The following is a 56,626-nucleotide window of genomic DNA, read 5'->3' on the forward strand; positions in this document are numbered from 1 at the left end:
AGGAGTCTGGTGGGCTGGGAAATGTGAAAAAGAGCCAGAGCCCCTTCCCCCGCACGCGAAGGAAGGGCTCCCGAACAACGCACGCCGCTGTCCGCGTCCGGCAAGCCGATGCGCACGCAGCCGCCCGGCACGACCACTGCCGGCCAGCCCGAACCGCTGAAGGGCGTTCGCCGCAACATGGCGCGGGTGATGGCCGATGCCCATCGCCAGGTGGTGCCGACCACACTCAACGACGACGCCGACATCCATGCCTGGCGCGACGGCAACGACGTCACCGTGCGTCTGGTCCGCGCCATCGTCGCCGCCTGCCGCGCGGTGCCGGCGCTGAACGCGTGGTTCGACGGCGAGGCCCTGGTCCGCACCCTGCACCCGCATGTCGATATCGGCATCGCGGTGGATACCGACGACGGTCTGTTCGTGCCGGCGCTGCGCAACGCCGACCTGCTGGACGGTCGCGGCATCCGCGACGCGGTCGACCGCCTGCGCGCCCAGGTCGGCGACCGCAGCATCGCTGCCTCCGAACTGACCGGGCACACCATCTCGCTGTCCAACTTCGGCATGTTCGCCGGCCGCTATGCCACCCCGATCGTGGTGCCGCCGAGCGTGGCGATCGTCGCCGCCGGCCGTGCCCGGATGCAACCGATGCCGGCCGGCGACGGGCTGGAAGCGCACAAGATCATCCCGCTGTCGCTGAGCTTCGATCACCGCGCCTGCACCGGTGGCGAGGCCGCGCGCTTCCTGCGCGTGATGCTCGACGACCTGGCCCTACCCGACTGAAACGGAGAAAACTCAGGCCGCGGCGCGATCCAGCCAGACTTCCAGCCCCTGCGCATTGAGTTCGATGTCGCTGCCCAGCACCTCGCGCACGCGGGCATCGTCCAGCGTCACCCCGTGCCTGCGTACACGCGACAGGTACAGCTCGGCCAGCGCGGCAGTGATGGCGGCATGCCGGCCCTCCCGGCCGGCGCAGTCGCGTGCGATGGCGACCATCGCGTCGATCTGCTCGCACAGCGCGGCGGCGAACCCGCGTACCTCCTCCGCGCTGGCGCCGATACGGCCGTAGTGGGTCAGGTACATGCCTTCGGGCGAACGTGAGAGCAGCCGGTCGATCGAGTCCTTCAGCGCCTCCGGTTCGAACTGCACCGGCGTGGTCGTCGGCAGTACGAACGGTCCGCGCGCCGTGTCCAGTTCGCGGTACGACAGGCCGAAGGTGTCGCCGGTGAACCAGCAGCGGCTGCGCGCGTCCCAGATGCAATGGTGGTGGCGTGCATGCCCCGGGGTGTCCACGCACAGCAGCTCGCGGCCGGCCAGGTCGATGCGCTCGCCATCGGCGGCCACCCGCACCCGGGCTTCCGGCACCGGTTGCAAGGTGCCGTAGCTGCGCTGCACTTCCGCCTCGCCATAGACCGCGGTCGCACCAGCGATCAGCTTCGAGGGATCGATCATGTGCCGCGCCCCGCGCGGATGCACTACCAGGGTTGCGTTCGGCAGCTGCTGCATCAGCAGGCCGGCGCCGCCGGCGTGGTCCAGATGCACGTGGGTCAGGATCAGCCAGTCCACTTCGGACGGCTGCAGCCCGGCCTTGTCTAGGGCTTGCAGCAGCAAGGGCACCGAATGATTGGTACCGCAATCGATGAAGGCGCCACGGCCATTTTCCACCAGCAGGTAGGCCGCATCGAAACGCGGTCGATGGAAGCCGGTATCGACAACATGGATGCCGTGCCCGGGCATCACGCGTCCTCGGCCAGCTCCAGCAGCGCCTGTGCCACGTCGGCCAGTTCGATGCCGGCATGCAGGTGGCCGACCAGTTCCTCGCCCAGCTGCAACGCGCCTTCGCCGGCGTGGCGCAGCGCCTGCGCGCCCTGCTGGCGCAGACGCGCGATCTGCTGCCCGGCTTCGCGCGGCGATTGGTGACCGACGCTTTGCAGCAGCAGCCGACCATCGACACCGAGCAACTTGAAGTAGAAGCGACCATCGCTCTCGCGATACTGCTTGAACTGCGGCGTCGCGGCCCTGGCCGCCGTCTTCTTCGTGGTCGCAGCCTGCGACGACAGGTTGCGCAAGCCGACCGCCTGACGCAGTTCGGCCAGGAACAGCGTCGCGTACTTCTCGCGCAGCCGGCGTGCGCCGTCGCGCAGGATCGCTTCGATCTCGCCCGGCTTGGCGATCAGCGCCTCGTAGGTGTCGCGCAGCGGCGCGACTTCGGCGTCGATGCGTTCGAACAACTTCTGCTTGGCATCGCCCCAGCCGATGCCGGCAGCGAAATCGGCGGCGAAGGCGGCGGTTTCCTCCGCGTCGGCGAAGGCCTGGTACAGCTGGAACAGTGCCGAGCCCTCGGTGTCCTTCGGTTCGCCCGGCGTGCGCGAATCGGTGACGATGCCGGCGATCAACTTCTTCAGTTCGTTGCGGGGTGCGAACAACGGAATGGTGTTGCCATAGCTCTTGCTCATCTTGCGCCCGTCCAGGCCGGGCAGCGTGGCCACGTTGTCGTCCACCAGCGCCTCGGGCAGGACGAAATAATCCTTGCCGTAGACGTGGTTGAAACGCTGGCCGAAATCGCGCGCCATCTCGATGTGCTGGATCTGGTCGCGGCCGACCGGCACCTGGTCGGCGTTGAACACCAGAATGTCGGCCGCCATCAGCACCGGATACATGAACAAACCGGCGGTGATGCCGGCATCGTCGTCCTCGCCCTCGGCGCGGTTCTTGTCCACCGCCGCCTTGTAGGCGTGGGCGCGGTTCAGGATGCCCTTGCCGGCCACGCAGGTCAGCAGCCAGGTCAGCTCGGTGATCTCGGGGATGTCGCTCTGTCGGTAGAACCACACCGTGTCCGGGTCCAGACCGCAGGCCAGCCAGGTCGCGGCGATCTCCAGCGTCGAGCGCTGGGTCATGGCCGGATCCTGGGCCTTGATCAGGCTGTGCAGATCGGCCAGGAAATAGAAGCTCTCGCTGCCGGCGGCGCGGCTGGCGGCGATGGCCGGGCGCACGGCGCCGACATAGTTGCCCAGGTGCGGGGTGCCGGAAGTGGTGATGCCGGTGAGGACGCGGGTGGTCATGCGAGAAGATCGGTATTGCCGGGCCCGACAGTGTAACTGCCCGCCGCCGCAACCCCGTTCCGCCAGCCCGGACGTTTTCCCATCCGACCCATACGGAGAACGTCCATGCTGCGCCGAATCTTTCCTCTGCTGGCGATGCTGATCGCCATTGCCGCCTGCGCCCCGGCCCGCGCCGAGCCGCTGGTCCGCCTGTCCCTGGTCGATCGCGACAGCGGCCAGGTCCTGAACGAATACCCGCATCGCGGCGACACCTGGGTCGCCGGCCACCCCGGTCACCGTTACAGCGTGCGGCTGACCAACACCACCGGCCAGCGCGTGCTGGTAGTGCTGTCGGTCGACGGGGTCAATGCGGTCAGCGGACAGACCGCATCGCCGTCGCAGGCCGGCTACGTGCTGGGGCCGTGGGAGACCGCCGAGATCGCTGGCTGGCGCAAGTCGCTGGACGAGATCGCCCAGTTCGTCTTCACCGATGTCGGCGACAGCTACGCCGCCCGCACCGGTCGCCCGGACAACATCGGCGTGATCGGCATCGCGGTGTTCCGCGAACGTCCCCGCTACCGGCCGATGACGCCGCCGGTCGCCCGCGCCGAAGCCGGCGCCGCCGCCAAGTCCGCGCCGCAGTCGCGGGAGGCCGAAGCCGCCGCCGACATGGCCGAACAGCGCATCGGCACCGGCCACGGCCAGCGCGAATGGGCGCCGGTCGGGCAGACCGAATTCGTCCGCGCCAGCCGCAGCCCGGCCCAGGTCAGCGAGCTGCGCTACGACCGCCGCGACCGGCTGGTCACACTGGGCGTGCTGCCGCGGCGATCACCGGACTGGCGTGCACCGCGAACGCCGCGGGCCTTCCCGGAAGGCTTCGTCGCCGACCCGCCGGGCTGGCGCTGAGTTCCGCCGCACGGGCACGAAAAGGGCGGCAGGCCCAAGCCCGCCGCCCCGGATTCGCGGAACCGCGCGGCTTACTTGCCGGACACGTCCTCGATCTTCTCGCCGGCCTTCTGGATGTCCTTGCCGACCCCCTTGACGGTGTTGCAGGCGGACAGCAGGCACAGCGAGAGCAGGCACAGCAGCAGGACGGTGGCGGAGCGTTTCATGGCGGTTCCTCGTGGTCGTTCGGCGCGCGGCGCGATGGCACCATCATGCACCGGCCGCCGAGGCAAATGAAGGCCTTGGTGCGAACGGTTCAGTCGCGCATCAGCGTGGACTTGCCGAACAGGCTTTCGACCAGATCCACGGCCAGTTCAGCGGTCTGGTTGCGGCTGTCCAGCACCGGATTCAGCTCGACGATGTCCAGCGAACCCATCCGCCCGCTGTCGGCGATCATCTCCATGACCAGTTGCGCCTCGCGGTAGTTCGGCCCGCCCGGCACCGTGGTGCCGACCCCGGGCGCGATGCCGGGATCGAGGAAATCGACATCGAAGCTGACGTGCAGGTGGGTGTCCGCATCGACGCCCTCCAGCGCCGCCTCCATCGTCCGCCGCATGCCGTTCTCGTCGATGTAGCGCATGTCGTAGACGTCGATGCCGTACTGCTTGATCAGCCGTTTTTCTTCCGGGTCGACCGAACGGATGCCGATCTGGCGGATGTCGCCCGGCGACATCGCCGGCGCCTCGCCGCCCAGCCGGACCAACGGTTCCGGCCCCAGCCCGCACAGGCAGGCCACCGGCATGCCGTGGATGTTGCCCGACGGCGTCACCTGGCTGGTGTTGAAGTCCGAATGCGCGTCCAGCCACAGCACGCGCAGGCGCTTGCCCTGCTCACGGCAGTGCTGCGCGACCGCGGTGATCGAACCGATCGCCAGGCAGTGGTCGCCGCCCAACATGATCGGCATGCGCCCGGCCGTCAGCTCGGTGCGTACCGCCTGCATCGTGCCGCGATTCCAGGCCACCGCCTCACCGAGGTGTCGATAGCCTTCGTGCGGCGGCTGCCACGGATTCGACGGGCCATCCACGTTGCCGACGTCACGCACGGAAATGCCGCGTGCCGTCAGCGCCTCGCCGAGACCGGCGATGCGCAGCGCATCCGGTCCCATGCGCGCGCCACGATGCCCCGCGCCTACGTCGGTGGGCACGCCGATCAGCGAAGCGGGAGGAAAACTGCGGCTCATCGGCACGTCGTCGAATGCAACATGCATCGATTGTATCGCGCGCATTCGCAACGCCCTGTGGCATCGCAACACGCGTGTCGCACGAGGCACCCGAAAACGTCGGGAACGATGGTGCCGCTTGTCCGATTCGAACGGACGACCTACCGCTTACAAGGCGGTTGCTCTACCAACTGAGCTAAAGCGGCACGGAAAGCGCGGCGCATTCTAGCGCAGGGCCGTGCAGGGTCGCGAACGCACCGGGGCGCCGCCGCTGCGCGATTGCAGTTGCGCCGTGTCCAGCGCGGTGGCGGCCACGTCCAGCCACCATTGCGCCGGCACCACCTTGCCGGCCGGCTGCAGGCGGGTTTCGAAACCGGCGTCGGCCATGGTCTTCTGCCTGCGCAATGCGCCCTCGCGGTTCTGGTAGCGGCCCAGCGAGATGGCATTGGCCTGTTCGCCGCTGCTGATGACGAAGTAGTCGGTGAATCCGGCATCGATGATGCGCCTTGCCGTCGCCTGCGCCGTAGCCAGATCGGGAGCCGGCGGGACCAGCACCATCCAGGCACTGGCCGAGGCTTCGGTTCCGCGCACCCACGAACCGGGCGCATCGGCGGCCAGCCGACCTAGCGCCGCACGCGCCGCGGCTTCATTGTCGTAAGGGCCGACGACGTAGCAACGGCGTTCGATCACGGGCGCCGCTTCAGCCGCGACCGGTGTTTCGGCTGCGACTTCGACGACATCCGGCGCCTTGGCCGGCGGAGTCTGCGAATCCGGACCCGTCGCGGCATCCGCGGTCGCGGGAACGTCGTCTGCCGGCAGGGCATCCACCACAACGTCTTCGTCGAGCAACTGCAACGGCGCGACGCCGGCCGGCATCGCGATCGCGGCAGGTACCGGCGTGGCTGCAGCCGGTGGCCGCGAAATCCACCAGGCCGCCACGCCAAGGTTCAGCACAGCCAGCAGGACAATCAGGATGCGAATCCACATGCGCGGATTCTACCGGCTGGCACGGCAGGGTTTCCCCGCACCGCATCTCACATCGGCCATCGGCTCACGACGCCGTAGAGGCGATGCCGACCCAGATCGCCAGCCCGCGCAGCACCAGGTCCGGGACCCGATCGGCCCGCGGCAGTTGCGTCTGCAGTTCGTCGGCACCGCCGCCATGCAGCAGCACGCATGGCGCGGTGCCCAAGCGTTCCTGCGCCAGTCGCAGGCTGCGTTCGAGCAACCCCAGGGCCGCACTCTGACAGCCCGAGGCCAGCGCGCCGGCGGTGTCGGTGGCGAAGTCGACGACCTCGCCACCCGCAGCCGGCAACTGCGCCGCCGCCTCGTGCAGGGACAGGCGCATCAGTCGTGGCGACGGGGCGATCAGGCCGCCGCGATGCAGGCCTTCGGCATCGAGCAGGTCCAGCGTCAGCGCGGTGCCGACGCCGACCACCAGCTGCGGCCCCGCCTGCATCGCATGCGCCGCCAGCAGGGCCAGGAAGCGGTCCACGCCCAGCTTCGACGGATCGGCATAGGCGATACGGACGCCGGACAGCCGCGACTGCGTGCGCGCGATGCTGATGCGGCGAAAACGCGTGCCCAGCCGTTGCAACAGTTGCAGGGTCAACGCCGGCGAAGCCACGCTGGCCACGCAGGCGACCTCGGCCCGCTGCGGCAACGTCGCATCGAGCGCTTCGGCGAAACCGTCTTCGCCGTGGGCCAGGGCCCGCACCGCCTGCAGGCGGCCAGCGTCATCCAGCCGCGCACACTTGAGCCGGGTATTGCCGAGGTCGAACAGCCAGGTGCTCATGCGGCCCTCACGCTGACTTCGCCGGCGTGCACGCGCAGTTCGCCGTTCCCGCACAGCAGGCGCAGGGCGCCGTCTTCGGCAATGCCGCCGGCCACGCCGCGCTGTTCGTCGGTACCGGTCCGCACCACGATCTCGCGCCCGGCCAGCGCGTCCAGCGCCGCGAAACGCGGCAGGAACGGCGTCAGGCCTTCGGCATCGAAGCAGTCCAGCGCCGGCAGCAGTGCTTGCAGCACCTCGGCCGCCAGTGCGTTGCGCGACGGTGCCGGCAACCAGGCCTGCAGGTCGGTCCAGGGCTGGTCGATCGCGGCCGCGACCGCCGGCGGCATGCGCACGTTGACGCCCAGGCCGATCACCGCGCGCACCGGACCGCCATGTTCGCCGCCGCCCTCGACCAGCAGGCCACCCAGCTTGCGACCTTCGACCATCAGGTCGTTCGGCCATTTCAGCCGCACGCCATCCAGCCCCATCGATTGCAGCGCTTCAGCCGCGGCGATCCCGGCCACCAGGCTCAGTCCGCCCAATCGCGCCAACCCGCCGCCGAAGTGTCGCGCCAGCGACAGGTACAGGTGCGCGGCCAGCGGCGATACCCAGTCGCGGCCGCGGCGTCCGCGCCCGCCGGTCTGGCGTTCGGCCAGCAGCACGGCCGCGCCCTGTTCCGGCGTCGGCCGGCGCAGCAGTTCGCTGTTGGTGGAATCCAGCTCCCAGGCGATATCGATTTCGGCCACCCCCGCGCCGATCCGGTCACCCAGCATCGCCAGGATCGTTTCGCGATCCAGCAGATCGGGCACCTGCGCCAGCGCATAGCCCTGCCCCGGCCGCGCCAGTACGTCGATGCCGGCTTCGCGCAGGGCCTGGACGCGCTTCCAGATCGCCGCACGGGTCAGCCCGCCTTCGCGGGCCAGCGCATCGCCGGTGACCGGCCCCTGCGCCAGCCGCTGCAGCAGTTCGCGCTCGTCGATCATGCCGCGGACAACCCGCGGCGATGGTCGAACGCCGGGTCAGGAACCTGAATTCGGATCGAAAGCGCATCCATGCCGCCGATTATGCGGGAATCGCCTGTCGAACCCCTGCCGGCAAGCCGATCCGTCGCGGTTTCGCGGTATAGTTCGGCGAGCATCCGCACGCCCCGACAGGAGTCGTCCGTGTCCCGAGAACTGCGCCAGCTTCACGTCATCGGCCTGACCCTGCTGCTGGCCGGCCTGACCGCGCCGGCCATGGCCCAGAACGGCCGCAATGCGACAGCCGACGGTTCCGGCTGCGCGGCGGCGACCGACATCGAGACCCCGGCCGACCCGCAGGACGAGTCGCGGACGCCTGCCCCTGCCGCGGCGAAGTCTGCCAAGCCCTCGGCCGCGCGCGCCAGCGACGGCGGCGATGTACACCTGCGCCAGCACCCGGCCCGCTGGCACAGCTTCCTGCCCGGGATGTTCCGCTGACCGCAGGCCGTTCCTGGCTCCCGCGCTGGCTGCAGTGGGGCCCCGCCCCGATCGAAGACGCGACTTGGCGCGACGCGGCCGATGCCACGCCGTGGATCATGCGACTGGATGAACCGCGCGCGACACGGCTGCGCGAACTCAGTACCCGCTTCCTGCACGAAAAGACCATCACCCCGCTCGGCGGACTGGCGCTGGACGATGCACAGCGCGTGCAACTGGCGGCATTGTGCTGCCTGCCGCTGCTGGAATTCGGCGCCGGCGGCCTGCGCGGCTGGTCGCAGCTGATCGTCTATCCGGATGCGTTCCGGGTGAACCGCAGCCACGTCGACAGCGCCGGCGTGCTGCATGAATGGGAGGACGAGCTGATCGGCGAAGCCTGGGACCAAGGGCCGCTGATCCTGTCCTGGGCCGATGTCCAGGCCGACCTCGACGAACCCGATGCCGGCTACTGCGTGGCCGTGCACGAGATGGCGCACAAGCTGGATGCGCTGGATGGCGAACTGGACGGCACCCCGCCGCTGCCCACGGCCTGGCTGCGCGACTGGGCCGGCGATTTCCAACGCGAATACGACGCCTTCTGCCAACGGGTCGATCGCGGCCGCGCCGTCGCCATCGACCCGTATGCGGCCGAATCGCCGGAGGAATTCTTCGCCGTCGCCAGCGAATACCACTTCTCCAGCCCGCAGCGGTTGCGACAGGCGCTGCCGTCGGTCGCCACGCACCTGCAGCGCCTGTACGGCGCCTCGCCGCTGGATGGATGAATCCGGCTACAGGTTGGGCGGCAGGGTGACGATGAAGCAGGCGCCGCCCAGTTCCTGCGAACGCACCACCTGCAGCTCACCGCGGTAATCGCGGATCAGGTCCTGGACGATGCCCAGGCCAATGCCGTGGCCCTGCACGCGCTCGTCGCCGCGCACCCCGCGCTGCAGGATGCGGGCCACGTCCTCCTCGGCGATGCCGGGGCCGTCGTCCTCCACCGCCAGCAGCAAACCGGCGCGCCGATGTGCGCTGTCCAGCCGCGGCTGCGCGGTCAGCAGCACCCGCGAGCGCGCCCACTTGAAGGCGTTCTCCAGCAGATTGCCCAACAGTTCCTGCAGATCGCCGATTTCGCCGTGGAACTGCGCCGAAGGATCGATCTCGAATTCGCAGATCACGCCCTTGGCCGCGTACACCTTCTCCAGCCCGCGGACGATTTCCTCGGCGTTGGGTTCGATCGCCACCGGCGCGGCGAACAGCTTGTGGCCGCCGGAAGCCGCCCGCGCCAGCTGGTAGGAGACCAGGTTGTTCATCTTGCGCAGCTGGGTGTCCAGCTCATCGCGCAGGGCGATCGCGTGCACGCCCTCGTCCAGCTGCGCGCGCAGCACCGCCAGCGGCGTCTTCAGGCTGTGGGCCAGGTCGGCCAGCGTGTTGCGCTGGCGCTCCAGATTCTCGCGCTCGCTGTCGATCAACACGTTGATGCTTTCGGTCAGCGGCTCCAGTTCGCGCGGGTGGCGATCGCTCATCCGGCTCAGCTGGCCGTGCTGCACCCGCGCCAGTTCGGCCACCACCCGGTTCAGCGGGCGCAGGCTCCAGCGCAGCACCGCCATCTGCAGCAACAGCAGGATCACCCCGGCGCCGCCGAGATAGCTCCACAGCGCGCCGCGAAACACCCGCAGCTGCCCTGCCAGCGCGCGCGTGTCCTCCATCACGTAGATGGTGTAGGGGAACTCGTCCTTCCACACCAGGCCGCGGCCATAGCGATAGACCTCGCCCGCGCTGCCATCGATCTGGGTGACCGGCAGCGGGCCGTCGAACACCTGCTGCGGCGCGGCCAGCATCCGCCCTTGCGGCAAGGCCGGGCCCTCGCCGGAAATCGTCACCCAGTAGCCGCTGGGCAGGACGATCTGGGTGTACAGGCCACTGCCGGGCTGCAGGAAGCGCGGGTCCGGCGGACTGTTGACCACTTCGTAGTCGATCACCGCTCCGCCGCGGTCGAAATCGATGTCGTTGGCGTAGGCGTTGGCATAGCTTTCCAGCCGTTCGCGCAGGTTGCGCTCGGCGGTTTCGACGAAGGCCCGGTCCAGCGCGTAGCCGGCCAGCGCCAGGAAGGCAACCAGGCCGAGGCTGGCGGCCAGCAACTGGCGCGCCCGCAACGAACGCGGGCGCCATCCGGAAAACGGATCGCGCCCGCCGGTTGCGCCGCGCTTGTCGCCGGCGCCGGGCATCAGCCCTCGCCGGAGCCGGAGGGCATCAGCCTTCCCCGCTGCGCGGAATGGCGAAACGGTAGCCGCGGCCGCGCACGGTCTCGATCGGCTTCAGCTCGCCGTCCGGGTCCAGCTTCTTGCGCAGGCGGCCGATGAAGACCTCCAGCACGTTGGAGTCACGGTCGAAGTCCTGCTGGTAGATGTGCTCGGTCAGGTCGGCCTTCGAGACCAGTTCGCCGGCGTGCATCATCAGGTACTCCAGCACCTTGTACTCGTAGCTGGTCAGGTCGACGTTGGCGCCGCCGACGCTGACCGTCTGCGCGGCCAGGTCCAGCGCCACCGGACCGCATTCCAGGGTCGGCTTGCTCCAGCCGGCGGCGCGGCGGACCAGGGCATTGACCCGCGCCAGCAGTTCCTCGACGTGGAACGGCTTGACCAGGTAGTCGTCGGCGCCCTGTTTCAGGCCCTCGACCTTGTCCTGCCAGCTCGAACGCGCGGTCAGGATCAGGATCGGGAACTTCTTGCCTTCCTCGCGCAGGGCCTTGATCAGCTCCATGCCCGACATCTTCGGCAGGCCAAGGTCGATGATGCCGACGTCGAACGGCACTTCCCGGCCCATGTACAGGCCCTCTTCGCCGTCCTGGGCCGCGTCCACGGCGAAGCCTTCGCGCTTCAGGCGCGCGGCCAGGGTCTCGCGGAGGGGGGCTTCGTCTTCAACCAGCAGGATTCGCATGGTTTCTCCCTGATGCTGTGGGCGGCCGACCCGGCCGCAGGTGAAACGGATTCGAAAGGCGGCTACGCGACGTCGGCCGAACCTGTTGGCCGATTATGGCTCACCGGGATTGCGGTCACGCGCGGGCCGAACGTCATTGTCGCCGCGCCTGTCCGCGCCGCGACGCTGCTGCGGCACATCGTCCATGTAGCGGACGCTGCCCTCGGTATCGACGTACTTGACCCGGTTGATCTCGCGGCCGTCGTACTGCACGCGCTCGGCGCCCAGCACCTTGCCGCCGGTGCTGCGCTGGACGCGACGGACCGAATCGGACATCGGCGTCGGCGCGGGGCGCGATTCGGATCGCGGCTGGGACCGCGACTGCCGGACCGGCGCTTCCTGGGCCTGCCGGGACTCGACCCGCGGCATCGCCGGGCGCGAAGGCGGCTGACGCTCGCCGCGCGCAGGCGCCCGCTGGGCCTGCGCGGCGCTGGCCCAGAACAAGGCGACGGTCAACAGGCCCGCGACGAGCCATGAATGAGAACGTGGATGCATAACGGAATCGTAACGGAGCTTTGCTGAACGAAACTGGGCCCGGGTCGGACCAGGTTCGCCGGTGTCGGCTTCCCCCTGTGGCGTGTCCCCGATTCTGGCCGCGGGCAGTGAATCCGGTCTGAACTTATCCACAGCAGGGCCACCCCGTTCAGTCGGGCGTCGGGCTCACGGTTACGGCGTTCAGAATATCTCGCCGACGCAACAGCGCAGCGAGCCGCCGCCGGCCTCGATGGCGTCCAGCGGCACCGCCCGGAGCCGCAACCCGGCCCGCTCCAGCGCGGCTTGCGACGCCGGTCGCAGCGAATCGGCCGCGCCCTGGCTCATCCATACCTGGTCCGTGCCCAGGGCGATGGCATTGGCGGCGAAGGCGGCGTGTTCGCCGGGCTCCAGTTCGATCGCATGCGGGGCATGGATGTGGGCGATGGCCGCGGCCACCGCCGGATCGGCGAAGCCCCGCGGGCTGATCAGCGCCGCGCGTCCGCCCAGCACCGCCAGCACCACGTTGGCGTGGTACTCGCCGGCCGCTAGATCGAACATCAGGGTGGCGCGCAGGCCGAAGGCCCGGTGCATCAGCGCCGCGCCGGCCTCGTCGCAACGCTCGGACAGGCCGCAGTAACCAAGCCCGCGCGCACGATCGATCACCAGCGAGCCAGTCAGTTCGCAGGGATGCGGCTGCAGCGACAGGTCAATCTCGCGGTAACCCAACACCTCGGCGAAGAAGCCGCGGATGTCCGCCCGCGCCGCTTCGCGCCGGCGCACTTCGTGACGCATTCGGCCGACGATGCAGCGGCCCGGCGCGGTGGCGAACACGTTGTTGGGAAAAACGGCGTCGGGCGTGTCCTCGCGGCCGGCGAAGCAGAGCGTCGGCACCGCCTCCGACAGCGCCCGCTGCAGACCGCGATGCTGGGCCAGCGCCCGCGCCGGATCGAAACCGTCGCCATCGGCCATGTAGCGGTTGTCCTGCGCGGATTGCTCGGCGCGGGCGAATCCCTCCGGCGCGACCAGGAACGCCGCGCGCGCCGTGGCCGCGCCGAAATCGGCAGCGCAATCGGCCGCCATCCGCGCGAAGGCCTGCGCGTCGCGGGTGATCATGCCGCCGCGGCCGTCGCCTGTGTCGTGGCCGCCAGCGCCTGCTCCAGCAGCTCCCAGCCGGCACCGGGACGGTGCGCGCCCTCGCTGAGGATCTGGCGGAAGCGACGGCCGCCGGGTTGGCCGTGGAACAGTCCCAGCAAGTGCCGAGTGATGTGTTTGAGCGCGACCCCGGCCTGCAGCTGCGCTTCGACATACGGGCGGAATGCCCGCAGCTTTTGCGCACGTTCGCCGCACGGCCCGCCGTACAGGGCCGCATCCAGCTCGTGCAGCAGCCACGGGTCGTGGTAGGCCGCGCGACCCAGCATTACCCCATCGACCTGCGCCAGCTGCGCCTGCGCGGCCGACTGCGTGGCGATGCCGCCGTTCACCACCACCTGCAACGACGGCCGTTCGCGCTTGAGCCGGTGCGCCCAGTCGTAGCGCAGCGGCGGTACCTCGCGGTTCTCCTTCGGCGACAAGCCCTTCAGCCAGGCATTGCGCGCATGCACCACGACCATGCCGCAGCCAGCCGCAGCCACCGCATCGACGAAGCCGAGGAAACGTTCGTAGTCGTCATCGTCGTCCACGCCAAGCCGGCACTTGACCGTGACCGGCACCGATACCGCCGCGGCCATCGTCGCCACGCAATCGGCCACCAGCGCCGGTTCGCGCATCAGGCAGGCGCCGAAACTGCCGGACTGCACGCGCTCGGACGGGCAGCCGCAGTTGAGGTTGATCTCGTCGAAGCCGCTATCGGCGCCGATCCGCGCCGCCTGCGCCAGCAGCTCCGGCTCGCTGCCGCCCAGTTGCAGCGCCACCGGATGTTCGGACGGATCCATCGCCAGCAACTTCGCTCGGTCGCCGTGGATCACCGCATTGGCGTGCACCATCTCGGTGTACAGCCGCGCATGCGGCGCCAACAGGCGGTGGAAAGCCCGGCAGTGCGCGTCGGTCCAATCCATCATCGGCGCCACCGACAGCCGCAGCGAGGCGTCGTAGCGCTCTGCGGCGTTCATGTCGCCTCCGCCATCACCGCTTCGATCTCGTCGGCGCTGCGCGCCAGTGCGGCGGTCAGCACCCGATGACCGTCGTCGGTGATCAGCACGTCGTCTTCGATGCGGATGCCGATCCCGCGCCACTTCGCCGCCACGCGGGTGTCGTCCGCGGCCACATACAGGCCCGGTTCGATGGTGTAGACCATGCCCGGCTCCAGCAGCCGCGATTCGCCGTCGATGCGGTATTCGCCGACGTCGTGCACGTCCAGCCCCAGCCAGTGCCCGGTCTTGTGCCGGTAGAAACGCTTGTAGTGGCCTTCGGCGATGTTCTTCTCCAACCGGCCCTTCAGCAGACCCAGCCGCAGCAGGCCTTCGGTCAGGGTTTCCACGGCGGCGTCATGACCGGCTTCGTAGGGCACGCCGGGGCGCGCTTGCGCTAGCGCCGCGGCCTGGGCCGCGCCGACCAGATCGTGCAGGGCGCGCTGTTCCTTCGAAAAGCGGCCGTTGACCGGGAAGGTGCGGGTGATGTCGCTGGCATAGCCGCGGTATTCGGCGCCGGCGTCGATCAGCACCAGCTCGCCGTCGCGCGCGGCCGCCCGGTTGGCCACGTAATGCAGCACGCAGGCATTGGCGCCGGCGCCGACGATGCTGGCATAGGCCGGGCAGGCGTCCTCGGCGCGGAACACGCGCTCGACTTCGGCCTGCAGCACGTATTCGGGCACCCCGGCGCGCGCCGCACGCATCGCCGCCAGGTGCGCGCGCATGCCGATGTCGGCCGCACGCTGCATCAGCCGGACCTCGTCCTTCGACTTGAACAGGCGCATCTCGTGCAGCAGGTGACCCAGTTCCAGAAACTCGTGCGGCGGCTGCGCGCCGTGCCGCACCTGCGCGCGCACCCGGTTGACCCAGCCGATCAGCTTCAGGTCGAACTCGGCGTCGCGGCCGAAGTGGTAGTACACCCGCGTACGTCCTTCCAGCAGGCCAGGCAGGATCTCATCGAGGTCCTCGATCGGGAAGGCGTCGTCCATGCCGTAGTCGTCCACCGCGCCCTCCTGCCCGGCGCGTGCGCCGTCCCAGGATTCGCGCTCGGCGTCGCGCTCGCGGCAGAACAGCAGGCATTCGCCATGCTTGCGTCCCGGCACCAGCACCAGCACCGCCTCCGGCTCGGGGAAGCCGCTCAGGTACCAGAAGTCCGAATCCTGCCGGTACGGGTAATAGGTGTCGTGGCTGCGCACACGCTCCGGCGCGGCCGGCAGGATCAGGATGGCGTCGTCGCCGGCCATGCGCATCAACTGCCGGCGCCGGCGGGCGAACTCGCGCGGCGAGATGCCGGTCAGCGACTTCATCAGTTCAGGCTCTGCCGGTGCCGGCGCGCCAGCACGCAGTCGCCATGCAGCAGCAGGGCCGCCACGCGGACGAATTCCTCGAGCTCGGCCAGCGCGGCTTCGTCCTCTTCGGCGTCGGCGCCGATTTCCGGCGAGGCCTGGGCCAGCCGGGCGAGGTCGCGCAACGCTTCCTCGCCCTCTTCCGACAGCCCGGGCCTGGCGCCAGCAGCCAGTCCAAAGGCGCCGAGGAAGCCGCGGCACCAGTCGAACAGCGCTTCGGCGCGCCCGTCCAGCCCGTCTTCGGCAGGCGGCAGCAGCAGTTCGAAGGCGAAATCCCGGTCCAGCAGCTGGTGGGAACTGGCCTGGCGCAGGCGCTCCAGCGGGTGCTCCGGCGGCAGCGCCGGCAGGGCGTCATCGGTCAGCGCCCTCGGCAGCCAGCCCGGCGCGTCCTCGCCGCCACCGGCCAGCCAGCCGCACAGCGTCCCGTGCAGCTCGCTGGGGGTCGCGGCCAGCCCCAATTGCCGGGCGGCGGCATCGATCTCGGTCAACTCGGGGAGTTCGGTCATGACGGCGATCCGCATCCCGGAGGAAACGGACACAGGGGGACAATGCGCAAAGTGTAGCAATTCGACTGCCGCCATCCGCTTGTTGCAGACGCAAGGGCACGCCTACACTGCGCACTTGTCCAAGACCGGACCGCACGGGACATCCTGCCGACCATGTTCCCTGTTCCCGCCATCGCCGCCGGGCTCATGGCCACCGCCACGACACCGTCGGGACTGGCCTGGCTGATGCTGCTGGCCGGTCTGGTGCTGGCGGCCGTACTGGCCGTCGCGACCCGCCACTACTGGTCGCGCTGGCGCCCGGCACCGCCGCGCGAGAGCCTGCCGACCGAATCGCCGCGCCAGCGCGACGATCACCTGAAGCTGGCGCTGTGGGCTTCGGGCGAGCTGTTCTGGGACTACGACCTGGTCCGTCGCCGCCTGCACCGCATCCGCGCCGACGAGAACGCCGCCGCCAACGCCGAAATCACCGTGCTGGTCCGACAGGGCGAAGTCCCGCCGATCCACGAGCAGGACCTGCCGCTGATGATGCAGCGCCTGCGCAGCCATCTGGAAGGCGAATCGCCGCTGTTCATGTCCGAACATCGCATGGACCTGTCCGGCAACGGCACCTGGGTCTGGGTGCGCGCGCGCGGACGGGTGGTCGAACGCGACAGTGACGGCCGTCCGGTACGCCTAGCCGGCACCGCGCGCGACATCACCGCCAGCCGCAACGCCGAATACGAGCACCGCATCGCCAGCGAGGTCATGCGCAGCATGAGCGAAGCCGTTGCGGTGCTGGACTGGGACTACAAGTTCATCGCCATCAACCAGGCCTTCACCCGCATCACCGGCTACGAGGAAGAGGAAGTCATCGGCCACCCGCTCGGCATGCTGGACAGCGGCCAGCACGGGGCCGAGTTCCTGGCCCAGGTCCGCGAAAACCTGTCCCGCGAGGGCCGCTGGTCCGGCGAGCTCTGGAAAGTACGCAAGGACGGCGAGGAAATCCTGTGCAAGGTGGAGAAGAACGCGGTCCCCGACGCCAGCGGGCAGCGTTCGCTGTACGTGCTGGTGCTCAACGACATCACCGAGCAGAAGCGTGCCGAACAGGAGCTGCGCTACCTGGCCAACTACGACACCCTGACCAGCCTGCCGAACCGTTCGCTGCTGTCCGAACGGCTGTCACGCGCGATCGTCAAAGCGCGTCGCGAGAACGGCCGGGTCGCGGTGCTGTTCATCGACCTGGACCGCTTCAAGGACGTCAACGATTCGCTCGGCCACGCCACCGGCGATCGCATCCTGCGCGCCGCCGCCGCGCGCGTGCAGCAGACCGTCGGCGCCGAACACACGGTGGCCCGGCTCAGCGGCGACGAATTCACCGTGGTGCTGGAAGACGTCGGCTCGGCCGCCGAAGCCGAAGCCATCGCCCAGCAGATCATCTCCGCCTTCACCCGCCCACTGGGCATCGGCGACCGGCTGGAACTGGCGATCTCGCCGTCGATCGGCATCAGCCTGTACCCCGACCATGCGCAGGTGCCGACCGACCTGCTCAAGCATGCCGACACGGCCATGTATCAGGCCAAGGCCGCCGGTCGCCACACCTACCAGGTGTATTCGGAGACGATGGACGAGAAGATGCGCCATCGCGCCATCCTCGCCAGCGCCCTGCGACGCGCACTGGAGCGCAACGAGCTGGCGCTGGTCTACCAGCCGCGGATGTCGATGGGGCCGCAGCGTATCACCGGCATGGAAGCGCTGCTGCGCTGGCACAGCCAGGAATTCGGCGGCATCTCGCCCGACCAGTTCATTCCGCTGGCCGAGGAGTCGGGCCTGATCCTGGACATCGGCATCTGGGCGCTGCGCCAGGCCTGCCAGACGTTGCGCCAGTGGCACGACGCCGGCTTCGACCAGCTGTGCGTGTCGGTCAACGTTTCGGCACTGCAGCTGCAGCGCGGCGATCTGCCGCAGGTGGTGGCCAGAACCCTCGAGGAAACCGGGCTGCCGGCGCGCTTCCTCGAGCTGGAACTGACCGAGAGCGTGATCATGGCCAACCCCGGGCAGAACATCGACACCCTCAACGCCTGCCGCGCGCTCGGCGTGTCGCTGGCCATCGACGACTTCGGCACCGGCTATTCCTCGCTGGCCTACCTCAAGCGGCTGCCGCTGACCGCGCTGAAGATCGACCGCGAATTCATCGGCGACCTGACCCGCGACCGCGACGACGAGGCGATCACCAGCGCGATCATCGCCATGGGCCATTCGCTGTCGCTCAACGTGGTCGCCGAAGGCGTTGAGACCGAAGGGCAACTGCAGTTCCTGCGCGAACACCATTGCGACGAGATCCAGGGCTATCTGATCTCCGAAGCGCTGGACGCCGCCGCCTGCCTGCCCTACCTGCACCGCGCCCAGGCCGCGCCCGGCGCCGCGCAGGCCGCGCCATGATCCGCCGCTTGACCCTTGCCCGGAGGCATGTCTATCGTGACCAGCATGGACAGTCCCGATCCCGTCGAACAGCTACACGCCCTCGTCCAGCGCGTCAGCGAGCTGGCCGAACGCTGCCGGCGCCTGGCCGAGGAGAACCGCAGCCTGCGCAGCCAGCAGGAGCAACTGGTCGGCGAACGTTCGCAACTGCTGGCCAAGAACGAACAGGCGCGCTCGCGGGTCGAGGCGATGATCACCCGGCTGAAATCGCTGGAGCAGCACACGTGAGCGCCAACGAGACGGTCAGCGTGCACATCCTCGACCGCGAATACACGGTCGGCGTGGAGCCGGGCGAGCGCAACGGCCTGATGGCCGCGGCCAAGCTGCTGGACGGCAAGATGCGCGAAGTGCGCGGCGACAACCGCATGGCCGCGGTGGACCGGGTCGCGGTGCTGGCCGCGCTGAATCTGGCGCACGAACTGCAGCAGCTGCGCGATGCCAACAGCTCGCGCGAGCGCGAACTGGCACGCGCGATCGACGGCCTGCAGCACAAGCTGGACTCGGTGCTGGACGGCCTGTAGGCGACCGCCGCCGGTTCCACGCAGGTTCCACTGCACGCACGCATCGGCCACGCCGACGAACGGCTTTTGCATCTTCCAACACGTGGCTATACTGCAAACGCATCCTCTGCCGTGTACGACGGCGTGTGCAAACATTCGCCTTGTCCCTTAATGACGACCACGGGACGGTAACGGAAGCCGGGAGTGCAGGTCCGCCTTGCAGCGGGAAGCCCGATGGCCCCCAAGCCTTCCCACTTGAACCCCGGGTTCAAGGTCGTTTCGCACGCATCGTCATGGCGGAGGATGTATTTTTCCCGCAGAATTCGCGGGTGAATTCCACACCCGCCACACCCGACCCGGAGCGCGCCCGCCTGCGCCGCGAACTCCGGCAACGTCGGCGCGAACTTCCCGCCGCGCAACGCATCGCCGCCGCCGATGGCCTGGCCGCGCAACTGCTGGCCCTGCCATGGCTGACCGAAGGCGGTTACGTCGCCGGCTACTGGGCCAGCGACGGCGAGATCGGCCTGCACGTCTTCCAGCTCAAGCTGCCCGCCGGCTGCATCTACTGCCTGCCGCTGCTGCACGGCGAGGAACTGCGCTTCGCGCCGTGGCGCTCCGGCGACCCGCTGGTCAGCAACCGCTTCGGCATTCCCGAACCCGACCTCGAACCTTCCAGCGCGCTGCCTCCCGAAGCCATGTCGCTGGTGGTGATGCCGCTGGTCGGCTTCGACGCGCACGGGCAGCGTCTGGGCATGGGCGGCGGCTGGTACGACCGCAGCTTCGCCTTCCGCCGCCATGTAGCCGCACCGCCCTGGCTGGTCGGCGTCGGCTTCGACCAGCAGCGGCTGGACGCGCCGTTGCAAGCCGAGGACTGGGACGTAGCGCCCGACGCCATCTGCACGCCTTCCGCCACCCACCTGAAGAACCCCGCATGACCCGTCGCAAGCATTACTGGCTGATGAAGTCCGAACCGGACGCGTTTTCGATCGACGACCTGCGCAAGGTCGGCACCGAACCGTGGAACGGCGTGCGCAACTACCAGGCGCGCAATTTCATGCGCAGCATGCAGGTCGGCGACGGCGTGCTGTTCTACCACTCCAACTGCAAGCAGCCGGGCATCGTCGGCGTGGCCAGCGTGGCCAGCACCGCGTACCCGGACCCGACCCAGTTCGATCCCAAGTCCGACTACCACGACCCGAAAAGCACGCGCGAGGAACCGCGCTGGTCGCTGGTGGACGTGAAGTTCGAGAAGAAGCTGGGGCGCACCCTATCGCTGGACGAGATCAAGCAGCACGCGGACGAACTGGGCGAAGGCTTCGCCCTGACCCAGCGCGGCAACCGCCTGTCGGTGCTGCCGGTGACCGCCGCACAGTGGAAGTTTCTTCTTTCCCTCGAATGACGCTGTAGGAGCGGCGTGAGCCGCGATGGAAGGTTATGGACTGGCTCAACTTCTTCAAACGTAAGCGCGACCCTCAGCCTGTGTCCGCACCACCATCGGAGATCGAGCTAGAGGTGTTCCTCAACAACTTTCTGTCGGAGGACTACCTTGGCAAGGCCGCCGAAGCTGGTCATAGGGCAAGAGCAGCAGTTAAGGAGCACCGTCTAGATGATGCTTGGCGCTTTTATCATGAGCAGAAATCTCTCTATATGCAGCATGCACAGGCCTGCAATTTTACCGGAGAGCAGACACTGGCACTTGACGCAAGCGTCAGCGAGAACTTAGCGAACATACTGCGAATCGAGAAAAAGCATGACGACGCATTGGTTCATATCTTGTACTGCGCATTGGCTTCCCGTACAACAAAATCTCTTCAAAAGAAGCTTATGGCCTACTTCAATCGTTGCCACTTCCAAAATATTCAGTTCACCTCTGTCGAAGCCATGATGCAATCTGAAACTAGATGGACATTCAGAAAAATCAAAGATCAAGTCCAGCAATGGCGATTGAGTACAGTTACTTGATAACTCCTTCAAGCCCATGCCACTTCACATCACAGCCTGATTCAGCCTTACATCGCGGCTCACGCCGCTCCTACAACCACCATTGAATACCCCATGTCCGAAATGAAGCGCCTGGCTGGCGAAAAGGCCATCGAATACGTCGAGGATGGCATGATCGTCGGCGTCGGCACCGGCTCGACCGTGGCCTATTTCATCGACGCGCTGGCGCGGATCAAGGACCGCATCGCCGGCACCGTGTCCAGTTCCGAACAGAGCACCGCGCGACTGCGGCAGCACGGTATCGAAGTGCTGGACCTCAACCACGCCGGCGCCCTGTCGCTGTACGTGGACGGTGCCGACGAATGCGACCCGCACAAGCGCCTGATCAAGGGCGGCGGCGCGGCGCTGACCCGCGAGAAGATCATCGCCGAGGCCAGCCAGAAGTTCGTCTGCATCGTCGACCCGAGCAAGCAGGTGCCGGTGCTGGGCACGTTCCCGTTGCCGGTGGAAGTGATCCCGATGGCGCGCAGCCTGGTCGCGCGCGAGATCGTGGCCATGACCGGCGGCCAGCCGGTCTGGCGCGACGGCGTGACCACCGACAACGGCAACGTGATCCTGGACGTGCACAACCTGTCGATCGTCGATCCGGTGACGATGGAGCGCGAACTCAACCAGATTCCCGGCGTGGTCAGCGTCGGCCTGTTCGCCCGCCGTCCGGCCGATGTGGTCATCGTCGGCGGCCAGCCGCCGCAGGTGCTGTAGGCCGGCGCACGCAAGCGACTGACCCGCGGGGTTTCTTCACCGGTGAGACGGGGCGGCGGGATACTCGCCGCATGACCCTGCGCTGCCTGTTCGTCGACTTCAATTCCTACTTCGCCTCGGTGGAGCAGGAAGACCGCCCGGCGTTGCGCGGCAAGCCGGTCGGGGTGGTGCCGGTGCTGGCCGAGACCACCTGTTGCATCGCCGCCAGCATCGAAGCGAAGGAATACGGCATCGGCACCGGCACCCTGGTGTCGGAAGCGCGCGCGAAGTTCCCGGACATCGAGCTGGTCGAAGCGCGGCCGGCGCGCTACGTCGAAGTCCACCACCGGCTGATGGACGCCATCGGCGACTGCATCCCGCACGGCAAGGCCGAATCGATCGACGAAGTGCCGTGCTGGCTGATCGGACGCGAACGCCGGCGCGACAACGCGGTCGCCATTGCGGAAGCCATCAAGCGCCGCATCGCCGACGAGTTCGAGTGGCTCCGCTGCTCGATCGGCATCGCGCCGAACAAGTTCCTGGCCAAGACCGCCTCGGACATGCGCAAGCCCGACGGGCTGACCGTGCTTGAAGCCACCGACCTGCCGCAATCGCTGCTCACTCTGGAACTGAACGACTTCTGCGGCATCGGCCCGTCGATGCTGCAACGCCTGCATGCCGCCGGCATCCGCACCAGCGCGCAGTTGTGCGCGGCCAGCCGCGAACGCCTGCGACTGGTCTGGGGCAGCGTGGAAGGCGAGCGCTTCTGGATGCAGTTGCACGGCCACGACCTGCCCGAACGCCGGATCGTGCGCGGCTCGATCGGACATTCGCACGTGCTCGGCCCGGAACTGCGCAACTTCGACGGTGCCCGTTCGGTGCTGTTCAAGCTGCTGGCCAAGGCGGCCATGCGAATGCGCAAGGACGGCCTGCTCGCCCGCGGCCTGTCCATCCGCATGCGCTTCGTCGGCCTGGACAAGCGCTTCGAACGCGATCTGCCGTTCGCGCCGATCGACGACACCCCCGCCCTGCTGCACTTGCTGGGACAGCAGCTAGCCTCGTTGCGGCGGGCGATCGACAGCGGCCGCTGGAACCCGCACCGGCATCCGCCGCTATCGGTCGCGGTGACCCTGACCGGACTGGAGGAAGCCGGCTGCCAGAGCGGCGAGCTGATGCCGGGCCGTCGCCGCGACCGCGACGTGAGCCGGGTCATCGATGCGATCAACCGCAAGTACGGCAACAATTCGGTCTATTTCGGCGCCATGCAGCAAGCCGTGGCGCTGGACGCGGCGCCGATGCGCATCCCCTTCCAGCACGTGCCGGAAACCGAACACGAAGAGGACGCGGTGACCCGCAAGCGCCACGCCGGACCGTCGGCGGCCGACGCCGGCAGCAACGAGCTGTGGCTGCTGCGCGAACGGCAGACGCGGAAGATGGCCGAGAACGCGCATCGCCAGGCCCGACAACGCCCCTCGCCGTCCGCCGCGTCGGTCACGCGGCCGCCGAAGGCCGGCGTCGGCGGCTGGACCGACCGCAATCGCCACCCCGATCCACCCACCGCGGGCGAAACCGGCCAGCTGTTCTGACCCACCCGCGATCTGCCGCTACACTGGTTCGGTTTTTCACGTCTCCCGGTCCTGCCATGTCCACACGCCTCGCCCTGCCCTTCCTGCTCCTGCTGCTCGGCGGCTGCGCCAGCGCCGGCAAGCCCTGGGTCGAGCTGGCCGGCCAGCGCTATCAGGTGGAAATCGCCGACGAGGAACCGGAGCGCCAGCGCGGCCTGATGTTCCGCGACCGCATGGACGACGACCACGGCATGCTGTTCATCCACGACTTTGAAGAACCACTGGGCTACTGGATGAAGAACACCCGGATTCCGCTCGACATCCTGTATTTCGACAGTCAACGCAAACTGGTGGCGCAGCAGCGCGACGTGCCCCCCTGTTCGGCCGGCAACGCCTGCCCGACCTACCCCAGCGGCAAGCCGGCACGCTACGTGCTGGAGCTGAACGCCGGCCAGGCTGCGCGCCTGCAGCTGGAAAACGGCGCCGAACTGGGCCTGAGCAAGAACATTCCGATCGCGCCCTAGGGCTTGATTGTGCCGGCCACAAGCCCCACAGTCGGGGCATGGGGGAACGACTGACACTGCCGGACTGGGATTCGCTGGCGGCGCATGGCGACGAAAGCCTGCCCCTGCTCGGCACCGCCCTGCTGATCGCCAGCGACGAATACCCGGACCTGGACCCGGCCCAGTACGATGCGCTGGTGCAGAGCCATGTCGAGCATCTGCGCACCGAGATCGACGCCATCGACACCCGCCCGCTGAAGATGGCAGCGATCAACCGCCACCTGTTCGACGAACTGGGCTACAGCGGCAATCACGACGAGTACTACGACCCGCGCAACAGCTATCTCAACGAAGTGTTCGACCGCCGGCTGGGCAATCCGATCTCGCTGGCGATGGTGCAGATGGAAGTCGCGCGCCGGCTGGGCGTGCCGCTGGACGGGGTGTCCTTCCCCGGCCATTTCCTGGTCCGCTTGCCGGTAGACGACGGCATCCTGGTGATGGACCCGTTCAACGGCGGTCGCCCGCTGGGCGCCGACGAGCTGCGCGAGCGCGCCAAACCGCATCTGGGCGGCGACGTGCCGGACGACAACGCGCTGCTGCAGATCCTCGACCCGGCCTCGCACCGCGCCATCCTGACCCGGGTCCTGCGCAACCTGCACGGCCTGTACGCCGAACGCGACGAATGGGATCGCGCCGCGCGCAGCGCCGACCGCATGCTGAAGCTGACCCCCGACCAGCCCGACGCCCTGCGCGACCGTGGCCTGGCCTACCTGAAGCTGGACTACCTGACCGGCGCCCGCGCCGACCTTGGCCGTTATCTGGAACTGGCGCCGGAAGCGCAGGATTCCGACGCCATGCGCGAGCGCCTGGTCGAACTGAACGTACAGCCTTCGAAGCTGCACTAGGCAGCCGCCTCAGCCGGCCGGCAGGTCTTCGGCGATCATCGCCAGCGTCTTCTGCAACGCGCCGCGACCACGCTCGACCAGGTCACGGCCGGCAGCGGCCATTCGCGCGCGCTCGTCGGTGTCCTCCAGCAACACCCGCAATGCGGCGCCCACTTCCAGCGCATCGGCGCGCACCTTCAGCGCGCCCGCCTCCTGCAGGCGGCGCGAAATTTCGGCGAAGTTGTGCAGATGCGGGCCGGTGACCATCGGCGTGCCCACCGCCGCCGACTCCAGCAGGTTGTGCCCGCCGATGTCCTGCAGGCTACCGCCGACGAAGGCGACGTCGGCGCAAGCGTAGAACGCCATCAACTCGCCCAGCGTATCGACGACGAACACGTCGGCTTCGCCGGGCCAGCGCTCGCGGCTGCGGCTGGCGGTCCGATAGCCTGCGGCGCGCGCCAGTTCCAGCACGCGCGGAAACCGCTCCGGGTGCCGCGGCGCCCACAGCAGCAGCAGGTCCGGCCAACGCTGACGCAACTTGCGATGGATCTCCAGCACCGCGGTCTCTTCGCCTTCGTGGGTGCTGGCGGCGATCCAGGCCGGCCGCGTCTGCGGCGATTGCTGCCGGAATTCGGCCACGAACGCCTCCAGCCCGGCCGGCGCGGCGATATCGAATTTCAGGTTGCCGGTTTCGGTCACCGCCTCGGCGTTCGCCCCCAGGCGGACGAAGCGCTTGCCGTCCATCGCCGACTGCGCGCCGATCCGGCGTACCGTGCGCACGACCCGCGAGATCAGCGGCCCCAGCACCGCATAGCCGCGCAGCGAACGCGCCGACAGCCGTGCGTTGAGGATGTACAGCGGTACGCCTTGGTCGTGGCAACCCAGCAGCAGGTTGGGCCACAGCTCGGTTTCCATCACCAGCGCCAGACGCGGGCGGAAATGCCGCAGGAAGCGCCGAACCGCGCCGGGCAGGTCGTAGGGCACATACACGTGCTGCACGTCGTCGCCCCACAGCGCGCGCACCCGTGCCGAGCCGGTCGGGGTGATGGTGGTCACCAGCCAGCGCCAGTGCGGGTGCTGCCTGCGCAGCGCATCGACCACCGGGGCGGCGGCGTTGACCTCGCCCACCGATACCGCGTGCAACCAGACGTCCACCGGTTCGGCCGGTCCCGGATAGCTGCCATAGCGCTCGTTCCAGCGCTGGAAATAGTCGGCGAAACGGAACCCGCGCCAGATCAGGTGGTACACCGTGACCGGAGTCAGCACGTACAACACCGCCGAATACAGGGTGCGCAGCAGTCGCTCAGTCAGGTCCTTCGGCATGGGCAATTAGGATAACCGGCCGACCGCTACAATGCGTCAATGGCCGATCAGGACAAGCAGGCAACCACAGGCGAACCGCCGCCCCCGCTGGGGCTGCGGCAATGGCCGACCTGGATCGGCATCGGCCTGGCTTGGCTGCTGGCGCGGCTGCCGTGGACCTTCCAGCGCGCGCTCGGCCGCGGCTTGGGCTGGCTGCTGTACCGGCTTATGGGCAGCCGACGCAGGATCGCCGAACGCAACATCGCCCTGTGCTTCCCCGAACTGGACCTCGCCGCCCAGGCCGCCTTGGTGCGGCAGAGTTTCGTGGCCCTGGGCACCGGCGCCTTCGAGTTCGCCCGCGCCTGGTGGGGCAGTGTGGCACCGATGCGCAAACACTTGGTCGTCGAAGGGCTGGAGCATCTGCAAGCCGCGCGCGCCGGTGGCCGTGGCGTGATCGTGGTCTCCGGCCACTTCACCACCCTGGAAATCTCGGCCCGGCTGATGTGCGATTACGCCCCGCTGGCCGGCATGTATCGCCCGCACACCCAGGGCGCGATGGAGTGGGCGGTCCGCCACGGCCGCCTGCGCTATGCCAGCGCCATGTTCACCCGCGAGGAATTGCGGCCTGCGCTGAAGCATCTCAAGCAGGGCGGGTTGTTGTGGTTCGCGCCGGACCAGGACACCCGCCGCGGTGACAGCGTGTTCGTACCGTTCTTCGGCCACCCGGCCTACAGCCTGACCTCGACCCACCAACTGGCGCGCTTGTCCGGCGCGGCGGTGATCGCCTTCTCGCACGTGCGCCGCCCGGACGGCGGCTACACCCTGAAACTATCGCCACCTTTCGTCGACTTCCCCTCGAAAGACGCCACCGTAGACACTGCCCGCGTCATCGCCGCCATCGAAGGCATGGTCCGCGAGGCGCCCGACCAGTACCTATGGATCCACCGACGCTTCAAACGGCAGCCAGGGGATACAGGGTCGCTATATCAGTGATTGCCGGCGGAACCATCAATTCACGATAGTTTCTGCATTCTCGTGACAGCGAGTAGTGCAGTCGGGACTACCTTCTGTCCCCTCAAACCGCCTGGAATGCCAGCTTCATGACTTCTTCCGGGCTCAGTGCCGGGCCGCCGGCCTTGGCGATCACCTCGAATGGAAATTCCGGCAACTTGCCGAACCCGGATGTGCGCAGGGTCTCTCCCGGCTGTATCGGCGGGCCGTCTTCTTCCATGTAGCGGCGAATGTGCTCATACAATCGCCACAGCAATTCGTCTTCCCACCAGCCCTTGTAGCCGATGTTGATGAATATCTCGCATCGATGCGGGTCAGCCTCTTGCGGCCACATCAACACCAGCAAAGTGGACTCCCGTCCCGCCGAACCTGTGAACTCGGTCAGTTTGTAGCTGCGGGCACGAACATCCTCCCAGCGAAAGGTATGCACTCCATCAAATTTCACCAATTGCCAGAACTTCCAGAATCGAAGCGGTATTGGACGCAAGAAGGTGACCTCGCGAGTCTTTTTGTTGAAAATGACGGGAAGATCACTAGGCGCCAAAAAAATCAACTTAGACACATATATTGATATCATTAAAAAAAATATTGAAAAAAACCCGAAAATTAACGACATAATTATGTCTAATGCACCAATAGACCTGACTGTGTAGATATCATCTACAATATAATCATGGTGATTAACATATTCAAGTATAGGACTAAGAGAAAATGATCCTATTACCGGAAATGCTATTAATCCGATAACCAAAAGAATTATTAAAGATATTTTTTCATCAATTGCTCCTGATGCGGTACCCACTGCAATTGCATTAGGATAAATATTCACTAGCGAATCGCAGGTACTGGCCTTGCCATGCACCGGCTGCTTCTTGTCCTCCGGCGCTACTCGCCATGGGCGCCCGCCGCGCAATGCGCGGCGCCTTGTCTTGTTTTCATCGCCACTGAGATCGAACCACGGGTCTTCCGCGTTCCACTCCGGCAGGCGAATGTCGTAGTCGGGGTTGTCCTTGCGTGCCATGTCAGTTTGCCGTCAGCCTTTCGTCCACGATGATCTCGCCATCCACCGGGGCGTCCCATATCGTCACCTGACCACTGATGCCCGACACCGCATCGCGATTGATCTCGGCCCGTCGCGTCACGAAGTCCTCGGTCTCTTCCTGGTCGTCAATGTACCCCGGCCCGTCAACGAACTTGCCGTCACCGCTCAGTTCCCAGCCTTTCTGCTGATCGCTGTTGCCGCTCATCCAGAACGTCAGCTGATACTTGACCTGCTCGCGCAGGGCCTTGGGGATATACAGGGTAATCCGCGCCTCATAGGTGTCGGAAGGTACTCGTCGCATCACCGGTGCCCCGATGCCCACGGCTCCCATTTCCAAATCCATCTTGATGCCCGCTTCGAAATCCACCCGCGCTCCCAGCAGAATCTTGTTCAGCTCGTTCTGCTCGACCTGCAGGCTGGATCACTTGTCGCTGGCGGTACCCCAGATGCTTTTCTTGACCCATTCCTCGGTGGGTGTGTCGTCCAGATAGAGGGCAATGGCTCTTCAAGTCGCTGCCTGGTCGGCCAGCTTCATGACTTCTTCCGGGCTCAGGGCCGGGCCGCCCGCCTTGGCGATCACCTCGGGCGGGAACGCCGGCAATTTGCCGAACCCGGATGTGCGCAGGGTCTCCCCCGGCTGTATCGGCGGGCCGTCTTCTTCCATGTAGCGGCGAATGTGCTCGTACAGTCGCCACAGCAATTCATCCTCCCACCAGCCCTTGTAGCCGATGGTGATGATTTCCTTGCACTGCCGGGGATCGGACTCTTCACCCCACAGCAGGGCCAGCAGGTACGACTCGCGACCCGCTGAGCCAGTGAACTCGGTCAGCTTGTAGCTGCGGGCGCGAACATCCTCCCAGCGATAGGTGCGGACAGGACCCACACCGGGCTTCTGCCAGAACTTCCAGAAGCGCGCGGTCACGATGGGAAAGAAGGTCACCTCACGGGTGACGCGATTGAAGAGTACCGGGATATCGCGGGGGGTGAAGAATGCTATACGAAAAAAAAAGCCGCTAACATTTGCAAAGGCGCCTGCAAGTACACTTGATATCAAGAGCCATGCAACATCATTTGCGCTCTTAATGCTTCCCCATTTTATAAACTCCACTACTCCTGAATATACAAGGGAAATGCATCCAATTGCGGAAATTACGGAAAATATGACCATCATCGGCACCATCTCAGCCGAGCCTGCCGGAGCCCCCACTTCAATCGCATCCGGATAAACATTCAACAGCGAGTCACAGGTACTGGCCTTGCCATGTACGGGCTGCTTCTTGTCCTCCGGCGCCACCCGCCAAGGGAATTTGCCGCCCAGCAAGGTTTTGCGCTTCTCCTCGCTGAACGTGAACCACGGGTCTTCGGCCTTCCATTCGGGCAGGCGAATGTCGTAGTCGGGGTTGTCCTTGCGTGTCATGTCAGTTTGCCGTCAGCTTTTCGTCCACAATGATCTCGCCATCCATCGGGGCGTCCCATATCGTCACCTGACCACTGATGCCCGACACCGCCTTGCGATCGATCTGGGCCCGGCGAGTCACGGAGTCCTCGGCCTCTTCCTGGTCGCCGATGTACCCCGGCCCAGTGATGAACTTGCCGTCACTGCTCAGTTCCCAGCCTTTCTGCTGATCGCTGTTGCCGCTCATCCAGAACGTCAGCTGATACCTGACCTGCACGCGCAGAGCCTTGGGGATATACAGGGTAATCCGTGCATCGTAGATGTCGGTGGGCTCTTGTCCCACTGAGGCACCCATGGCAGAGGGGTACACCTTGGTCATCATCCGCACGCCGGCCTCGAAATCCACCCGCACCCCCAGCAGAATCTTGTTCAGCTCGTTCTGCTCGACCTGCAGGCTGGACCACTTGTCGCTGGCGGTACCCCAGATGCTTTTCTTGACCCATTCCTCGGTGGGTGTGTCGTCCAGATAGAGGGCAATGGCTCCGGCAATCAGGCCCAGTCCCACAAGCAGCAACCCCCAACCCGTCCAGGAGAGGCCCAAGCCTGCGGCCGTAATCCAGCCCACCGTCTCGGCGACCGCCAAGCCTCCAGCAATAGACGCACCTAGGAAGAATGTTGCTTGAGCTCTCCGAGCCCATGCTGTGTCATCGTCTGCCTCTCTAGCATCCTCACTTGCGGCTATATAGAGACAAACAGCATCAATCAGCAGCGACACCGCAGACGCCGAACCCGCCACCACCTTCAGCCCCGTTGCCGCCACCGTCTTGCCCCACTGCTTGGCAAACGCCTCGCTGATTTCCATCATGGCGGCGCTCAGGCCCAAACCTGCGGTCAACAACGATACCCGCGCATGCTGCCGTGCCTCCTGATCACCGGTATCGAGCTGATGCCAGGCCTTGCTGATGGCCAGCACCTGCAACACCCCGCCGGCCATGGACAACGACGCACCGCCCTGTTTGAACACCTGCACACTGTCGCGCAACAGCGTGTTGGTGTCCTTGCCCAGCTGGCGTGCCAATTGCGCCACCTGGTCGCCCCCCGTGGCCACCGCACCGGCCATGCCTGCCAGCGCCTTGTTGCCTGCCGCCTCTGTCTGCTCCAGTGCGCCCAGTACCGCCGGGGCGCTCGTCTGACTGCCATTGCGGACAGCCACGTAGAAATCCACAAGATCCTCGGCCAGTTTGGGGCTGCCGCCCAGGTCAAACCACATGGCGCCGCCCAGTACCAGGCTCTTGACCCGAGTGCTTTCCAGTTCGGTCACGGTGCGCTTGACCAGCTCGCGGGTCATGCCCATCTGCCGCCGCCAGTACCGGGCCGCCACATCGATGGGAAGCTGCAGCTTGTGGATAGTGACTCCCATCCGTCCAGCCAGAGTGTCCACACCGCTTTCCACCACGATCTGCAGCTTGGCAAAGAACTCCGGCTGCAGCTGCTGCAACTTGTCCAGCCCCATGGCCGTACCGCCGATCACCGGCATCAGCACGCCACCCAAGCTGGAAGCCAGCAACCTGAGCACGGGCAATTGCCGGGCAATCAGGCGGACTTCCGGCACGGCCTGCAGCAATGCGCGATTGCCTGCCGGCATACCTGCCGCCTTGCCTTCGGTCACTGCCTTCTCGATCTCGTCGATCAGCTTGAAGAAGGTCTTGATTTCCTTCAGGACCTTGGTGGGCTTGAACGCCTCGAATGCCGATTTCTGGTTACCCAACAAGGCACGGATCAGTAGTGCTTCCGGGTCGGAGGGATCTTTGAGCAGGAAATCGCGATACCACTCCAGGCCCACATCGGTGATTGGTCCTGCGTAGGTCAGCTTGCACACTGAATCGCAATAATAGATGCCATCCGCCGGGGATTCGGTATCGAAGTCGTGCGCAGTGACCAGCTTGCGCGCCTCCGAATTCAACCAGGCACCGTAGTCCTGCTCCAGCTTTTGCAGCCGCTGGGCATCCTGCCGGGCTTTCTGTGCATGTGTATCCAGAAACTGGCGATATGCTGGCGTGCCTTTCGAGGCTTCGGTCAATCCGTCCAGCACCTGTTCCTTGAAGTCCTTCGCATCCCCATCTATCTCGGCATTCGACACGAAGCGTATCTGGCCGACTCCCGGCTTTCTAAAGCGTCCATCGCCTTCCGCACCATCCCACCCATAGATGTACACGGGCTCCAACGTGGCGTCTGGTGGAATCTTGTCGGCCTGTTTCAGTCGCTCGAACTCAGTCGGACTGACCTCCCTTCCATTCATACCGGCATACTTCGGGTCGGCATTGACCGCCTTGCGCGCTTTGCCCTGATCCTCGGCGCGCTTGAGCAGCCCTTCCACCATCAACGCCGACTGGAACCGCCGGAATCCCTGTGCCTGCGACAGCACCCAATCACTGGAGGTGCTGCACAACGTCACCCGACGTTGGGCCGCTTCGGCAGTTGCGCCAATGGGGTCGGCTATGCAGATGATCTTGGCCGCATCCAGCGGGTAATCGTCGCGGCGCGAAGCGGTTGCCGCATTGGATGCCCCTAATATCTGCTGCGCTCTCTCCGCCAGGTCATCGGCCCGCTCCGGTCGTGTGCCGGCGACCCCAGGCTCCCGCGCCAACAGAATGGGGGCAAACGGATTACCGTCGAAAGCATTTGCTGGCCGACCCGGATCGTAATCTGCTATCGCATTGCGTACGTTGTCAGCCGTCAATTCAATGGAAGACCGACATTCGGCCTGTTTGGCATCGATTCGTGTCATACGCTGCTTCCGCAGCTGCTTGTCCGCGGCGTACTGCTCGCGCACTTTGGAACTCCAGAAGTGGTCGCTGTAGCCCACCCACACCTTGCCGGCACGCTTGGCGTCGGGGATGACCAGCAGCATGGCAGTGGCATAGGACGCTGTACGCTGGCACGAAAAACCCTCGCCATCCTGACCGGACGGCATTCCCACCGGGTAATAGGGGATCAAATAGCCGCCGGCATGCACTTTAAACGCCTGCCAGCCATGATTTTCCTTCAGTTCCGGCGTGTGTGGAGTTTCGTAAAAAACCATCACGAAACCGGGGCGAAGTGCGCGCGCCACGTAACCCGACACGGAAGAAGGAAGCGATGGCAACGGCAATTCCTGATTGAACAGCGGACGCAGCAGCGATTGCTTCCCGCTTGTGTAATTGCCGTCGGCAATGCCCGGGCGTACCAGCAAAAGGGGCAATCCGATCTTCTGGCAGGCTTCGCAGCCCCCCGATTGACACGCGGGCGTGCCCGAAGCCGCTTGCTGCGCATTGGCCGAATAAGAGTGTCCGTCCGCCATGTTCGTTCGCTTCCTGTTCTATGCGTAGGCCAAAGGGACTTGCAGATGTCCAGCCATCAAGTCTGCGCGCATTGCGTCCCAGCCGTATGGGTCCGGGATTCGCGCAAGGGCGTCCGCCAGCGGCTCTCCCTGCTGGAGTGCCTGATCAATTGCCGCGACAAACGTCGGATGCGCGGCCAGCCGCGGGTGCACTTGCAGGATATAAGCACCGACCAGGACGCTGTCCTGTCGGTCGCGAATATCGAGTTGCCTGACCCCGTGCAGTGCGTTGACCGCTTGTTGCAGGTAGTCCGTCGGCAACTCGGTGCAAAATCCCAGCCAGCCACGCAACAGATCCTGGGCCATCTGGCAGTCTTGCGCATGCGTCCATTGCTCAGGCCGCAAGTGCAATGGCGGCTTCGGCCCAGCTTGCTCGGCACGGCAATACGTCACAAGCTCTCCACGCCGATCTAGACAAGTCCAGCGGGCTACGGGTCCCAGCAACTGGCACCGTTGAGCTTCGTCCAGAACGGGCCACATCCACTCCAGTACGCGCCGGTCCGCCCAGCGCAGATATCGGTTGCCGCCACCGTTGGGGAGCTGTATCGACATTGTGGACGCCAGATGCTTGGCCAGCACTTCCGGCGTCGCTTCGGAGATCAGCCAGCCCCCAATTGCGAAGCCATCGTTCTTTTCGGCTGATGCCTGTCCCTGTTCGTCCCGGGCGGCCTCGACGCTGGCCTGCAATACATGTACGTCCTGGGGCCGGAAGGGGACCAGTCTGGGAAATTGATCCGGTTGCAACGTCACATGCTTGAGCGGAATCGGGACTGGAACGCACTCCTGCGCTTCCAACCATTCAACGGCCAGCGGCTCCCGTAACATTGGGTCGAACAGCACGCAGGTGGTCATGGCTTGATTAGTCTGCAGGCTTTCGCCCAGTTGGCGCACGATGTCCATGTCGCTACAACATTGCCGCGCCGCCAGCTGCGGCGGCAGCGTCCTGCTTCGGACAGGCTTTCAATTCCCCTTGGGGAATCTGCGCTTGGCCGCTCGCGCTCTTCGGCCCGGTCAGTTCCTTCTGGCTGGCCTTGAACTCGATGGTGCCAGGGGCGCCGAGTTCGATGTTGCCGCCTTCGAGCTTGATGTAGGCGCCGGCGGCGGTCAGCAGGACGTGCTTGCTGGGCGAGGACACTTCCACTTCGGCCTGGGTACTGGCCACGCGGATGCTGTCCTGCGCAGCGACGCGGGCCAGGTTCTTGTGCGCGCGGGCGCTGACCTTGCCTTGCGCGGCGTGCAGGGCGATGCCGGTCTCCTGGTTGGGCTTGCCCTGCGGGGGCGGGCCACCGTGGGTGAACAGCAGCGTGCCGCCGCCGCTGGCGATGACGGTTTCGCCCTGGCTGAGCCAGTTCAGGTCGCGACCGGCGTCCAGCAGGGTCTGGGTGCCCGAGACCCAGTGCTGGTCGGCCGGGGTCAGCGCCAGTACGCCGTCGACGCCGCTGCCGAGCAGGACCGGGGCGCTCCAGCCCGGCGCTTCGCCGTCGCCGCCTTCGATGCCGTTGCCCGGCGCGCTGCCGCTCTGGGTCGCGGCCAGGGTTTCCTGCAGGGCCTTCAGGCTTTCCTGCGCCGGCAGGGTGTCGGGGTCACCTTCCAGCACGGCGGTCTGCGTCTTGGCGGTATCGGCCAGTGTCTGCAGAAGCTGTTCGCCTTGCGCCAGCTGTTGCTGCGCCTGTTGCGCGTCCAGCTGCCGGCGGCCCGCTTCAGTGCTGAGCAACAGACCCTGGCCGCTGCGCAACGCACCGAAGGCCTGGGTGTTCAGTTCGATGCCGTAGCCGCGTTCGGCCCCGCGCACATTGTCCTGCCCGCCCTTCAGATGACCCAGGGTCAGGGTGCTGGCTTGCTGGGTGGTGGACAGCTGCGCACGGCCCTGGCCGGGAGTGTCGTCCAGCCGCAGCTGCTGGTAGCCGCCGCTGCCGTCCTGGCTGGCGCCCAGCGCCTGGCTCTTGAAGCCGGTGAATACGGCCTTGTGGTCATTGCCTTCGAACCACGCCGGCGCGTTGCCGGTGGCCCCGGCCAGGCCGCCGCCCACCTGGTTGTGCGGGGCGTCGGCATTGCCCTGGCCGTTGTACAGCGCCCCGACAATCACCGGACGGTCGATATCGCCTTCCAGGAAGCCCACCAGCACTTCCTGGCCGATGCGCGGCACGAACACGCCGCCCCAGTTGTCGCCGGCCCACGGCGTGGCCACCCGCACCCAGGTCTCGAACTGGCCTTCGTCGGCCGCCGCCGCGGCGTCGGCCTGCATGCCTTCGCCGCGCGGGCGCACGGACGGCAGCTGCACCCGGATGCGGTGGTCGCGGTCGGTATGCACCGGACCTTCGCCGACCACGATGCCGGTCAGGGTGCCGGCCACGCTCGGTTTGGGGTGGCGGCGCAGGCCGTGATCGTCTTCCAGCTTTGGCCGGTACGGGGTGCTTGCGGGAATGGCGCTGAAACGATTGCTATAGAAGCCTTCGCCCAGCTGCAGGTTGTCGCCGGCCACGTCGGGCCGGGCATCGTCGTGCGGCAACTCGCCAGCATCGCGCGGGTGCGGGTCGCTGCCCAGCCCGGCCAGCGCCGCGGGCAGCGCCGGGCGTGCCAGCGTCACCGCGCCCAGCAGGGCCTCGCTGCGCTCGGCCACCTCCGCGCCCAGGTTGTTGCGCGCCCAGTGCCGCACCTGCAGGCACAGCCAGTCGCCGTCGCCCTGCCCGTGTTCGACCAGGGTGAAGCGGGCGCCGGCCTGCAGTGCGCGCCAGCTGCCGCGGCCGGCGGCGACCCTGGCCTGCACCTGCAGCGCTTCCAGCTGGCGCGCGACCAGGCGTTCGCCTTCGTCGCGGTCGTGCCAGGCGTAGGGGCCGGCGGTGTCCTCGTCGTTGGCGGTGATTCCGCCATGCGCCTTGCCTTCGGCGCTGGCCGGGCGCAGCGACAGGCTGCGGTAATCCCAGCTGGCACGGCTCAGGCTGCCGGTCTGCGCGCGGGTGGTCAGCTGCCAGCGGGTCACGCTGTCCGTGCGCTCGCTGGCGTCGCTGCGGTGGAAGCGCACCGCGCCGAGTTCCGACAGCGCGTCGTTGCCGTCGAACAACACCAGCGTGTGCGCACCCAGATGCTCGGCGGAGGCATCGCCGGCATGTTCGATGCAATAGCCAATGCCTTCGTCGGCCAGCAACCGTGCGACGAAATTGAAATCGCTCTCGCCGTATTGCGTGGTCAGGCTGCGCCGGCGGTACACGCTGCGGTCGGTCAGTTCCCAGCGCCAGGCCGGGACCAATTCGCCGGCCTCGGCGTAATCGGCGAACACGTCCTCGACGATCTCGACGACCGACTTGTCCTGGAACACATGGCTGTCCACCCGCTGCCGCAGCAGCGCCAACCACGGCTCGATCCGCAGCCGGTAGCGGGCCAGGCCGCCGTTGCTGCCTTCGTGTTCGAACGCGGTGACGTGGCCGTGGAACGGGCGCAGGCTGCCGTCGGCCTGCAGCAGTTCCAGCAGCACCGCGCGGCCGGGCAAGGCGGCCAGATCCAGCTGCGCGTCCAGCGACAGCGCGGTCAGTTCCAGGCAGTAGCCGCCGGCATCCAGCGACTCGACCCCGTCCAGCGTCTCGGCCACCAGCACGTCCGGACCGAGCGGCGTGTGCAGCCGCAGCAGCCGGCCCGACTGGCGGGGTCCGGCAGCCAGCAACGTGGCCAGTGTGGCGATTGCGTCTTCCATGGCGTCCACCTCCTTGCAGCGCCCCGGTCAGGTGCGCGCATTCATCCGCTGATTTCCCGTACCTGCAGCCGCGGCGCCTGCCGGCAATGCAGTTGCCAGCAACGACCGCCGACCTGCAGCGCCAGGGTCGCCTGGGCGGCATCGCCTGCGCCGGGACCGGACAGCCGCCAGGGCTGTGCCTGCATGCGCAGCAGCAGGGCGCGGGCGGCGGGACGGGCGGCGACGGCGGCATCGCCCAGAAGATCGACCACGGCCGCCGCGTCCGGCTGGCGCAGGCCGCGCAGCGCCTGCGGACCGGGCGGTTGCTGCCCGCGCTGGTTGCGGCCGCAGGCGGCGATCAGCGCCTCGCGCGGGGTTCCGTAGATGTGCATGTCCATTGCGGTGCTCCTTGCGGTGAAAAATCTTCCCTGCAGTGCCGGCTTCACGCGATTCTGTACTTGAACGCGCCCTTCTTGTCGGCCGACACCTTGATGCTCTCGATTCTACCGCCCTCGGCCATTCTTGCCAGCACGGTTTCGGCGATCTCCGGCAACAGGTTGCCATTGAGGATGTGATCGACGTTGCGGGCGCCGCTGTCGACTTCGGTACAGCGCGCCAGCACCGCTTCGACCAGACTGTCGTCCCAGCTGAACGCGGCCTTGTGGTTGGCCAGCACGCGGTCGCGGATGCGGCCCAGCTTGAGCGCGATGATGGCGGCCAGCACCTCGTCGCCGATCGGGTAGTACGGCACCACCTTCAGGCGACCGAGGAAGGCCGGCTTGAACGATTTCATCAGCACCGGACGCAATGCCTCGGCCAGGTCGTCGGCGGCGGGCAGTTCGGCCGCCGGCTTGTTCAGGCAGGACTGCATGATCTGCGCCGAACCGATGTTGGAGGTGAGGATGATCAGGGTGTTGCGGAAGTCGATCTCGCGGCCTTCGGCGTCGTCCATCATGCCCTTGTCGAACACCTGGAAGAACATTTCCAGCACGTCCGGATGCGCCTTCTCGACCTCGTCCAGCAGCACCACGCTGTACGGCTGCCGGCGCACCGCCTCGGTCAGCACGCCGCCTTCGCCGTAACCGACATAGCCGGGCGGCGAGCCTTTCAACCCGGACACGCTGTGCGCTTCCTGGTATTCGCTCATGTTGATGGTGACCAGCTTGCGCTCGCCGCCGTACAGGATGTCGGCCAGCGCCAGCGCGGTTTCGGTCTTGCCGACGCCGGACGGGCCGACAAACATGAACACGCCGCGCGGCTTGTTGGGGTCTTCCAGCTTGGCGCTGGCCGTGCGCACGCGCTGGGCCACCGCGTCCAGCGCATGGTCCTGACCGATGACCCGCTCGCGCAGCAGCGGCGCCAGATTGCGCACGGTACGGATCTCGTCCTTGACCATGCGCCCCAGCGGAATGCCGGTCCAGGCCGAAACGATCTCGGCAACCACGGTGCCGTCCACCTGCAGCGGCACCATCGGCGCCTCACCCTGCAACTGCCGCAACTGGTCCTGCAGCGCTTCCAGTTCGGCCTGTTGCGGCGAAACCGCAGCAGCCTTCTTGGCGGTCTTCCTGGCTGCCTTCCTTGCCGGCTTGGGCGCGGACGATTCCGTGGCCTCGGCCCCCGGCGCCGGTGCCACCGACGATTCCAGCGCCTCGCGCAAGGCGCGGATGCGCGCGGCCAGCGCCTGCTCCTGCTGTAGCCGGGCCTGGCTGTCGGCCAATACTTGTTGCGCCTGCGTCTGCTGTTCGTGCAGTTCCGCCAGCCGCTCGGTGTGCCGGCCGCCGCCACTGGCCGCTTCGCGCTGCAGCGCCGACAGTTCAGCGTCCAGTCGTTCCAGGTACTTGGCGGTGTCCTCGATGATCGCCGGGGTGGCGCTCTGGCCCAGGGCGACGCGGGCGCAGGCGGTGTCGAGCACCCCGACCGCCTTGTCCGGCAACTGCCGGCCGCTGATGTAGCGGTGCGACAGCCGCACCGCCTCGGTGATGGCCTCATCCAGCACGCGGATGCCGAAATGCTTTTCCATCAGCGGCACGATCCCGCGCAGCATCGCCGCGGCGATGTCTTCGCCGGGCTCCTCGACCTTGACCACCTGGAAGCGGCGGGCCAGCGCGGCATCCTTTTCGAAGTACTTCTTGTATTCGCTCCAGGTAGTGGCGGCGATGGTGCGCAATTCGCCGCGCGCCAGCGCCGGCTTCAGCAGGTTGGCCGCGTCGTTCTGTCCGGCCTGGCCGCCGGCGCCGATCATGGTGTGCGCCTCGTCGATGAACAGGATGATCGGGTGCGGGCTCTTCTTGACCTCGTCGATGACGTTCTTGAGCCGGTTCTCGAATTCGCCCTTGACGCTGGCACCGGCCTGCAACAGACCCATGTCGAGCACGTGCAGCTCGACCCCGCGCAGCACCTCGGGCACGTCGCCGACAGCGATCCGCAGCGCCAGTCCTTCCACCACCGCGGTCTTGCCGACGCCGGCCTCGCCGGTGAGGATCGGATTGTTCTGCCGGCGCCGCATCAGGATGTCGACCAGCTGGCGGATCTCGCCGTCGCGGCCGACCACCGGGTCGATGTGGCCGTCGCAGGCGCGCTGGGTCAGGTTGGTGGTGAACTGGTCCAGCGCCGGGGTTTTCGACAGGCCCGGGGCCGGCGTCTCGGCCATCCCGTCCGCGTCGCCGTCCTGCGGCGCCTGCGCATCGGCGAAGCGCACCCCTTCGCCGGCCTCGCACGAGCCTTCGGTCAGTTTTGCGAAATCGTGCTTGAGTTCTTCGCGCTTGAATCGCACGAACAGCTTGGAACCGCGATAGGCCAGTTGCGCCAGGTCCGGTTCGGTCAACAGGGCCAGCAGCAGGTGTCCGCTGCGGATGCGGCTGGTTTCCGAGTCCAGTGAGGCGATCAGCCAGGCATGTTCGAACAGCGCCGGCAGGTGCGGCGAGAACACCGGCGTGCGCGCGTTGCCGGTGTGGAAGCGGCCAATCTCTTCTTCCAGATCGCGCTGCAGCGCATCGGTGGCGATGCCGCTGCGGCGCGCGATCAGGCTGAAGTCGCTGTCGTGCTGCTCCAGCAGGGCCAGGAACAGGTGCTCCAGATCGACTTCGTAGTTGCCGCGGGCGATGCACAGGTTGGCGGCGCGTTGCGCGGCCTGGCGGCAGGTGTCGTCCAGTTTGCCGATCAATGTCTTCAGGTTGATGCTCATGCTGCGGGGTCGTCCTTGAGTGGGGTGCAAAGCGCTGGCTACTGCAGCGCGTGGATGGTGTAGCGGGTGTCCGAGCGCTGTTGCGACTGCGACCGGGTGGTCAGATAGGTGTCCCAGCCGAGGCGGACGCCGTTGTCCTTGTCCAGCGCGCTGCCGCCGACGTCCTGCGCGTTCAGCACCAGCCGCACTTCGTATTCCAGCGTCACCCCGGTCAGCAGGGTCACCCACTTGGCCAGCGCCTTGGCCGCCTGGCCGTTGGGCAGGAAATCGTCGAAATCGCGCCGATCCAGCGGCCCGACCCACAGCCGCAGGCGCAGGTCGCGCTGCCAGACCCGGTCGCCGGCCAGCGCCGATGCGCCCAGCCGCGCATTGCCGAGGCCGAGCCGCGTGCGCGCCTGCGCCGGCACCGGATACCAGGCACCGACGAACTGCTCGACCCGGATATCGGCGCGGAAGTAATCGGACAGGATGCGCTGCAGTTGCGCCGCCGACACCGGATGCTGGCGGATGGCGCCGGCATAGTGGGCGACCGCGGGATCGAACACGTCGCCTTCGCCATCGACCATGCGTTCGCGCAGCGCGCGCTGGCCCATGCCGGCCAGCGCCAGCACCAGCGGCAGGAAGCGCTCGCGCTGATCCATCTCGTACTGCACCGGCAACCGGTACTTCTTCCACGCGGCGTAGTGCAGCAACGCGGCGCGGTTGAGGAAGATGTCGAGAAAGGCGCGCGGCGTGCGGTCGCGTTCGTAGATCTCCCGCTGCGCCAGCAGCTCGGTGTAGTGGCTCGGCAGCACGCCGTTGGCGCCGAGCAGGCCGATGAAGGCCGGCGTCAGCTGCACCTGGCCCAGGTTCTCCATGGTCACCGCATGGTCGATCGCCGCATCCTTCTCCAGCCGCACGCCGTCGCCGGAGTACGACTCGATGTGCTCGATCTCGCTGGGCGGAAACGCCAGCGACACGCTGTTGCGGAAACGCACCCGCGCCGGCAGCGGATCGTTGCCGCTGTTGGCCTGGCGGCGGAACAGGTGCTCCAGCACCCGCATCGCCTGGAAGAAACCGAAGCGGTGCGGGTCGCGCAGCAGCCGTTGGGCTACGCCAGGATCGACTCGCCGTTTCGCGGTTTGCATTCGATTAGGACCTCGCCGGAGCCGGCAGATTTCAACACCAGTTGGGTAAAGCTGTTGGCATGCACGTACAGGCCGAAGAAGCGGTCCATCACCGCGGCGAACACACCGACGCCGTTGCCGACGAACCCGCTTTCGTCGATGTCCAGGACGATCCTGACCCCGCGCACCACGCTGCCGAAGCGCTGCCCGCTCAGCCACAATGTTGCCGGCTCCTGGGCCAAGCCGACGATGCCTTCGATCTGGCGCCCGGTTACCGCCGACTGCGACAGGTCGTACAGGCGCAGCATTTCCTTCAGCGCCGGCAGCCCGCTCTGGGTCAGCGACAGGGTGTTCAGCGACAAGTGCGAGATCAACCGCCACTGCGCGCCGCGTCCGCGCGCGAAGCGCAACGTGGGCGTCGGCTTGCGCAGCAGCGAAATCGTCCGCGCCGGGCTGCCGCCCTCCAGGCTCAGGTCGCCGCCGGACACGCCGTAGGCCAGCTGTGCCGGCAGGTCGCGGTTGGTGCAGCTCAGCTCCAGGCTGACCACGTCGGTCTGCGGCGCCGCCGGGTCGAAGTTCAGGTCGACGAAGGACAGTTCGGTCTCGTGTCCGGGACTGCGCCGGGCCACGTCGGCGTCGCGCCGGGACAACCAGTACTGCGCGTTGCGGTCCGGATCCTCGCCGTGGTTCAGCGAATAGAACGGGCGGAAACGCACGATCTGTTCGCCCTGCGGGGTCTGCCGCACGCGCTGCACCGAGTCGATCGAATACACCTCGTAGGCGAAGGCGCGGCGGGCGTCGGCCACCACCGGGTAGCTCTCGGTCTCGTGGGTGATGCGGATCGGTTCGCCATGCATCGGGAACAGGTTGACCACCGGCGTGCAGCCGCTGCGCAAGTGTTCGGGCGCCAGCGCCTCCAGCGTGCGCGCGCCCGCCGTTTCGCCCGGCGAACCGCGCAGCACCAGGTGCAGGACGAAGGCCTGCCCCGGCGTGCGCGGCAGCATCGACAGGTCGAGGTCGAAGAATCCGAATTTCTCCGGGAACGCGAACAGTTCGGTCAGCAGGCGGTAGGCCGGATGCGAACGCGCAGGGAAATCGATCAGCGCCTCGTCTTCGGCGAATCCCACTTGCCGCAACGGCACGGCCGGCAACGGCAGCCACTTGCCGGTGCCGGCCGGTTCCAGATACGCCTGCAGCACCTGCATCGACAGCGCATCGCGCAGCGCGGCGCGGAACGAGGGCTCGCCGTCCACGAACAGCCGCAGGCGCGCGGGCCAGCGTGCGGAGGCGTTTTCGCCCAGCAGATCGAAGCCCAGCGAAATCTGCCCGCCGCTACCGGCCGGCAGGCTGGTGGCCATCGGCGGATCGGCGACCACGAGATAGTCGGCGCGGCTCACCCGCAGCGGCGCCAGCAGCACGTCGTAGGCGGTGCGGAACCGGCAGCTCACCCCACGCACCTGGCGCGACTGCAGCACGGTGCCACGCGGCACCTGCACCGGCGCGCTCAGCTTGGACAAGGCCGGCCCCATGTCGAAGCAAGCGATCGAGCAGGACGGGAACGGCCGCAGGTAATGCGGATACAGCACTTCCAGCAGCGCTTCGGTGAATTCCGGGTAGTCGTCGTCGATCTTCTTGGAAATCCGCGCGCCGAGCAGGGCGAACGACTCGATCAGGCGTTCGACGTGCGGATCCTGGCTGCCGTCGGCCGACAACAGCAGCCGGTTGGCGATCTTGGGGTAACGTTCGGCGAATTCGCGTCCGTAGCGGCGCAGGTGCGACAGCTCGCGCTCGTAATAGGGCAGCAGGTCTTCCATCGCTACGCCGCCGCGGATGCGCGCCGCGCACGCTTGATCGAATAGTGGTTGGTGCTGGTCTGCAGCATGGCGTCGAAGCTGATCGGCTCGCGCGCCGGCTGGGTGTTGAGCAGGCCGTGGATGCTGAAGTGCAGCGCCGAGGTACTGCGCAAGCCGGTGTTGAACGCGACCTTGACGTTCGCCAGCCGCGGCTCGTGCCGCGCGATCGCCTGCTCCAGCGAGCGGCAGATCGCCGCGCGGTCATAGGCGTTGGCCAGGCTCATGCCGGAAAAGTCGCGCAGGCCGTAGGTCATCAGCGACTGCCGGCAATGCGGGAAAGCTTCAAGCTGGTCCTCGTCGTAGGCCGCACGGCTGTTCAGCAGCCCCTCCAGGTCACGTGCCACCGATTCCTTGTACTGTTCCAGCGACACCGACTTGAACGTGCCGGCCGCCGCCGCGCTCTTCGGCGCGTCGTCCAGCAGCTTTTCCAGCAGGCTGGGCTCGAATCCCTTCATCCCCGGTTGCGCCCCGCTTCCTCGTTCGCGCCGGCCGGCTTGCGCCAGTCAGCGGCCGTTGCGGCTCCGTTGCGGAACCGGTACTGCACGAAAGTGCGGCGGCGGAGTCCACGCCACCGCACGGTTGCAACATCAGACGCTGTGCGTCGGCTTGTTGAGCGTCGGGCTCCACTGCGCGACCGCCTTGCCGCCGATGCCGCCTTCCGGCCTCTGCTGCTGGTAGGTCCACTTGATGGAACCGAAGCTCAGCTGGACGGTTTCCTGCGGGATGCCGTCGGAACCGACGCTGATGGTCACGCGGTGCACCAGTACGTTCAGCAGTTCGACCAGGTAGTAGTTGATCGCCTTGCCGTCCTTGTCGGCACGGTAGAACTCGATCCGGGCCTTGGGGAAGGTGGTGCCGTTGGCCGCCGCCTGGTGCAGGGCGGTGGTCGACAGGTCGATCTGCTTGACGATCTCGATCGGCGACATCTCCACGCGGGCGGCGGTGTTGCCACCGACGCTGGAAGCGGTCGCCGAACGCGGCTGCAGTACGTCCTGGGTGAAGGATTCGATCTCGATCCAGTCCTTGTGCTCCTGGTCTCGCGACTCGCCCTTGATGGTGTCGATGTTGAGAAATGCATGCTGCATGATCTGGTTTTCCTTTGTTCCGTTCTTCCATGAGTAGGTGGACCGGGCGTGCGCCCGGCGATTGGACTACGCAAAGCGAAATGCACTACGTTGCCAAACAGCAGGGTCTGCGCCCCCTTGATCGAACAGGTACCGCCAAAACCGGTTACGACTTCTTGGCCGCCGCCGGCAGTTCTGCCACCAAACGCAGCGAGACGGAAAGTTCGTCGAGCTGGAAATGCGGCCTGAGGAAGGCCACCGCGCGGTAGACGCCGGGCTTGCCCGGCACTTCCGAAACCTGGATCGAGGCCTCGCGCAGCGGGTACTGCGCCTTGGCTTCCTGGGTCGCGTTGTCGTCCAGCAGCACGTACTGGGCGATCCAGCGGTTGAGGAAATCCTCGACATTGCCCACCGAGGCGAAGCTGCCGATCTTCTCGCGCATCATCGCCTTCAGGTAATGGGCGATCCGCGAAACGGCGAAGATGTACTGCAGCTGCGCCGACAGGATCGCGTTGGCGTTGGCCGCGTCGGTGTTGTACTTCTTGGCCTTCTGCGCCGACTGCGCGCCGAAAAACGCGGCGTAGTCGGTGTTCTTGCAATGCACCAGCGGGATGAAGCCGAGGTCGCTGAGCTCCTTCTCGCGACGGTCGGTGATGGCGATCTCGGTCGGGCACTTCAGCGCGACCTCGCCGTCGTCGGTGCGGAAGGTATGGGTGGGCAGCCCTTCGACCAGGCCGCCGCCCTCCACCCCGCGAATCGCCGCGCACCAGCCGAAATCCTCGAACGCCTTGGTCAGGCGCGCGCCGAAGGCGTAGGCGGTGTTGCACCACAGGTACTTGCCGTGGTCGCTGCCGTCGACGTCCTCGACGTAGTTGAATCCCTCGACGCTGGTGCCGTCCTTCGGGTTGTACGGCAGCCTGCCGAGGAAGCGCGGCAGGGTCAGGCCGACGTAACGCGAGTCTTCGGAGTCGCGCAGCGACTTCCACTTGGCATACTCGATGGTGTCGAACACCTTGGCCAGGTCGCGCGGCTTGCCCAGCTCGGTGAAACTTTCCAGGCCGAACATCTCCTCGTTGGCGGCGGCGATGAACGGCGCGTGCGCAGCGGCGGCCACGTGCGACATCTGCTCGGTGAAGTACATGTCCTCCGGCTGCCGGCCGATGTAGTAGTCGCCGAGCAGGGCGCCGAACGGCGAACCACCGAAGGTGCCGAATTCCTCCTCGTAGACCTTCTTGAACAGCGCGCTCTGATCGAAATCGATCGCCGACTTGAAATCCTTGACCAGGTCCTTTTTCGGCGAGTTGAACACCTTGATCTTCAGCATCGAGCCGGTCGAGGTCTGCTCGCACAGGTAGTGCAGGCCGCGCCAGGTGCCTTCCAGCTGCTGGAATTCGGCGGCGTGCATGATCGCGCTGACCTGCTCGGAGATCAGCCGGTCGAGCTCGGCCACCCGCGCGTCCAGGGTCAGGTTGAGGTTGTCCGAGACCACCACGGTGCCGTCCAGCACCTCGCGTGCCAGTTCGGAAATGATGTCGCGGGCGCGCTCATGCTCGGCGCGCGACTTGGCGACCTTGCTCTGCTCGACGATCTGGTCGAGCAGTCCCAATTCTTCGACCGCTGCGCCCGGCTGGGCGGCGGCGCTGGTTGCGTTGGCGCTCATCGCTTACTCCTGGTTCCCGGACTGGCCGAGCTTCTTCAGTTGTTCGGTGTTGTTCAGCACGTCGGTCAGCAGGTCTTCCAGCTTCTCGTTGCCGGCCAGCTTGTTGCGCAGGTCGGCCAGCTTGGTCCGCGCTTCCAGCAGCTTGCGCAGCGGCTCGACCTGTTCGACCACGGATTCGGGGCGGAAGTCCTCAAGCGATTTGAACTTCAGCTCGACCGCGAATTCGCCGCCTTCGTCGCTGAGCTTGTTCGGCACCCGGTACACCGCGCGCGGGGCCATGCCCTCGAGCACCTCGTCGAAGTTGTCCATGTCCACCTCGACGAACTTGCGGTCCTTGATTCGCGGCAGCGCCTCCTCGGGCTGGCCGCTGAAATCGCCGAGCACGCCGACCACGAACGGGATTTCCTTCTGTTCGATCGCGTCGCCCTTCTCCACGTCGTAGGTGAGCTGGACCCGCGGCGGACGAATCTTCTGCAAACGCTTCTGGACGCTTTCCTTCTTGGCCATTTCCGGTATCTCCGTTGTTGCTTGCGTGACGGGGCCAGGCGCCTCAGTTGCCGCCGAGCTTGTTGAAGGGGTCGCCGCTGGCCGGCTTGGGCGCCGGGGCAGGCGCAGGCTTGGGCGCGGGCGTCGCGCTGCGACGACTGCTGCGGCGCGTGCTGCGCGGTGCCGGTGTCGGTTTGGCGATATCGACGATTTCGTCGCCCATGATCGAGCGCATCGATTCGGCCAGCTGCTTGGCCTCGCTGCGCGCGCTTTCGCTGGACAGTGCGCCGCCGGCCTGTAGCCGTTTCAGCGATTCGCCGGCGACCCGGAATCCGCCCAGGGTCAGCACGCTGTCGGCGACCAGGTCGCCGGGATCGCGCTGCAGGGCTTCCTGGGCGGCGACGATGGCGCGGCCGTAGCTGCCGGCATCGAACTGCAGCTGCGCACTGCGCACCCACGGATCCTTCTGGGTCGGATCGGCCTGCGCGGCCAGGTCGAAGGTGCGGATGGCCGAGTCGATGGCGCCAGCGCCGACTTGCGCCTCGGCTTCCGACATCAGGCTGGCATATTGAGAGACGCCGGTTTTCGTGCCGCCGGTGCTGGTGCAGCCGGAAACGGTCAACACCAGCACGGCAGCCGCCAGTGCGGGCGCACGAAGGAACGGGTATACGGATCGCATCAGCGAACTCCTCCTTAAGTTCTTCACGTTGAATTCCCTTCAACTCGTCCGGCCGGAGTCGATGTGACATCCACCGGATGCAAGGCGAGCATCAACCCGCCATCGGTCTGTTTATAGTAACCTCACATGCAGCCGTCAAGCAGAAAATGTGACGGTATTATCGGCTGACGGCCAAGGACACGGTATCAGGCTGCGGTGGCGAAAGTGTTGCTGTCGCCGCATGCGGGTATCGAAACCGTCCGCTCTGGATGGCGCTTCCGGTGTGGAAGCGTGGCGGCAAAGGATGGCGACGACATGGATGATCGCGTAAATGTGAGTTTTGTCCGCGGGCTGCGCTCGCGACTTGCGGCTTTCCCGCACCGCATCTGCTTTGTCCTGCTGCTGGGCATGCTGGCCGGCTGCGTCAGTTCCGGCGATGCCCGCGACTCCGGCGGACTGATCGACAAGGCCTTGCAGGTGGTCGGCCTGAAGAAGGACGACGCGCAGCCGCAGTTCCGCACCATTCCATTGCGCCTGTACGCCGGCACCAACCTCAATGCCGCCAACGACGGCCGTGCGCTGGCCCTGGTGGTGCGGGTCTACCAGCTGCGCGACGGGCAGCGGTTCGAACAGGCGCCGTATTCGGCCTTCCTCGACGAGGATGCCGAGCGCAGCGCGCTGGCCGAAGACCTGATCAGCGCCAGCGAACTGGTGCTGCAGCCCGGGCAACGCCACGAGACCAGCATCCGCCTGCCGCCCGAAGCGGCGCGGCTGGGCGTGGTCGCCCTGTTCCGCGCCCCGGCGCCGGGACGTTGGCGGATGAGCTTCGATGGCGCCGGCGCCGCGCGCGATGGCATCACCATCGGCCTGCACGCCTGCGCCCTGACGACTTCCAGCGCCGCGTTGACCACGCAGTTCAACGGCGCGGCGCACAGCCTGACCACCGCGCATTGCGCAAAGGACTGAACGATGCCCACCGGCCGCTTCCCGATTCCACGCACTCCGCATCGCGCCACGAGGTCCGCGTGAGCCGCATGTCGAAGATCTTCTGGGGCGAAGGACTGTTCCTGCGCCCGCAACACTTCCAGCAGCAGGACGCCTACCACGAGACCCGCCTGCGCGACACCGCAGCGACCCTGCACCCGTACGCCTGGGGTCTGCGCGACTGCAGCTTCGACCTGCAGAGCCTGGCCAGCGGCGTGCTGCGCCTGTTGCGGCTGTCCGCGGTGTTTCCCGATGGCGAACCGTATTCGGCGCCGCAGGACGACGAACTGCCCGAACCGCTGTCGCTGGCCGAGCTGCCGGCCGGGGTGTCGGCGACCACCATCCACCTTGCGGTGCCGTTGCTGCGGCCGCACGGCGGCAACTGCGGCACCGACCCGGACGGCGCATCGCGCTTCGTCCAGGCCAACCGGGTCACGCCCGACCTGTACACCGACGCGGCCGAGGCCGAACTGGGCTACCTGCGCAAGACCGTGCGCCTGCTGACCGACGACGACGCCCGCGACGCCTTCAGCGCGCTGCCGATCGCACGGGTGCGGCGCACCCCGACCGGCGGTTTCGAACTGGACGCCGATTTCGTCCCGCCCTGTCTGTCGATCGCCGCGGTGCCGGCGCTGATGCTGGACCTGCGCCGGCTGCTGGACGCGCTGCAGGCCAAGACCGACGCGCTGTACGGCATCCACCGCGAACCGTCGCAGCACATCGTCGAGTTCCGTTCCGGCGACATCGCCTCGTTCTGGCTGCTGCACACGGCCAATGCCGCGCATGCCGCGCTTTCGCACCTGTACCACCATCCGGGACTGGCGCCGGAGCGGCTGTTCCAGGAGCTCTCGCGGCTGGTCGGCGGCTTGATGACCTTCTCCAAGGCCTACCGGCTGGCCGACCTGCCGCGCTACCAGCACGCGGCGCCGCAGGCCGGGTTCGACACCCTGTTCGCGATGATCCGCGAACTGCTGGACACGGTGATTTCCGAGCGCTATTTCTCGATCAACCTGAGCGAGGTCAAGCCCTCGTTCCACTTGGGCCGCATCGACTCGCAGCGGATCGACGCGCGTTCGGCCTTCTACCTGGGCGTGGCCGCCGACCTGCCGGGCAACGAACTGGCCCAGAGCGTGCCGGTGCGCTTCAAGGTCGGCGCGCCGGACGACGTGGACAAGTGCGTGCTGTCGGCCCTGCCGGGGGTCAAGCTGACCCACGCGGCGCAGGTGCCGGCGGCCATCCCGGTGCGCCCGGGCAGCCAGTATTTCGCGCTGGAACCGCACGGCCCGCTGTACGAACGCATGCTCAAGTCCGAATCGATCACCATCTACGTGCCCTCGGGCATCCGCGAACTGAAGCTGGAACTGATCGCCCTGACCCAGTGAGACACCACCCACGCCCATGACCCCCGCCAACCTGCCCCCCGTTCCGAAATCGATCCCGACCGGCACCGAAGCCGATGCCGCCATCGACGGCCGCGCCGCCGCGCCGCCGCGCCGGCTGCTGGACCTGATGTTCGACGGCTTCTACCTGCTGATGCTGCTCAAGCGCGGACAGCTGCCGAGCGACGAGGAAAAATTCGTCGAATCGGTCCGCCAGTTCCTCGACCGGGTCGAGCGCGGCGCGAGCAAGCTGGGGATCGCCTCGGAAGACACCTACGCAGCCAAGTACGCCTTCTGCGCGGCGGTCGACGAAGCCATCCTCAGCCAGCCCTCGCCGTTGCGCGAAAGCTGGGAGCGCAATCCGCTGCAGCTGCGCCTGTTCGGCGAGCATCTGGCCGGCGAGCATTTCTTCGACCGCCTAGAGGAACTGCGCGCGCAGGGCGGGCCGCGGCTGGCCTCGCTGGAGGTCTACCACTACTGCCTGCTGCTGGGCTTCGAGGGCAAGTACCGGCTGGAAGGCCCCGAGAAGCTGGGCTACCTGACCGCGCGCCTGGGCGACGAGATCACCTTCCTGAAGGGCAAGCGCGTGGGGTTCGCCCCGCACTGGCCGCCGCCGGACAGCGTCGCCCATGCCCTGCGCCGGATCGTGCCGGTGTGGGCGCCGGCGGTGCTGCTGGCGGTGTTCGGCGTGCTCGGCTACTTCGGCGTCAACGCCCTGCTGGCGCGCGATACCGAACAGAAGCTGGCCGCCTATCAGGATGTGGTGCAGCTTCCGCCCAGCACCGCGCACGTCACCATCACCCTGCCATGAGGGCACTACGGATATGGATATCCTCGAACGCTGGCAACAGGCGCTTGCGCCGCTGGCCCGTCTGCGCGGCGAGTCCCGGCTGATCAGGTTGCTGGCCGCGCCCGCCGGCCAGCCATCGCCCGCCCTGGATGCGCTGATGCACGCTGCCGTGCTGGAGGGCTTCTCCGGCCGCGAAGCGGTGTGCGAGCCATTCCGCTTTCGCGTCCGCCTGCTCGCGCACGACGCCGGGCTGGACCTGGCCCCGTTGCTGGGCCAGCCACTGGGACTGGAGCTGCGTTGCGCCGATGGCGGCACGCGGCGCTGGTTCGGCCTGGTCACCGAAGCCGGCAGCCTCGGCAGCGACGGCGGCCTGGCCCGTTACGCGCTGACGCTGGAACCATTCACCGCGCTGCTGCAGCTTCGCCGCAACGCATTGATCTTCCAGGACCGCGACGTGCAGGGCATCGCCGAACAGGTGCTGGCCGACTATCCGCTGGCGACGCTGCGCTGGGAGGCCACCCAGGCCTTGCCGGTGCGGCCGATCACCATCCAGTTCCGCGAGTCCGATTTCGACTTCCTGACCCGGCTGCTGGCCGAAGCCGGCCTGGCCTGGCATTTCGAGCACGGGGCCGACGACGCACCGGCCGGACATGCCTGGGTGGTGCGCGATCGCGAAGCGCCGGTGCCCGACGGCGGTCGCGTGCGCTTCCACCGCATCGACGCCACCGAGGACGGCGATGCCGTCAGCCGCTTCGCCAGCCGCCGCCAGGCGGTGCCGTCGGCGCGCGCCGTGGCCAGCTGGCACAGCGAACGGCTGGCCGTGGTGTCCGCGTCCAGCCAGGCCGATGCCGATGCCCTGCCCGAACGCGAGGTGTTTTCCCTGCCGCGCGATGGCCGCTTCGCCGACGACGCGCAGGCCGTGGCCGACCTGCAGCTGGATGCGTTGCGGGTGGCGCAGACCGTGCATGCCGGCGCCGGCAGCGAACGCCGGCTGCAACCGGCGATGACCCACGCCCTGAGCGGCCATCCGCGGCAGGCGCAGCCGTTCGTGCCGCTGGTGATCGAACACGATGCCCGCAACAACCTCGGCGGCGGCATGGTCGAGCTGCTGTCGGCATTGGGGTTGTCCATCGACGGCCTGGAACGCGGCAGCTACCGCAACCGCTTCCTGGCGGTGGACGCCGGTACCGCCCTCGTCCCGCGCGATGCGCCGCGCCCGCGCGTGCACGGGCCGCAGACCGCGCGCGTGGTCGGCCTGCCGGACGATGCGCTCACCCCCACCCGCGGCCATCAGGTGCGGATCCAGTTCCCGTGGCAGCGTGGCGCTTCGCCCCACCCCGGCGGGCTGTCCGACACCGGCTCGTCCGCCACCCCCGACGGCCATGCGCCCGGCGATGCGACCAGCGGCAGCTGGGTACCGGTGGCCGAGTGGCTGGCCGGACCCAACTGGGGCAGCCACTTCCTGCCTCGGATCGGCGCCGAGGTACTGGTCGAGTTCCTGCACGGCGACATCGACCAGCCGCGCGTCACCGGTCAGCTGTACAACGGCCAGGTTGAACTGCCGTTCGCCGCCGGCATCGACGGCGCGGCCAACCACCCCGGCACCCTGAGCGGCCTGCACACGCAATCGCATGACCAGAGCGGCAGCCAGCAGTGGCTGCTCGATGACGCCCCCGGCCAGCTGCGCACCCGCCTGCACACCAGTCTGGCCCAGACCCGGCTGGAGCTGGGCTATCTGGTCGAACACGACAACGGCCATCGCGGCGGCCTGCGCGGACTGGGCTTCGATCTGGCAAGCCAGGGCTGGGGCAACCTGCACGCCGGCCGCGGCCTGCTGCTGTCGACCACCGCACGGGCCAACGCAGCCTCGACCCAGCTGGACGTGGCCGAAGCCGTCGCCCAGCTCACCGGCGCCGAGCGCACCGCTCAGGCCCTGCACGAGACCCTGCTGCAACAGCAAGTGCCGGGGCTGGAGGCCAATCCGCAACAGACCGCACTGCGTCAGGCCATCGACCCGGCCGAACAGGGCAAGTACGGCGGCTCGGTCAATGGCCAGTCGGCCACCAAACCCGCTGCCGGCGCCCGCGAGGGCGGCGATCCCGTGGAGGCCTTCGCCGATCCCCGCCTGCTGGCCGAGACCCCCGAGCGCATGGCCTGGGTCACCCCGGCTAGCGCCGTGGCCTTCGCCGGCAATACCCTGCACCTGACCGTGCAGGACGATGCCCACCTGGCCGCCGCGCAAACCGCCTCTGCCGTCTCCGGCCGTCACGGCGCGCTCTACGCCCACGCCGACCTGCGCGCCATCGCCGCCAATGGACCGCTCAGCGTGCAGGCCCACACCGGCCCGCTGGAACTGCTGGCCGACCAGTCGGTCACCCTGACCGCCAACGACACCCGCATCGACGTGCTGGCCAAGGACAGGATCGTCCTGCAAGCCGGCCAGACCGCCATCACCCTGCAAGGCAGCGACATCACCTTCGCCTGCCCCGGACAGTTCACCGTCAAGGCCAGCCAGCATCCGTTCCTGGGGGGTGAGAGCGGCGATTTGAAGCTCTCCCTGCCGGATGGACTGGTACATATCGATCCGGAACGGATGCTCGATTTCTCCGGCTAAGACCTACAACCCATCCACGGAAGGCATCGTCATGGCAGACGGCACGAACCCCCAACCCGACCCCGACACGGACGCCCAGACCGAAACGGCTACCACTCCCGACCCGGTCAAGAAGTTCGCTTACCCTTTCCCGAAAACGGACAACAGCAATCCGGCTGCACCAAAGCAGGTCGAAGTCGCCAACCCCAGGGAGTATTACGACGCCCTGGCCACGGCCCCGGACGGGTTCTACCCTATCGGCGCCAATGGACAATGGCACGGCGGCATACACTTCGGTGCCGAAACTGCCACGAGCCTGGCGCAGGACAAGGGCATCCGCTGCATCGCCGATGGCGAAGTCATCGCCTATCGCATCGATGAAAAGTACCCGCAAGTCGAATATCCCAATGCCGGCAAGGCCAAGTATTCAACTGGCTTCGTCTTGGTCAAACATCGACTGCAGCCCCCGGAAGCACCTGCCTCGACGGATGAAGATGCAACTCAAAGCCAAACCCAGGATCAGCAGGAAGAAGAACCTTCACTGACCCTTTACAGCCTCTATATGCATCTGCTGGACTGGGAAGCTTACAAAAACGACACCAACATGGGCCGACCCAGTTTCTGGGATGGAGATACGCAATATCGCGTCACCGATGCATCCACGGACGAGGAAGAAACGCTAGCTCCCAACCAAATCGGTATTCGGGTTCGCGATGCAGACAAAAAGGCCATCGCCATCCTGCCCCGTGGCGCGGTAGTCACGTTGGGTGCGGAAGGAACTCACAGGGGCTACTTCGCGATCACTGGCTTGGTCAGTGGGGCCACTGTGCCGGCCGGCATGGAGACCGGGGGCTACGTTTACAAGAGCGAACTGGGAGCCCAATCCGCGCCCTCGTCCCGGGACACCGTGGTGGTGCTGGAGACGCCTCATGCCATCAAGGCAAAGGACATGATCGGCCATCTGGGTCAATTCCAGCGTTACAAGGACACCAACCCTCTGGCCAGTAGTTCGTCCAGGCCTCTGGTGCATCTGGAGGTATTCACCGGGGACGATGTCCAGACGTTTATCACCCAAAGTCGGGCTCGGGCCGCACAACTGGATGCCAAGCAGAAGACCCTGCTGAAAATCGACAAGGGTGCGGTACTGGCCCAACCTGTCGAAGCCGATACCACAGTCGCATCCGGGGTAGACACCGCGCTGGCCGACGACTCGCCCAAAACCGGCCGCTGGGCCAAGGTCACGGCAGGCACTGCTACCGTCTGGGTCGAACGCAACCGGCTCAACGCCAGCGGCGCGCGGACCAGCACCACCGGACAGTTACCGGCTTGGACTTTGTTCCCGTTGCAAATCGCCAACACGGACGGCCCGACCGCCGGCTTCATGCGCGTGGCTGCCGTCGGCACACTGGAAAACAACGCCACGGAGGCTGACGGTACCCGATGGTGGGAGGTGGAGGTAGGTACCGCGGACGGTAGTGGCCGAAATGGCTGGGCGCGCGAGAAGGGCCAGACCAAGGTATCCCTGTGCAGCCCCTGGGACTGGCCGGGATTCGAAGTGCTGCAAGTGGACTCCACCACCTGTTCGCAGTTCTTCGCCCACCGGATCAACCAGCAGGGGCTGACTGCGCCAAACGAGCAGGCGCAGATGGAAAGCCACGGCCGGCCCGCCGATAACGGTGCCCTGTTCACCAAGCTGGAACAGATCATCGACAGCAATGCGGACAATGTGATCGTAGTCGACGAACTGCAAGCGGCCCTGCGCAAGCCATGGCTTGCGCAGGCCATCTCGCGCCTGATTGCCCGTTACGACAGCGAATGGGCCGGCCCGATGAGCAAGTGGGACGGTATCGACCAATGCACTCTACAGAACAACCAACCCAACTGGGCCGCCGAAAAGACGCGGATCGAAAAGTTGCTATGGTGGGACGACGTCAAGGGCCAGTATGACTTCCCCGACAGTCCAGCCATCAGCTGTTTCCATCCGGTGGGGTTGATAGGGACGTTCAACACTCGGGGCACACCCGTGATCACTGTGGAGATGCTGCAACATATCTTCACTGCCGCCCCTGTGGATCGCCTTCGGTCAATCGTGAACGAAATAAACGAGAATATTGAGGATTACAAGCTCGATACACCTCTCCGCTTATCCCATTTCTTTGCACAAGTCAGAGAAGAAGTCGGAAATAGTGCCAGTTTTACCGAGAGTCTAAACTACTCGCCCTCCGGTTTGATTGCCACATTCTCCTACTTCTCACGCAATCCCCAAGAGGCTCAAACCTATGGCCGTACTGGTGGCCAACGTGCAGACCAGGAGGCCATCGCAAATCGCGCCTACGGCAACCGCAATGGAAATGGAGACATTGTCAGTGGCGATGGCTGGAGATATAGAGGTCGAGGCTTGAAAATGACAACTGGAAGAGGGAATTATCAGGATCTTCAGGACAACTACCACTTGGTTTGGCCCGGAACTGCTCCAGACTTTGTAGGTGATCCTGATCTCTTGGGAACAGCGAGATATGCGGTTCAGTCGGCAGTATTCTTCTGGATTAGGCACGGTCTTTATCAAATCGCCGATGGAGGACCGACGGATGCGAATGTCGACTCAATCACCCGAATCATCAATCGTCATACAGCTAGTTACGCCGAACGGCGCGGACATTTCACCAATATCTGGACCGTCGGCGTCTTCACATCAATCGACGAGTAAGATTTCAGCCATGTACAAACTGATCATCCAATTATTGATTTCGCTTTGCTTTCTTATCACTCTTGCGTCAAAAGCCTCAACCGCATGCGAACAAACGCCCACACCACCCCCAACTCTGGCCTCGCCGACGCTGGAGATTGGCTTTCCAACCAGGCAATCGCTAATACAGTTTTTCTATGTCGACCAGCTCAACAATGAGCCCAACGTCGAAGTCTATCTATCGCATCGCGTAGACGGTCACGTTCAAACCACCCACTTGGAAACGATAGAACCAGAAGGTCAGTCTGCGGAAATCAGATCTGTTTTCACCATGGCCGCAGGTGAAGATGGTGAGCGGAAGCTGTTCATCGTTGTCGCATGGCCGATCCATCTTTCGGCAACCGGGACAGATGGCGCGTATTACAAAATTTATGTATATCGCAAATCTATCGTCGAAGGCACCGAAGGCAATGAGATATTGTTCGCTAGAGCTCACAATATCGAGAACACGCTTGGATCTGGCTTCGATGGCATCCGCGAAGGTGCCGCAGTGTCTTTCCCCTACAAAGATTACCTTACCATTCGCGCCGCACTCGCGCGATGAGGCTGCCCCCTCCCTTTCTACCCACGTCAATAAAATCCGAGAGCAATCAGAGCCCGCGGTAAACCCCCTCCTCGCCCGGCGGGCGGGTCTTGAAGCGGCGGTGCACTCACAGGTATTGCTCGGGGTGTTGGCGGACAACGGTTTCCAGTTCGGCCATGTAGCTGGCTATCTTTGGATGAGCGGATTGCCTGCCTGCCAACCGGAAATGGGGTGCTTGGATTCCAGGACATGAGGAACAGATTCACGACAGGTACAAACACTCAGCGACAGATATTCCCACCGAACATGCACGTATCTTTGAACAAGGTAATGGCGAAGTACTGCATACATTCCAAGATCAGGATGGCTCACTTCTTTGGTCAGATATCACTAGAGTCGGACCGCTTGCAAACAGTCAGAGAGTACGCAAGCGGAAATGCGTATGACATGGCAACTGATCCTGAAAAAGCTAGAGAACTTGGCAACACGCAACCAGGAGATGGGCCGCGATTCAAGGGCAGAGGGTTGATTCAGATGACGGGGCGGAAAAATTATTCCAACTACTGGGAGTACAGGAATCGAAATTACACGCGAGACCCCAACAATCTCCAACTGCAGAATGACTCTTTTGTCGCAAGCGACGCATCTGGATATTACTGGACAGCCGAACTCACGCGAGACCGAACCCGCAATCCACCCGGAAGTCGACGTACGTATCGATAGCTACTGGATGGGCTGGTAAACATCAATACAAGAGCAGACAACAAGACGTTTCAAAATCTAAGCCAACAAGCGCAAGTTGATGCAGACGTCTTGAATGTGACCCTGCAAATAAACCGCGCCGCACTGCACGTAGACGATAGAAGAACATTCTTCAAAGCCGCATACTTTCAGCTATCCGATGAATTGACGCCAGCCCAAGGGGTCAACAATCTAAGGCCATGATAAATTTGCCAAAACATCTATTGCTTTCGATTCTACTTCTCAGCGCAAGCTCGTGCGCCCATTCAGCTGGGGAAAGGTTGCATATCTGTGGGTTTTCCTTCGATCTTGAGCCTAGCGCTTTCCACTTGCTGTCGCGCGACAACGCAAGCTGTTCGGCCTTCCTGACGCTTGGAACAACGGACGGAGTCGATGAAACAGGATCGATCATTGTTTTCAACCATCCGCCCAAAGAGGCCCTTCCAAGTGTACCCAGCAACTTCTTCATGAATGCGGCCGGCGTCATCTCACACAGGACGCCAGAGTCAGTTCCCGACGACAAGAATTTCTACTATGTTGACGGCATCAAACCTCTGGATAACGAAAAACTTTCGACGCAGGACAATTCCAGCACCGAGGTATTCAAATACCAACGAACCGTTACCAGGATTGACCTAAGCGGCGAAGAATCCTCCGACACTCAAGTCTGCGTAGATATCGTGCGATATAGCGA

At 66.1% G+C, this 56,626-nt stretch carries 50 protein-coding genes, 1 tRNA gene, 1 other RNA gene and 2 pseudogenes (1 of these 54 cut by a window edge); 23 read left to right on the forward strand and 31 right to left on the reverse strand.

What is annotated here, in order from left to right:
• Window positions 1-39 precede the first annotated feature (39 nt).
• Window positions 40-777 (forward strand): annotated as a pseudogene (locus tag CSC70_RS00005) (dihydrolipoamide acetyltransferase family protein); the annotation flags it as partial.
• 12 nt (window positions 778-789) lie between these two features.
• Here the strand turns inward: CSC70_RS00005 and CSC70_RS00010 are convergent.
• Both CSC70_RS00010 and CSC70_RS00015 read right to left on the reverse strand, forming a co-directional pair.
• Entirely contained in the window at window positions 790-1,731 is a 942-nt protein-coding gene (locus tag CSC70_RS00010; protein ID WP_162454599.1) for an MBL fold metallo-hydrolase, read from the reverse strand.
• Entirely contained in the window at window positions 1,731-3,056 is a 1,326-nt protein-coding gene (locus CSC70_RS00015; protein WP_162454600.1) for a tryptophan--tRNA ligase, read from the reverse strand. The genes CSC70_RS00010 and CSC70_RS00015 overlap by 1 nt, the downstream gene beginning before the upstream one ends.
• A 108-nt stretch (window positions 3,057-3,164) precedes the next feature.
• Between CSC70_RS00015 and CSC70_RS00020 the strand changes: the two genes are divergently transcribed.
• On the forward strand, window positions 3,165-3,941 hold the full coding sequence (locus CSC70_RS00020) for a hypothetical protein (RefSeq protein ID WP_162455289.1): 777 nt from the start codon (window positions 3,165-3,167) through the stop codon (window positions 3,939-3,941).
• A gap of 71 nt (window positions 3,942-4,012) precedes the next feature.
• Here the strand turns inward: CSC70_RS00020 and CSC70_RS00025 are convergent, their stop codons facing one another.
• The 6 genes from CSC70_RS00025 to birA all read right to left on the reverse strand — a co-directional run bounded on the left by CSC70_RS00025 (window position 4,013) and on the right by birA (window position 7,896).
• The gene (locus CSC70_RS00025; protein ID WP_162454601.1) at window positions 4,013-4,147 is read right to left on the reverse strand and encodes an entericidin A/B family lipoprotein; all 135 of its coding nucleotides are present in this window, start codon (window positions 4,145-4,147) and stop codon (window positions 4,013-4,015) included.
• 89 nt (window positions 4,148-4,236) lie between these two features.
• Window positions 4,237-5,160: an arginase gene (gene rocF / locus CSC70_RS00030; protein WP_162455290.1), complete on the reverse strand. Its 924-nt coding sequence runs from the start codon at window positions 5,158-5,160 to the stop codon at window positions 4,237-4,239.
• Between the two features lie 109 nt (window positions 5,161-5,269).
• Window positions 5,270-5,345, reverse strand: a tRNA-Thr gene (locus tag CSC70_RS00035).
• Window positions 5,346-5,364: 19 nt separating this feature from the next.
• The gene (locus tag CSC70_RS00040; RefSeq protein WP_162454602.1) at window positions 5,365-6,126 is read right to left on the reverse strand and encodes an SPOR domain-containing protein; all 762 of its coding nucleotides are present in this window, start codon (window positions 6,124-6,126) and stop codon (window positions 5,365-5,367) included.
• Between the two features lie 64 nt (window positions 6,127-6,190).
• Window positions 6,191-6,934 carry a type III pantothenate kinase gene (locus tag CSC70_RS00045; RefSeq protein ID WP_162454603.1) on the reverse strand — a complete coding sequence of 248 codons (744 nt, stop codon included), beginning with the start codon at window positions 6,932-6,934 and terminating at the stop codon, window positions 6,191-6,193.
• A complete protein-coding gene (birA, locus tag CSC70_RS00050) occupies window positions 6,931-7,896 on the reverse strand; it encodes a bifunctional biotin--[acetyl-CoA-carboxylase] ligase/biotin operon repressor BirA (RefSeq protein ID WP_162454604.1) in 966 nt (321 codons plus the stop codon). The genes CSC70_RS00045 and birA overlap by 4 nt, the downstream gene beginning before the upstream one ends.
• A gap of 180 nt (window positions 7,897-8,076) precedes the next feature.
• On the opposite strand from birA, the gene CSC70_RS00055 reads away from it, so the two are divergent.
• Together CSC70_RS00055 and CSC70_RS00060 are read left to right on the forward strand one after the other, a co-directional pair.
• Window positions 8,077-8,370 carry a hypothetical protein gene (locus tag CSC70_RS00055; RefSeq protein WP_162454605.1) on the forward strand — a complete coding sequence of 98 codons (294 nt, stop codon included), beginning with the start codon at window positions 8,077-8,079 and terminating at the stop codon, window positions 8,368-8,370.
• A complete protein-coding gene (locus CSC70_RS00060) occupies window positions 8,337-9,131 on the forward strand; it encodes a M90 family metallopeptidase (RefSeq protein ID WP_162455291.1) in 795 nt (264 codons plus the stop codon). The genes CSC70_RS00055 and CSC70_RS00060 overlap by 34 nt, the downstream gene beginning before the upstream one ends.
• 6 nt (window positions 9,132-9,137) lie before the next feature.
• Here CSC70_RS00060 and CSC70_RS00065 read toward each other — a convergent pair whose 3' ends face one another.
• From CSC70_RS00065 to CSC70_RS00095, 7 genes are all read right to left on the reverse strand, one after another.
• A complete protein-coding gene (locus CSC70_RS00065) occupies window positions 9,138-10,574 on the reverse strand; it encodes an ATP-binding protein (protein WP_162454606.1) in 1,437 nt (478 codons plus the stop codon).
• A gap of 25 nt (window positions 10,575-10,599) precedes the next feature.
• Window positions 10,600-11,286, reverse strand: coding sequence for a response regulator transcription factor (locus CSC70_RS00070; protein WP_162454607.1), 687 nt, complete (start codon window positions 11,284-11,286; stop codon window positions 10,600-10,602).
• Window positions 11,287-11,379: 93 nt separating this feature from the next.
• Window positions 11,380-11,781 carry a hypothetical protein gene (locus CSC70_RS00075; protein WP_162454597.1) on the reverse strand — a complete coding sequence of 134 codons (402 nt, stop codon included), beginning with the start codon at window positions 11,779-11,781 and terminating at the stop codon, window positions 11,380-11,382.
• A 219-nt stretch (window positions 11,782-12,000) separates the two neighbouring features.
• Complete coding sequence (locus tag CSC70_RS00080; RefSeq protein WP_162454608.1) at window positions 12,001-12,912, reverse strand: arginine deiminase-related protein; 912 nt, start codon at window positions 12,910-12,912, stop codon at window positions 12,001-12,003.
• Window positions 12,909-13,907 carry a tRNA dihydrouridine(20/20a) synthase DusA gene (dusA, locus tag CSC70_RS00085; RefSeq protein ID WP_162454609.1) on the reverse strand — a complete coding sequence of 333 codons (999 nt, stop codon included), beginning with the start codon at window positions 13,905-13,907 and terminating at the stop codon, window positions 12,909-12,911. The genes CSC70_RS00080 and dusA overlap by 4 nt, the downstream gene beginning before the upstream one ends.
• The gene (locus CSC70_RS00090; RefSeq protein WP_162454610.1) at window positions 13,904-15,232 is read right to left on the reverse strand and encodes an aminopeptidase P N-terminal domain-containing protein; all 1,329 of its coding nucleotides are present in this window, start codon (window positions 15,230-15,232) and stop codon (window positions 13,904-13,906) included. Before CSC70_RS00090 ends, dusA begins: the two co-directional genes overlap by 4 nt.
• Window positions 15,232-15,777: a UPF0149 family protein gene (locus CSC70_RS00095; RefSeq protein ID WP_162454611.1), complete on the reverse strand. Its 546-nt coding sequence runs from the start codon at window positions 15,775-15,777 to the stop codon at window positions 15,232-15,234. Before CSC70_RS00095 ends, CSC70_RS00090 begins: the two co-directional genes overlap by 1 nt.
• Window positions 15,778-15,930: 153 nt before the next feature.
• Here CSC70_RS00095 and CSC70_RS00100 point away from each other — a divergent pair, with 153 nt between their 5' ends.
• The 11 genes from CSC70_RS00100 (at window position 15,931) to CSC70_RS00150 (ending at window position 24,389) form a co-directional block, all read left to right on the forward strand.
• Window positions 15,931-18,195 (forward strand): putative bifunctional diguanylate cyclase/phosphodiesterase, encoded by a 2,265-nt coding sequence (locus tag CSC70_RS00100; protein ID WP_246189278.1) that lies wholly within the window; start codon window positions 15,931-15,933, stop codon window positions 18,193-18,195.
• A 45-nt stretch (window positions 18,196-18,240) separates the two neighbouring features.
• A complete protein-coding gene (locus CSC70_RS00105; protein WP_162455293.1) occupies window positions 18,241-18,462 on the forward strand; it encodes a TIGR02449 family protein in 222 nt (73 codons plus the stop codon).
• Complete coding sequence (locus CSC70_RS00110) at window positions 18,459-18,755, forward strand: cell division protein ZapA (RefSeq protein ID WP_162454612.1); 297 nt, start codon at window positions 18,459-18,461, stop codon at window positions 18,753-18,755. Before CSC70_RS00105 ends, CSC70_RS00110 begins: the two co-directional genes overlap by 4 nt.
• A gap of 100 nt (window positions 18,756-18,855) precedes the next feature.
• Window positions 18,856-19,041: non-coding RNA, 6S RNA (ssrS, locus tag CSC70_RS00115), on the forward strand.
• Window positions 19,028-19,669: a 5-formyltetrahydrofolate cyclo-ligase gene (locus tag CSC70_RS00120; protein WP_162454613.1), complete on the forward strand. Its 642-nt coding sequence runs from the start codon at window positions 19,028-19,030 to the stop codon at window positions 19,667-19,669. The genes ssrS and CSC70_RS00120 overlap by 14 nt, the downstream gene beginning before the upstream one ends.
• Window positions 19,666-20,133: an EVE domain-containing protein gene (locus CSC70_RS00125; RefSeq protein ID WP_162454614.1), complete on the forward strand. Its 468-nt coding sequence runs from the start codon at window positions 19,666-19,668 to the stop codon at window positions 20,131-20,133. Before CSC70_RS00120 ends, CSC70_RS00125 begins: the two co-directional genes overlap by 4 nt.
• 35 nt (window positions 20,134-20,168) lie before the next feature.
• Window positions 20,169-20,696, forward strand: coding sequence for a hypothetical protein (locus CSC70_RS00130; RefSeq protein WP_162454615.1), 528 nt, complete (start codon window positions 20,169-20,171; stop codon window positions 20,694-20,696).
• Between the two features lie 93 nt (window positions 20,697-20,789).
• The gene (gene rpiA, locus CSC70_RS00135; protein ID WP_162454616.1) at window positions 20,790-21,437 is read left to right on the forward strand and encodes a ribose-5-phosphate isomerase RpiA; all 648 of its coding nucleotides are present in this window, start codon (window positions 20,790-20,792) and stop codon (window positions 21,435-21,437) included.
• Between the two features lie 71 nt (window positions 21,438-21,508).
• Window positions 21,509-23,002 carry a DNA polymerase Y family protein gene (locus CSC70_RS00140; protein WP_162454617.1) on the forward strand — a complete coding sequence of 498 codons (1,494 nt, stop codon included), beginning with the start codon at window positions 21,509-21,511 and terminating at the stop codon, window positions 23,000-23,002.
• 56 nt (window positions 23,003-23,058) lie between these two features.
• A complete protein-coding gene (locus tag CSC70_RS00145; protein WP_162454618.1) occupies window positions 23,059-23,505 on the forward strand; it encodes a DUF192 domain-containing protein in 447 nt (148 codons plus the stop codon).
• A gap of 38 nt (window positions 23,506-23,543) precedes the next feature.
• On the forward strand, window positions 23,544-24,389 hold the full coding sequence (locus tag CSC70_RS00150) for a SirB1 family protein (RefSeq protein WP_162454619.1): 846 nt from the start codon (window positions 23,544-23,546) through the stop codon (window positions 24,387-24,389).
• Window positions 24,390-24,398: 9 nt separating this feature from the next.
• Here CSC70_RS00150 and waaA read toward each other — a convergent pair whose 3' ends face one another.
• Window positions 24,399-25,691, reverse strand: coding sequence for a lipid IV(A) 3-deoxy-D-manno-octulosonic acid transferase (gene waaA / locus CSC70_RS00155; RefSeq protein ID WP_162454620.1), 1,293 nt, complete (start codon window positions 25,689-25,691; stop codon window positions 24,399-24,401).
• Window positions 25,692-25,730: 39 nt separating this feature from the next.
• Between waaA and lpxL the strand changes: the two genes are divergently transcribed.
• Complete coding sequence (lpxL, locus tag CSC70_RS00160; RefSeq protein WP_162454621.1) at window positions 25,731-26,663, forward strand: LpxL/LpxP family Kdo(2)-lipid IV(A) lauroyl/palmitoleoyl acyltransferase; 933 nt, start codon at window positions 25,731-25,733, stop codon at window positions 26,661-26,663.
• Window positions 26,664-26,745: 82 nt separating this feature from the next.
• On the opposite strand, the gene CSC70_RS14550 is transcribed toward lpxL, so the two are convergent.
• The 15 genes and pseudogenes from CSC70_RS14550 to CSC70_RS00235 all read right to left on the reverse strand — a co-directional run bounded on the left by CSC70_RS14550 (window position 26,746) and on the right by CSC70_RS00235 (window position 46,197).
• Complete coding sequence (locus CSC70_RS14550; RefSeq protein WP_211369380.1) at window positions 26,746-27,702, reverse strand: DUF6708 domain-containing protein; 957 nt, start codon at window positions 27,700-27,702, stop codon at window positions 26,746-26,748.
• Window position 27,703: 1 nt separating this feature from the next.
• Window positions 27,704-28,090, reverse strand: a complete 387-nt coding sequence (locus CSC70_RS00170) for a hypothetical protein (RefSeq protein WP_162454622.1) — start codon at window positions 28,088-28,090, stop codon at window positions 27,704-27,706.
• Window positions 28,091-28,228: 138 nt separating this feature from the next.
• Window positions 28,229-29,140, reverse strand: coding sequence for a DUF6708 domain-containing protein (locus CSC70_RS14650; protein WP_246189280.1), 912 nt, complete (start codon window positions 29,138-29,140; stop codon window positions 28,229-28,231).
• A gap of 1 nt (window position 29,141) precedes the next feature.
• On the reverse strand, window positions 29,142-32,459 hold the full coding sequence (locus CSC70_RS14555) for a T6SS effector BTH_I2691 family protein (protein ID WP_211369381.1): 3,318 nt from the start codon (window positions 32,457-32,459) through the stop codon (window positions 29,142-29,144).
• A gap of 18 nt (window positions 32,460-32,477) precedes the next feature.
• Window positions 32,478-33,398, reverse strand: coding sequence for a DUF4123 domain-containing protein (locus CSC70_RS00185; RefSeq protein WP_162454623.1), 921 nt, complete (start codon window positions 33,396-33,398; stop codon window positions 32,478-32,480).
• A 4-nt stretch (window positions 33,399-33,402) separates the two neighbouring features.
• Window positions 33,403-36,186 (reverse strand): type VI secretion system Vgr family protein, encoded by a 2,784-nt coding sequence (locus CSC70_RS00190; protein WP_162454624.1) that lies wholly within the window; start codon window positions 36,184-36,186, stop codon window positions 33,403-33,405.
• Window positions 36,187-36,227: 41 nt separating this feature from the next.
• Entirely contained in the window at window positions 36,228-36,563 is a 336-nt protein-coding gene (locus tag CSC70_RS00195) for a hypothetical protein (RefSeq protein ID WP_162454625.1), read from the reverse strand.
• A gap of 44 nt (window positions 36,564-36,607) precedes the next feature.
• Window positions 36,608-39,349 carry a type VI secretion system ATPase TssH gene (tssH, locus tag CSC70_RS00200; RefSeq protein ID WP_162454626.1) on the reverse strand — a complete coding sequence of 914 codons (2,742 nt, stop codon included), beginning with the start codon at window positions 39,347-39,349 and terminating at the stop codon, window positions 36,608-36,610.
• A 38-nt stretch (window positions 39,350-39,387) separates the two neighbouring features.
• A complete protein-coding gene (tssG, locus tag CSC70_RS00205) occupies window positions 39,388-40,476 on the reverse strand; it encodes a type VI secretion system baseplate subunit TssG (RefSeq protein ID WP_162454627.1) in 1,089 nt (362 codons plus the stop codon).
• Window positions 40,440-42,269, reverse strand: a complete 1,830-nt coding sequence (gene tssF / locus CSC70_RS00210; protein WP_162454628.1) for a type VI secretion system baseplate subunit TssF — start codon at window positions 42,267-42,269, stop codon at window positions 40,440-40,442. The genes tssG and tssF overlap by 37 nt, the downstream gene beginning before the upstream one ends.
• A gap of 2 nt (window positions 42,270-42,271) precedes the next feature.
• Window positions 42,272-42,763 (reverse strand): type VI secretion system baseplate subunit TssE, encoded by a 492-nt coding sequence (gene tssE / locus CSC70_RS00215; RefSeq protein ID WP_162454629.1) that lies wholly within the window; start codon window positions 42,761-42,763, stop codon window positions 42,272-42,274.
• A gap of 132 nt (window positions 42,764-42,895) precedes the next feature.
• Window positions 42,896-43,420, reverse strand: a pseudogene (locus CSC70_RS00220) (Hcp family type VI secretion system effector); the annotation flags it as partial.
• Between the two features lie 118 nt (window positions 43,421-43,538).
• Entirely contained in the window at window positions 43,539-45,032 is a 1,494-nt protein-coding gene (gene tssC / locus CSC70_RS00225) for a type VI secretion system contractile sheath large subunit (protein ID WP_162454631.1), read from the reverse strand.
• A gap of 3 nt (window positions 45,033-45,035) precedes the next feature.
• On the reverse strand, window positions 45,036-45,539 hold the full coding sequence (tssB, locus tag CSC70_RS00230) for a type VI secretion system contractile sheath small subunit (protein WP_162454632.1): 504 nt from the start codon (window positions 45,537-45,539) through the stop codon (window positions 45,036-45,038).
• Window positions 45,540-45,582: 43 nt separating this feature from the next.
• Window positions 45,583-46,197, reverse strand: a complete 615-nt coding sequence (locus CSC70_RS00235; protein ID WP_211369382.1) for a tetratricopeptide repeat protein — start codon at window positions 46,195-46,197, stop codon at window positions 45,583-45,585.
• A 294-nt stretch (window positions 46,198-46,491) separates the two neighbouring features.
• Here CSC70_RS00235 and tssJ point away from each other — a divergent pair, with 294 nt between their 5' ends.
• From tssJ to CSC70_RS00270, 7 genes are all read left to right on the forward strand, one after another.
• The gene (gene tssJ / locus CSC70_RS00240) at window positions 46,492-47,142 is read left to right on the forward strand and encodes a type VI secretion system lipoprotein TssJ (protein ID WP_162454633.1); all 651 of its coding nucleotides are present in this window, start codon (window positions 46,492-46,494) and stop codon (window positions 47,140-47,142) included.
• A 68-nt stretch (window positions 47,143-47,210) separates the two neighbouring features.
• Window positions 47,211-48,542, forward strand: a complete 1,332-nt coding sequence (tssK, locus tag CSC70_RS00245; RefSeq protein WP_162455297.1) for a type VI secretion system baseplate subunit TssK — start codon at window positions 47,211-47,213, stop codon at window positions 48,540-48,542.
• Between the two features lie 16 nt (window positions 48,543-48,558).
• Window positions 48,559-49,350: a DotU family type IV/VI secretion system protein gene (locus CSC70_RS00250; RefSeq protein ID WP_162454634.1), complete on the forward strand. Its 792-nt coding sequence runs from the start codon at window positions 48,559-48,561 to the stop codon at window positions 49,348-49,350.
• A 13-nt stretch (window positions 49,351-49,363) separates the two neighbouring features.
• On the forward strand, window positions 49,364-51,943 hold the full coding sequence (locus CSC70_RS00255; protein WP_162454635.1) for a type VI secretion system Vgr family protein: 2,580 nt from the start codon (window positions 49,364-49,366) through the stop codon (window positions 51,941-51,943).
• Between the two features lie 31 nt (window positions 51,944-51,974).
• Window positions 51,975-54,629 carry a glycoside hydrolase family 19 protein gene (locus CSC70_RS00260; RefSeq protein WP_162454636.1) on the forward strand — a complete coding sequence of 885 codons (2,655 nt, stop codon included), beginning with the start codon at window positions 51,975-51,977 and terminating at the stop codon, window positions 54,627-54,629.
• 10 nt (window positions 54,630-54,639) lie between these two features.
• The gene (locus CSC70_RS00265) at window positions 54,640-55,212 is read left to right on the forward strand and encodes a hypothetical protein (RefSeq protein WP_162454637.1); all 573 of its coding nucleotides are present in this window, start codon (window positions 54,640-54,642) and stop codon (window positions 55,210-55,212) included.
• Window positions 55,213-56,261: 1,049 nt separating this feature from the next.
• Window positions 56,262-56,626 carry the 5' portion of a hypothetical protein gene (locus tag CSC70_RS00270; protein WP_162454638.1) on the forward strand. It continues 103 nt past the right edge of the window, so the window shows 365 of its 468 coding nt (coding positions 1-365); its start codon is at window positions 56,262-56,264; the stop codon falls past the right edge of the window.

The sequence above is a fragment of the Pseudoxanthomonas kalamensis DSM 18571 genome (assembly GCF_010211745.1).
Classification (GTDB): domain Bacteria; phylum Pseudomonadota; class Gammaproteobacteria; order Xanthomonadales; family Xanthomonadaceae; genus Pseudoxanthomonas_A; species Pseudoxanthomonas_A kalamensis.

Excerpts from the sequence above, each read along its gene's own strand:
- CSC70_RS00010 (WP_162454599.1), bottom strand. The coding sequence starts at position 1,731 with ATGCCCGGGCACGGCATCCATGTTGTCGATACCGGCTTCCATCGACCG.
- CSC70_RS00015 (WP_162454600.1), bottom strand. The coding sequence starts at position 3,056 with ATGACCACCCGCGTCCTCACCGGCATCACCACTTCCGGCACCCCGCAC.
- CSC70_RS00025 (WP_162454601.1), bottom strand. The coding sequence starts at position 4,147 with ATGAAACGCTCCGCCACCGTCCTGCTGCTGTGCCTGCTCTCGCTGTGC.
- rocF (WP_162455290.1), bottom strand. The coding sequence starts at position 5,160 with ATGAGCCGCAGTTTTCCTCCCGCTTCGCTGATCGGCGTGCCCACCGAC.
- CSC70_RS00040 (WP_162454602.1), bottom strand. The coding sequence starts at position 6,126 with ATGTGGATTCGCATCCTGATTGTCCTGCTGGCTGTGCTGAACCTTGGC.
- CSC70_RS00045 (WP_162454603.1), bottom strand. The coding sequence starts at position 6,934 with ATGAGCACCTGGCTGTTCGACCTCGGCAATACCCGGCTCAAGTGTGCG.
- birA (WP_162454604.1), bottom strand. The coding sequence starts at position 7,896 with ATGATCGACGAGCGCGAACTGCTGCAGCGGCTGGCGCAGGGGCCGGTC.
- CSC70_RS00065 (WP_162454606.1), bottom strand. The coding sequence starts at position 10,574 with ATGCCCGGCGCCGGCGACAAGCGCGGCGCAACCGGCGGGCGCGATCCG.
- CSC70_RS00070 (WP_162454607.1), bottom strand. The coding sequence starts at position 11,286 with ATGCGAATCCTGCTGGTTGAAGACGAAGCCCCCCTCCGCGAGACCCTG.
- CSC70_RS00080 (WP_162454608.1), bottom strand. The coding sequence starts at position 12,912 with ATGATCACCCGCGACGCGCAGGCCTTCGCGCGGATGGCGGCCGATTGC.
- dusA (WP_162454609.1), bottom strand. The coding sequence starts at position 13,907 with ATGAACGCCGCAGAGCGCTACGACGCCTCGCTGCGGCTGTCGGTGGCG.
- CSC70_RS00090 (WP_162454610.1), bottom strand. The coding sequence starts at position 15,232 with ATGAAGTCGCTGACCGGCATCTCGCCGCGCGAGTTCGCCCGCCGGCGC.
- CSC70_RS00095 (WP_162454611.1), bottom strand. The coding sequence starts at position 15,777 with ATGACCGAACTCCCCGAGTTGACCGAGATCGATGCCGCCGCCCGGCAA.
- CSC70_RS00100 (WP_246189278.1), top strand. The coding sequence starts at position 15,931 with ATGTTCCCTGTTCCCGCCATCGCCGCCGGGCTCATGGCCACCGCCACG.
- CSC70_RS00105 (WP_162455293.1), top strand. The coding sequence starts at position 18,241 with ATGGACAGTCCCGATCCCGTCGAACAGCTACACGCCCTCGTCCAGCGC.
- CSC70_RS00120 (WP_162454613.1), top strand. The coding sequence starts at position 19,028 with ATGGCGGAGGATGTATTTTTCCCGCAGAATTCGCGGGTGAATTCCACA.
- CSC70_RS00125 (WP_162454614.1), top strand. The coding sequence starts at position 19,666 with ATGACCCGTCGCAAGCATTACTGGCTGATGAAGTCCGAACCGGACGCG.
- CSC70_RS00130 (WP_162454615.1), top strand. The coding sequence starts at position 20,169 with ATGGACTGGCTCAACTTCTTCAAACGTAAGCGCGACCCTCAGCCTGTG.
- rpiA (WP_162454616.1), top strand. The coding sequence starts at position 20,790 with ATGTCCGAAATGAAGCGCCTGGCTGGCGAAAAGGCCATCGAATACGTC.
- CSC70_RS00140 (WP_162454617.1), top strand. The coding sequence starts at position 21,509 with ATGACCCTGCGCTGCCTGTTCGTCGACTTCAATTCCTACTTCGCCTCG.
- CSC70_RS00145 (WP_162454618.1), top strand. The coding sequence starts at position 23,059 with ATGTCCACACGCCTCGCCCTGCCCTTCCTGCTCCTGCTGCTCGGCGGC.
- CSC70_RS00150 (WP_162454619.1), top strand. The coding sequence starts at position 23,544 with ATGGGGGAACGACTGACACTGCCGGACTGGGATTCGCTGGCGGCGCAT.
- waaA (WP_162454620.1), bottom strand. The coding sequence starts at position 25,691 with ATGCCGAAGGACCTGACTGAGCGACTGCTGCGCACCCTGTATTCGGCG.
- lpxL (WP_162454621.1), top strand. The coding sequence starts at position 25,731 with ATGGCCGATCAGGACAAGCAGGCAACCACAGGCGAACCGCCGCCCCCG.
- CSC70_RS14550 (WP_211369380.1), bottom strand. The coding sequence starts at position 27,702 with ATGGCACGCAAGGACAACCCCGACTACGACATTCGCCTGCCGGAGTGG.
- CSC70_RS14650 (WP_246189280.1), bottom strand. The coding sequence starts at position 29,140 with ATGACACGCAAGGACAACCCCGACTACGACATTCGCCTGCCCGAATGG.
- CSC70_RS14555 (WP_211369381.1), bottom strand. The coding sequence starts at position 32,459 with ATGGCGGACGGACACTCTTATTCGGCCAATGCGCAGCAAGCGGCTTCG.
- CSC70_RS00185 (WP_162454623.1), bottom strand. The coding sequence starts at position 33,398 with ATGGACATCGTGCGCCAACTGGGCGAAAGCCTGCAGACTAATCAAGCC.
- CSC70_RS00190 (WP_162454624.1), bottom strand. The coding sequence starts at position 36,186 with ATGGAAGACGCAATCGCCACACTGGCCACGTTGCTGGCTGCCGGACCC.
- CSC70_RS00195 (WP_162454625.1), bottom strand. The coding sequence starts at position 36,563 with ATGGACATGCACATCTACGGAACCCCGCGCGAGGCGCTGATCGCCGCC.
- tssH (WP_162454626.1), bottom strand. The coding sequence starts at position 39,349 with ATGAGCATCAACCTGAAGACATTGATCGGCAAACTGGACGACACCTGC.
- tssG (WP_162454627.1), bottom strand. The coding sequence starts at position 40,476 with ATGCAAACCGCGAAACGGCGAGTCGATCCTGGCGTAGCCCAACGGCTG.
- tssF (WP_162454628.1), bottom strand. The coding sequence starts at position 42,269 with ATGGAAGACCTGCTGCCCTATTACGAGCGCGAGCTGTCGCACCTGCGC.
- tssE (WP_162454629.1), bottom strand. The coding sequence starts at position 42,763 with ATGAAGGGATTCGAGCCCAGCCTGCTGGAAAAGCTGCTGGACGACGCG.
- tssC (WP_162454631.1), bottom strand. The coding sequence starts at position 45,032 with ATGAGCGCCAACGCAACCAGCGCCGCCGCCCAGCCGGGCGCAGCGGTC.
- tssB (WP_162454632.1), bottom strand. The coding sequence starts at position 45,539 with ATGGCCAAGAAGGAAAGCGTCCAGAAGCGTTTGCAGAAGATTCGTCCG.
- CSC70_RS00235 (WP_211369382.1), bottom strand. The coding sequence starts at position 46,197 with ATGCGATCCGTATACCCGTTCCTTCGTGCGCCCGCACTGGCGGCTGCC.
- tssJ (WP_162454633.1), top strand. The coding sequence starts at position 46,492 with ATGGATGATCGCGTAAATGTGAGTTTTGTCCGCGGGCTGCGCTCGCGA.
- tssK (WP_162455297.1), top strand. The coding sequence starts at position 47,211 with ATGTCGAAGATCTTCTGGGGCGAAGGACTGTTCCTGCGCCCGCAACAC.
- CSC70_RS00250 (WP_162454634.1), top strand. The coding sequence starts at position 48,559 with ATGACCCCCGCCAACCTGCCCCCCGTTCCGAAATCGATCCCGACCGGC.
- CSC70_RS00255 (WP_162454635.1), top strand. The coding sequence starts at position 49,364 with ATGGATATCCTCGAACGCTGGCAACAGGCGCTTGCGCCGCTGGCCCGT.
- CSC70_RS00260 (WP_162454636.1), top strand. The coding sequence starts at position 51,975 with ATGGCAGACGGCACGAACCCCCAACCCGACCCCGACACGGACGCCCAG.
- CSC70_RS00265 (WP_162454637.1), top strand. The coding sequence starts at position 54,640 with ATGTACAAACTGATCATCCAATTATTGATTTCGCTTTGCTTTCTTATC.